57 protein-coding genes and 1 tRNA gene (2 of these 58 running past the window's edge) are annotated in these 57,671 nt (G+C 48.7%); 14 read left to right on the forward strand and 44 right to left on the reverse strand.

The window, feature by feature from the left end; genetic code table 11:
- Positions 1-163, reverse strand: partial view of a UDP-glucose--hexose-1-phosphate uridylyltransferase gene (locus O59_RS09505; RefSeq protein ID WP_007641972.1) — the start only. Its footprint begins 881 nt before the window's first position; the window shows 163 of its 1,044 coding nt (coding positions 1-163); its start codon is at positions 161-163; the stop codon falls past the left edge of the window.
- Positions 164-399: 236 nt separating this feature from the next.
- Positions 400-771 carry a diacylglycerol kinase gene (locus tag O59_RS09510; RefSeq protein ID WP_007641976.1) on the reverse strand — a complete coding sequence of 124 codons (372 nt, stop codon included), beginning with the start codon at positions 769-771 and terminating at the stop codon, positions 400-402.
- Between the two features lie 185 nt (positions 772-956).
- Here O59_RS09510 and O59_RS09515 point away from each other — a divergent pair, with 185 nt between their 5' ends.
- Positions 957-1,499 carry a phosphatase PAP2 family protein gene (locus O59_RS09515; protein WP_040391817.1) on the forward strand — a complete coding sequence of 181 codons (543 nt, stop codon included), beginning with the start codon at positions 957-959 and terminating at the stop codon, positions 1,497-1,499.
- Positions 1,500-1,620: 121 nt separating this feature from the next.
- A complete protein-coding gene (locus O59_RS09520; protein WP_007641980.1) occupies positions 1,621-2,721 on the forward strand; it encodes an MJ1255/VC2487 family glycosyltransferase in 1,101 nt (366 codons plus the stop codon).
- A gap of 36 nt (positions 2,722-2,757) precedes the next feature.
- Here O59_RS09520 and arfB read toward each other — a convergent pair whose 3' ends face one another.
- The 5 genes from arfB to rpoE form a co-directional block, all read right to left on the reverse strand.
- Positions 2,758-3,177 (reverse strand): alternative ribosome rescue aminoacyl-tRNA hydrolase ArfB, encoded by a 420-nt coding sequence (arfB, locus tag O59_RS09525; protein WP_007641982.1) that lies wholly within the window; start codon positions 3,175-3,177, stop codon positions 2,758-2,760.
- A 1-nt stretch (position 3,178) separates the two neighbouring features.
- Positions 3,179-3,652: a SoxR reducing system RseC family protein gene (locus tag O59_RS09530; RefSeq protein WP_007641983.1), complete on the reverse strand. Its 474-nt coding sequence runs from the start codon at positions 3,650-3,652 to the stop codon at positions 3,179-3,181.
- A 16-nt stretch (positions 3,653-3,668) separates the two neighbouring features.
- Positions 3,669-4,700 (reverse strand): MucB/RseB C-terminal domain-containing protein, encoded by a 1,032-nt coding sequence (locus tag O59_RS09535; protein ID WP_157152522.1) that lies wholly within the window; start codon positions 4,698-4,700, stop codon positions 3,669-3,671.
- A gap of 88 nt (positions 4,701-4,788) precedes the next feature.
- A complete protein-coding gene (locus tag O59_RS09540) occupies positions 4,789-5,514 on the reverse strand; it encodes a sigma-E factor negative regulatory protein (protein ID WP_081489678.1) in 726 nt (241 codons plus the stop codon).
- A gap of 125 nt (positions 5,515-5,639) precedes the next feature.
- The gene (rpoE, locus tag O59_RS09545; RefSeq protein ID WP_007641990.1) at positions 5,640-6,230 is read right to left on the reverse strand and encodes an RNA polymerase sigma factor RpoE; all 591 of its coding nucleotides are present in this window, start codon (positions 6,228-6,230) and stop codon (positions 5,640-5,642) included.
- Between the two features lie 226 nt (positions 6,231-6,456).
- On the opposite strand from rpoE, the gene nadB reads away from it, so the two are divergent.
- Positions 6,457-8,094, forward strand: coding sequence for an L-aspartate oxidase (gene nadB, locus O59_RS09550; protein ID WP_007641992.1), 1,638 nt, complete (start codon positions 6,457-6,459; stop codon positions 8,092-8,094).
- 1 nt (position 8,095) lies between these two features.
- On the opposite strand, the gene O59_RS09555 is transcribed toward nadB, so the two are convergent.
- Positions 8,096-8,644 carry a protein YgfX gene (locus tag O59_RS09555; RefSeq protein WP_157152523.1) on the reverse strand — a complete coding sequence of 183 codons (549 nt, stop codon included), beginning with the start codon at positions 8,642-8,644 and terminating at the stop codon, positions 8,096-8,098.
- A complete protein-coding gene (locus tag O59_RS09560; RefSeq protein ID WP_007642009.1) occupies positions 8,610-8,864 on the reverse strand; it encodes a succinate dehydrogenase assembly factor 2 in 255 nt (84 codons plus the stop codon). Before O59_RS09560 ends, O59_RS09555 begins: the two co-directional genes overlap by 35 nt.
- Positions 8,865-8,977: 113 nt before the next feature.
- On the opposite strand from O59_RS09560, the gene O59_RS09565 reads away from it, so the two are divergent.
- A complete protein-coding gene (locus O59_RS09565) occupies positions 8,978-9,937 on the forward strand; it encodes a folate-binding protein YgfZ (RefSeq protein ID WP_007642011.1) in 960 nt (319 codons plus the stop codon).
- Between the two features lie 17 nt (positions 9,938-9,954).
- Positions 9,955-10,791: an HDOD domain-containing protein gene (locus tag O59_RS09570; RefSeq protein ID WP_007642013.1), complete on the forward strand. Its 837-nt coding sequence runs from the start codon at positions 9,955-9,957 to the stop codon at positions 10,789-10,791.
- A gap of 70 nt (positions 10,792-10,861) precedes the next feature.
- Here the strand turns inward: O59_RS09570 and O59_RS09575 are convergent, their stop codons facing one another.
- On the reverse strand, positions 10,862-11,899 hold the full coding sequence (locus tag O59_RS09575; RefSeq protein WP_040391818.1) for a LacI family DNA-binding transcriptional regulator: 1,038 nt from the start codon (positions 11,897-11,899) through the stop codon (positions 10,862-10,864).
- Between the two features lie 238 nt (positions 11,900-12,137).
- Here O59_RS09575 and O59_RS09580 point away from each other — a divergent pair, with 238 nt between their 5' ends.
- Positions 12,138-13,484: an MFS transporter gene (locus O59_RS09580; RefSeq protein WP_007642017.1), complete on the forward strand. Its 1,347-nt coding sequence runs from the start codon at positions 12,138-12,140 to the stop codon at positions 13,482-13,484.
- A gap of 50 nt (positions 13,485-13,534) precedes the next feature.
- On the opposite strand, the gene moaE is transcribed toward O59_RS09580, so the two are convergent.
- From moaE to moaC, 3 genes are read right to left on the reverse strand one after another with little or no spacing between them, the layout of a single operon-like run.
- Positions 13,535-13,990 (reverse strand): molybdopterin synthase catalytic subunit MoaE, encoded by a 456-nt coding sequence (gene moaE, locus O59_RS09585; protein WP_007642018.1) that lies wholly within the window; start codon positions 13,988-13,990, stop codon positions 13,535-13,537.
- Position 13,991: 1 nt separating this feature from the next.
- A complete protein-coding gene (gene moaD, locus O59_RS09590) occupies positions 13,992-14,240 on the reverse strand; it encodes a molybdopterin converting factor subunit 1 (RefSeq protein WP_007642019.1) in 249 nt (82 codons plus the stop codon).
- Positions 14,240-14,740: a cyclic pyranopterin monophosphate synthase MoaC gene (gene moaC / locus O59_RS09595; RefSeq protein WP_040391820.1), complete on the reverse strand. Its 501-nt coding sequence runs from the start codon at positions 14,738-14,740 to the stop codon at positions 14,240-14,242. Before moaC ends, moaD begins: the two co-directional genes overlap by 1 nt.
- A gap of 122 nt (positions 14,741-14,862) precedes the next feature.
- On the opposite strand from moaC, the gene dusA reads away from it, so the two are divergent.
- The 3 genes from dusA to O59_RS09610 all read left to right on the forward strand — a co-directional run bounded on the left by dusA (position 14,863) and on the right by O59_RS09610 (position 17,421).
- Entirely contained in the window at positions 14,863-15,864 is a 1,002-nt protein-coding gene (dusA, locus tag O59_RS09600) for a tRNA dihydrouridine(20/20a) synthase DusA (RefSeq protein ID WP_081489694.1), read from the forward strand.
- 152 nt (positions 15,865-16,016) lie between these two features.
- Complete coding sequence (gene tal / locus O59_RS09605) at positions 16,017-16,973, forward strand: transaldolase (protein ID WP_007642023.1); 957 nt, start codon at positions 16,017-16,019, stop codon at positions 16,971-16,973.
- Positions 16,963-17,421 (forward strand): TerB family tellurite resistance protein, encoded by a 459-nt coding sequence (locus O59_RS09610; protein ID WP_007642024.1) that lies wholly within the window; start codon positions 16,963-16,965, stop codon positions 17,419-17,421. Before tal ends, O59_RS09610 begins: the two co-directional genes overlap by 11 nt.
- A 27-nt stretch (positions 17,422-17,448) precedes the next feature.
- Here O59_RS09610 and O59_RS09615 read toward each other — a convergent pair whose 3' ends face one another.
- The 21 genes from O59_RS09615 to trmJ form a co-directional block, all read right to left on the reverse strand.
- Positions 17,449-17,931: an STAS domain-containing protein gene (locus O59_RS09615; protein WP_007642026.1), complete on the reverse strand. Its 483-nt coding sequence runs from the start codon at positions 17,929-17,931 to the stop codon at positions 17,449-17,451.
- Positions 17,931-19,151, reverse strand: a complete 1,221-nt coding sequence (locus O59_RS09620) for a SpoIIE family protein phosphatase (protein ID WP_225318395.1) — start codon at positions 19,149-19,151, stop codon at positions 17,931-17,933. The genes O59_RS09615 and O59_RS09620 overlap by 1 nt, the downstream gene beginning before the upstream one ends.
- 155 nt (positions 19,152-19,306) lie before the next feature.
- The gene (gene der / locus O59_RS09625) at positions 19,307-20,710 is read right to left on the reverse strand and encodes a ribosome biogenesis GTPase Der (RefSeq protein WP_040392101.1); all 1,404 of its coding nucleotides are present in this window, start codon (positions 20,708-20,710) and stop codon (positions 19,307-19,309) included.
- Positions 20,711-20,865: 155 nt separating this feature from the next.
- The gene (bamB, locus tag O59_RS09630; protein WP_040391821.1) at positions 20,866-22,092 is read right to left on the reverse strand and encodes an outer membrane protein assembly factor BamB; all 1,227 of its coding nucleotides are present in this window, start codon (positions 22,090-22,092) and stop codon (positions 20,866-20,868) included.
- Positions 22,093-22,788 carry a tetratricopeptide repeat protein gene (locus O59_RS09635; RefSeq protein WP_007642032.1) on the reverse strand — a complete coding sequence of 232 codons (696 nt, stop codon included), beginning with the start codon at positions 22,786-22,788 and terminating at the stop codon, positions 22,093-22,095. It lies immediately after the preceding gene.
- A gap of 66 nt (positions 22,789-22,854) precedes the next feature.
- Positions 22,855-24,126: a histidine--tRNA ligase gene (gene hisS, locus O59_RS09640; protein ID WP_040391822.1), complete on the reverse strand. Its 1,272-nt coding sequence runs from the start codon at positions 24,124-24,126 to the stop codon at positions 22,855-22,857.
- A 30-nt stretch (positions 24,127-24,156) separates the two neighbouring features.
- Positions 24,157-25,281: a flavodoxin-dependent (E)-4-hydroxy-3-methylbut-2-enyl-diphosphate synthase gene (gene ispG, locus O59_RS09645; protein WP_040391824.1), complete on the reverse strand. Its 1,125-nt coding sequence runs from the start codon at positions 25,279-25,281 to the stop codon at positions 24,157-24,159.
- Between the two features lie 39 nt (positions 25,282-25,320).
- A complete protein-coding gene (locus tag O59_RS09650; RefSeq protein ID WP_007642038.1) occupies positions 25,321-26,229 on the reverse strand; it encodes a RodZ domain-containing protein in 909 nt (302 codons plus the stop codon).
- Between the two features lie 22 nt (positions 26,230-26,251).
- On the reverse strand, positions 26,252-27,034 hold the full coding sequence (gene pilW, locus O59_RS09655; RefSeq protein ID WP_050977038.1) for a type IV pilus biogenesis/stability protein PilW: 783 nt from the start codon (positions 27,032-27,034) through the stop codon (positions 26,252-26,254).
- Between the two features lie 58 nt (positions 27,035-27,092).
- Positions 27,093-28,271, reverse strand: coding sequence for a 23S rRNA (adenine(2503)-C(2))-methyltransferase RlmN (gene rlmN, locus O59_RS09660; RefSeq protein ID WP_007642042.1), 1,179 nt, complete (start codon positions 28,269-28,271; stop codon positions 27,093-27,095).
- Positions 28,272-28,309: 38 nt separating this feature from the next.
- A complete protein-coding gene (ndk, locus tag O59_RS09665; RefSeq protein WP_007642044.1) occupies positions 28,310-28,735 on the reverse strand; it encodes a nucleoside-diphosphate kinase in 426 nt (141 codons plus the stop codon).
- A gap of 173 nt (positions 28,736-28,908) precedes the next feature.
- Positions 28,909-29,331, reverse strand: coding sequence for a SufE family protein (locus O59_RS09670; RefSeq protein ID WP_007642046.1), 423 nt, complete (start codon positions 29,329-29,331; stop codon positions 28,909-28,911).
- A 45-nt stretch (positions 29,332-29,376) separates the two neighbouring features.
- Positions 29,377-29,913: a putative Fe-S cluster assembly protein SufT gene (gene sufT / locus O59_RS09675; protein WP_232283059.1), complete on the reverse strand. Its 537-nt coding sequence runs from the start codon at positions 29,911-29,913 to the stop codon at positions 29,377-29,379.
- A gap of 26 nt (positions 29,914-29,939) precedes the next feature.
- Positions 29,940-30,299 (reverse strand): iron-sulfur cluster assembly accessory protein, encoded by a 360-nt coding sequence (locus O59_RS09680; protein ID WP_007642050.1) that lies wholly within the window; start codon positions 30,297-30,299, stop codon positions 29,940-29,942.
- A gap of 49 nt (positions 30,300-30,348) precedes the next feature.
- A complete protein-coding gene (locus O59_RS09685; RefSeq protein WP_007642053.1) occupies positions 30,349-31,578 on the reverse strand; it encodes a cysteine desulfurase in 1,230 nt (409 codons plus the stop codon).
- Positions 31,571-32,899 (reverse strand): Fe-S cluster assembly protein SufD, encoded by a 1,329-nt coding sequence (sufD, locus tag O59_RS09690; protein WP_007642058.1) that lies wholly within the window; start codon positions 32,897-32,899, stop codon positions 31,571-31,573. Before sufD ends, O59_RS09685 begins: the two co-directional genes overlap by 8 nt.
- 3 nt (positions 32,900-32,902) lie before the next feature.
- Positions 32,903-33,652: a Fe-S cluster assembly ATPase SufC gene (gene sufC / locus O59_RS09695; RefSeq protein ID WP_007642059.1), complete on the reverse strand. Its 750-nt coding sequence runs from the start codon at positions 33,650-33,652 to the stop codon at positions 32,903-32,905.
- Between the two features lie 113 nt (positions 33,653-33,765).
- Complete coding sequence (sufB, locus tag O59_RS09700) at positions 33,766-35,202, reverse strand: Fe-S cluster assembly protein SufB (protein WP_007642060.1); 1,437 nt, start codon at positions 35,200-35,202, stop codon at positions 33,766-33,768.
- Between the two features lie 32 nt (positions 35,203-35,234).
- Positions 35,235-36,395 (reverse strand): aminotransferase class V-fold PLP-dependent enzyme, encoded by a 1,161-nt coding sequence (locus tag O59_RS09705; protein WP_040391825.1) that lies wholly within the window; start codon positions 36,393-36,395, stop codon positions 35,235-35,237.
- A 41-nt stretch (positions 36,396-36,436) separates the two neighbouring features.
- Positions 36,437-36,925 (reverse strand): Fe-S cluster assembly transcriptional regulator IscR, encoded by a 489-nt coding sequence (gene iscR / locus O59_RS09710; protein ID WP_040391826.1) that lies wholly within the window; start codon positions 36,923-36,925, stop codon positions 36,437-36,439.
- Positions 36,926-37,088: 163 nt separating this feature from the next.
- Positions 37,089-37,928: a tRNA (cytosine(32)/uridine(32)-2'-O)-methyltransferase TrmJ gene (trmJ, locus tag O59_RS09715; RefSeq protein WP_007642064.1), complete on the reverse strand. Its 840-nt coding sequence runs from the start codon at positions 37,926-37,928 to the stop codon at positions 37,089-37,091.
- A gap of 260 nt (positions 37,929-38,188) precedes the next feature.
- On the opposite strand from trmJ, the gene O59_RS09720 reads away from it, so the two are divergent.
- Complete coding sequence (locus O59_RS09720; protein WP_040392106.1) at positions 38,189-38,992, forward strand: inositol monophosphatase family protein; 804 nt, start codon at positions 38,189-38,191, stop codon at positions 38,990-38,992.
- Between the two features lie 93 nt (positions 38,993-39,085).
- Here the strand turns inward: O59_RS09720 and O59_RS09725 are convergent, their stop codons facing one another.
- From O59_RS09725 to queA, 8 genes are all read right to left on the reverse strand, one after another.
- Entirely contained in the window at positions 39,086-39,664 is a 579-nt protein-coding gene (locus O59_RS09725) for a TetR/AcrR family transcriptional regulator (protein WP_007642070.1), read from the reverse strand.
- Between the two features lie 12 nt (positions 39,665-39,676).
- On the reverse strand, positions 39,677-42,811 hold the full coding sequence (locus O59_RS09730; RefSeq protein ID WP_007642072.1) for an efflux RND transporter permease subunit: 3,135 nt from the start codon (positions 42,809-42,811) through the stop codon (positions 39,677-39,679).
- Between the two features lie 3 nt (positions 42,812-42,814).
- Positions 42,815-43,987, reverse strand: coding sequence for an efflux RND transporter periplasmic adaptor subunit (locus tag O59_RS09735; RefSeq protein WP_085951713.1), 1,173 nt, complete (start codon positions 43,985-43,987; stop codon positions 42,815-42,817).
- A 296-nt stretch (positions 43,988-44,283) separates the two neighbouring features.
- Positions 44,284-46,293, reverse strand: a complete 2,010-nt coding sequence (locus tag O59_RS09740; RefSeq protein WP_007642078.1) for a PAS domain-containing protein — start codon at positions 46,291-46,293, stop codon at positions 44,284-44,286.
- Positions 46,294-46,433: 140 nt separating this feature from the next.
- Positions 46,434-47,600: a protein translocase subunit SecF gene (gene secF, locus O59_RS09745; protein WP_040391827.1), complete on the reverse strand. Its 1,167-nt coding sequence runs from the start codon at positions 47,598-47,600 to the stop codon at positions 46,434-46,436.
- Between the two features lie 12 nt (positions 47,601-47,612).
- Entirely contained in the window at positions 47,613-49,496 is a 1,884-nt protein-coding gene (gene secD, locus O59_RS09750; RefSeq protein ID WP_007642082.1) for a protein translocase subunit SecD, read from the reverse strand.
- A 172-nt stretch (positions 49,497-49,668) separates the two neighbouring features.
- Positions 49,669-50,790, reverse strand: a complete 1,122-nt coding sequence (gene tgt / locus O59_RS09755; protein ID WP_007642084.1) for a tRNA guanosine(34) transglycosylase Tgt — start codon at positions 50,788-50,790, stop codon at positions 49,669-49,671.
- Between the two features lie 49 nt (positions 50,791-50,839).
- Positions 50,840-51,922 carry a tRNA preQ1(34) S-adenosylmethionine ribosyltransferase-isomerase QueA gene (gene queA, locus O59_RS09760; protein ID WP_007642085.1) on the reverse strand — a complete coding sequence of 361 codons (1,083 nt, stop codon included), beginning with the start codon at positions 51,920-51,922 and terminating at the stop codon, positions 50,840-50,842.
- A gap of 233 nt (positions 51,923-52,155) precedes the next feature.
- On the opposite strand from queA, the gene O59_RS09765 reads away from it, so the two are divergent.
- The 3 genes from O59_RS09765 (at position 52,156) to O59_RS09775 (ending at position 53,817) form a co-directional block, all read left to right on the forward strand.
- Positions 52,156-52,241 (forward strand) — tRNA-Leu (locus tag O59_RS09765).
- A gap of 139 nt (positions 52,242-52,380) precedes the next feature.
- On the forward strand, positions 52,381-53,277 hold the full coding sequence (locus O59_RS09770; protein ID WP_007642087.1) for an adenylate/guanylate cyclase domain-containing protein: 897 nt from the start codon (positions 52,381-52,383) through the stop codon (positions 53,275-53,277).
- Positions 53,278-53,310: 33 nt separating this feature from the next.
- Positions 53,311-53,817 (forward strand): RDD family protein, encoded by a 507-nt coding sequence (locus O59_RS09775; protein WP_007642089.1) that lies wholly within the window; start codon positions 53,311-53,313, stop codon positions 53,815-53,817.
- Positions 53,818-53,837: 20 nt separating this feature from the next.
- Here the strand turns inward: O59_RS09775 and lptG are convergent, their stop codons facing one another.
- The gene (gene lptG / locus O59_RS09780; RefSeq protein WP_007642091.1) at positions 53,838-54,896 is read right to left on the reverse strand and encodes an LPS export ABC transporter permease LptG; all 1,059 of its coding nucleotides are present in this window, start codon (positions 54,894-54,896) and stop codon (positions 53,838-53,840) included.
- On the reverse strand, positions 54,889-56,130 hold the full coding sequence (lptF, locus tag O59_RS09785; protein WP_232283061.1) for an LPS export ABC transporter permease LptF: 1,242 nt from the start codon (positions 56,128-56,130) through the stop codon (positions 54,889-54,891). Before lptF ends, lptG begins: the two co-directional genes overlap by 8 nt.
- A 67-nt stretch (positions 56,131-56,197) precedes the next feature.
- On the opposite strand from lptF, the gene O59_RS09790 reads away from it, so the two are divergent.
- Positions 56,198-57,671, forward strand: partial view of a leucyl aminopeptidase gene (locus O59_RS09790; protein ID WP_007642096.1) — the 5' portion only. 125 nt of this gene lie beyond the right edge of the window; the window shows 1,474 of its 1,599 coding nt (coding positions 1-1,474); the start codon lies at positions 56,198-56,200; the stop codon falls past the right edge of the window.

The following is a 57,671-nucleotide window of genomic DNA, read 5'->3' on the forward strand; positions in this document are numbered from 1 at the left end:
GATAGCAGTTGGGATCATGGGCGGCACTTTCCGGCCATTGATTGGATTCTTGCTGACCCTGCCAGGGGCGCTTGGTACGGTGCGGGGAGATTAACAACCACTCGTCAGTAAGCGGATTGAAACGGCGATGAGGATGCTCATTGACCGAAAAGGTTTCTGTCATACACTACCTACTTGGGCATATAAATATGATAATTAAACAATGAGCCTAATTTAACCTAATAGCCAGAAGATCACAATCCGTAATTCTCTTTTTTTCCTGTGTATTCCTCACATAGGGGCGAGTTCTGGATGAATCCCAATCAAACAGTAAGCTTTAGGATGAATTTACGATCACAAAAAATACAAAACCCCGGCAAGATAACTTGCCGGGGTTTGGAGAAACAAACCTATCAATCATCAAGCAAAGCGGTTAAACGCCACTATGCCCCAAACTATTGCGAGTAATAATAAACTCATAAATACCAGTGCCGAACCTATATCCTTTGCGCGCCCTGATAGCTCATGGCGCTCGGAACCAGTGCGATCCACCACTGCTTCAACCGATGAGTTTGCCAGCTCTGCCATCCACACCCAAAAAATACTGCTGATTAATAAAATCAACTCTATGTGAGTTTGCGCCAACCAAAAGGCAACTGGAATCAGCAACACGCCCATGGTTATTTCCTGACGAAATGCCGCTTCGTATTTCCAACTGGCGGACAAACCTTTCATCGAATAACCAAATGCATCAATCACCCGCGCTATGCCAGTTTTACCAGGCTTACCCATTTATCTTCTCCACATTTGTCAGTTAGATGCCAACCAAGGTCCAGTACAACCCCGCTTGTCAGTTGTCATTCGAGCTTCACCAAGTATTCACAGAAGCGTCACAAAGCAGTGCTAAAAATGATTGCGGAGAGAGCCCAATGCACTGTCGCTCTCATTCATCTGCAAATCATTAATGGCGGTGAATCATGAACACTTTCCTACAGCGAGTCCATCACCTGGACACCCTTGCATTCTTGTGGGTACATGTGACAAAACGCTTTCAATATCGTCGCTCGGTAAGATTTATTTCCGCCACCGGCGACGGCCCGGTTTATTTGTGTATCGCGCTGATGCTGGTATTGCTCGAACCCAAAGCGGGCATCACATTTTTTTGGGCGGGCATTATCGCTTATAGTTTTGATGTGAGTCTTTACCTGCTGCTGAAAAACCTGATTAAACGCGATCGCCCCGCAGTAAAAATTACCACTTACCAAGCATTTATCACCCCGTCCGATCAGTTCAGTTTTCCCTCCGGCCATACCGCTGCCGCATTTTTATTTGCCTGTTTGGTATGGCAGTTTTACCCCGCGTTTGCCCTGCCCTGTTTTGTGTGGGCCTCGGCCGTTGGCATAAGCCGCGTACTACTCGGTGTTCATTATCCGACTGATTTAGTGGCCGGTGCACTGTTGGGCAGTGCCTGTGCATTTTGGGGAATTTATTTGCATCAACTGCTTATTGCACTGCATTAATTGCTGCACTGCACTGATTGTTGCACTGCGCTAATTTTCTTTACAGCCAGCCTTGCATCAGTCTAACGGCGCGCTGGTCATAACATAACGCGCACGCTTTTCACTTCAGGAGCAAAACCGCATGAAAATTTTATACGGCGTTCAAGGCACAGGAAATGGCCATACGACTCGCGCGCGGATCATGGCCACAGCACTGGCCGATGCAGGAGCTCAGGTTGATTGGGTATTTTCCGGGCGCGAACGCGCTGACTATTTTGATATGCAAACCTTCGGTGATTTTAAATCCTTTCGCGGGCTAACCTTTGCAACCGAACACGGTAAAGTTCGCTACTTAAAAACCCTGCTGACCGCAAATATCCGCCAACTATATAGCGATGTAAGAAGCCTGAATGTTGAAGGCTATGATTTTATTATTAACGACTTCGAACCCGTCAGCGCTTGGGCAGCCAAACTCGCCGGGAAAAAAGTCATTGGCATCTCGCATCAAAACGCTTTTTTTTACGACATACCCAAAGCAGATGACAATATTTTTGTGCGCTGGTTTATGCGCAACTTTGCACCGGTAACACAGCCGATTGGCTTGCATTGGCATCACTTCGGCCAACCTATTTTGCCGCCATTGGTGGAAACCAGTCACTACCCAAATATCTCCACCCCCAAACACTATTTGGTGTATCTGCCATTTGCAGGGCTGGATGACATACTGCCACAGCTGCGTGAATTTCCTGACTATGAATTTTTTGTGTATCAACCCGTTCCCGCTGCCTACGACGAAGGCCATATCCATATCCGCCCTTTTTCACGTGAAGGATTTCAAATGGATTTGCATCGCTGTGAAGGCGTTATTTGCAGTGCGGGTTTTGAATTGCCAAGCGAAGCCATACATTTAGGCAAAAAAATTCTGGCCCAGCCCGTCGCCGGGCAAATGGAACAAAAATCCAATGCCATGGCGTTGGAAAAACTAGGTTTAGGCACCGAGGCAAAACAATTTGATGTAGCCACTCTCGCACATTGGCTACCGCAACCCGCACCCAATGGACCACGAAATTACCCTGACGTTGCCAAAGCACTGGTTGATTGGTTGATTACCAGTCGCGGGAAAAATATGGAGGTTTTACAGCAGCAGTTGTGGCAACCACTGATTCAGCGTGATCGTCTGGAGCTGAGTGAAAAGAAGCAAAAAGAAAGTGTAAGTGTATTGGCTAAGTCAGCTGGGTTTTAAACAACCCGATGCAACCAAACAGATGGGCAAAGCGCGCTAATCAAAGGATATTTTTTTCTGCCGCGCTGATTTGATGCTGCCGCGCTGGGTTTTTTCATCCATGCGGCGCTGTTTGGAAGAGAATGTCGGACGTGTGGCGTGGCGAGGCTTCTCAATTTTTATCGCGCCAAGAATTATTTCCCGCAATCGCACTAAAGCATCATCGCGATTCTGTTCCTGCGTACGGTAAGTCTGCGCCTTGATAATTAAAACCCCGTCGTTGGTGATACGTTTATCACCTAATGCCAACAGGCGGGATTTACAAAAATCGCTTAATGAAGAATTGGGGATATCAAAACGCAAATGTATCGCACTCGACACCTTATTGACGTTCTGGCCACCCGCCCCCTGAGCGCGCATGGCAGTCAGCTCGATCTCACTCGGCGGAATAACGATGGAGGCATTGATACGCAACATCTCAGTGTTGTTCTGCAGGTTCGAAAAAACGCAGTGGTTTTTGCTCATCCACTAACACTGGCTGTAACTCGCGATCAAAACGGGTTCGCCAGGAATGCCAGCGAACGATAAACCCACCAAGAATCAAACCGGTAAAACCGGCCAGTGTTGTCAGCAACTCATGGGCAAAGTAGTTATGTGCCAGCGCTGTCAACACAACCAGGCTAATCACCGGCACCAGATAAACCAGCAACGAACCTTTAGCGACTACCTCTTCGGGAATTCCAATTTGGATTTCATCTCCCACGCGGTACTGCGCGGAATCGCGACCATCCAACAATACCCAGATGTAGGCCGTGTGGCCATCCAACTTACTCAATAGACTTTGACCGCACCCTTTTTCCACTTTGCAGGAACCACAGGCCGTTTTTTGGATGGTCTCCACCCAAACGCCCTCAGCTTCCAAAGATACGATACGGCCAGTTTCAACAATCATGGGACACCTGAACGATTTAAATTCCAGCTATATTCTGCGCAATTTTTTGCGCGGTGACGACAGGAATTTCACCCACTACGGTGATGCGGTAATTTTTATTGGCGTGACGCAGTGAATCCATCACCGCCAAAGTAGCGCCGCGCTGGGCAACACCTTCCGGGATCGAACCACTGGCCTCTTCGATAAACACAGAAAAGGTGGTCAAGCCATCGGTATACATCAACATATCAATCTGGTTGCGCACCTGGCGCTGTCCTACAAAAGCAAAACCCGGCGGAACCCACACCAAATTCCAACGCTCAGCTTGTTTAGCATCGGTTGGGTTGCAATCAGCCACTTGCGGTGTTGCCGCACGATGTAAGCGCGCTTTGGGTTCCCGCAAGTTCTCGATTTCCGGGCTTAGATCGAGATCGATAAATTGATAGCGTTCCAGCGGTCGCGCGGATTCATCCACTAACCAGGATTTGAGCACCAAGCCGGTTTCATTGTCGATAGTCAGCAAGGAGCTATGACGGAATTGATCCAACGGCAGAGCTAGAAGAGCAGTTGCCTCACGCCCTGCGACACGCTCAGGTCCGCGAATTTCAAACTTGTAGAGCTGATCCATACGTGCAAGGTTGGCACCAAACTGGCTAATTTTGCCCTGTAACAACTGATCTCCCAGCGATTCACAACCAATCGCTTTACCCGTGCGCAGCACCTCCCGTTCCGGCCCATTCAAATGCTGCAAACGTTCGTGCTCTACGCCGTCTTCAACCCAATGAATGATGCGAAAGCTCTGCAGCGCAGGATTATCCTTATGTTGATAGGTAAACGAACCTTGGTAATTAAGGGTATGAGGGATAGTCGCCATTTTGCGCAACAGGTTGGCAACTTCAGGCGATTGGGTCGCCATAGGTGCAACAGTATTTATGGCATCGGCTGAATGAGTTGAGCTATTGAGCCCATCTGACTGTGCCAACACAGTCAGAGGAAAAATAGCGACGAAAGGAATAAAACGAGTAACTCTGGAACGAATAAACTGACGGATAAGAACGGGGATCAACATGCTTGTCTCGGGAGTGTGGAATCAGGGGAGCAGCATAACTACTCCACCTGCTTTTACAAGGATCCGGACAGAAAGGGAGATATAAAAACTAGTCCTCTTCGACCAGAATCACTCGAGTATAAGGCAACATACCTTGCCCGCTATTGAGCGACGCGTTGTCGGTATGCTCTTGGATTAACTGGTTTACATAACTACTCACATCTTCGTTGTACACGGGTGCCACTTGCTGACGCGGTACAAACATCACACGACGACTCTCTTGCGGACGAGACTCATAACCACTCTGTACGGCAACAGTGCGCGCAGACAATGCAGGTGCATTAATGCCAGATGGTAGATTTGCCGCTTTGGTTTCTACTGCCGGTGCAGGCGCCGCAGCCATGGTGCCAGCCGCCATATCAGCAGGGTTAGCACCGGGAGTTTGATATTGTTGAACACCAAGAATTACCGCCCCCGCTACCGAAGCAGCAACGGCGACACGCCCAGCTTGTTGCCACCAGCGCAAAGGCATGGCAACTACATTCGAACCTGCAACAGACGTTTGTTCTGCTACATCACTGATGGCTGGTGCCGAATAGGTTTCTTCCGCCGCAATGGCTGCACTCACACGCGAGGCAAAATCGCTTGAAGCAAGAACCGGAATATCACCCTTTAAGCCTGCACTGGCGATCTGGTAACGCGACCAGGTGGACTTCAGTTCAGAATCCGAGTCCAGCGCTTTAAGTAAACGCTGTAGCTCAAGCTCGGAAGCCTGATTGTCCATTAGTGCTGATAAAGATTCGGCAAGCACTGGTGGTTGAGTTTGCTCTGTCATTCTCGCTGGCGCCTCTGTGCAAATGCTGGTGAAGATTCGGTTATGTAGCTCTGTACTCGATATGACTGGATACTAGTCAATTGGTTCAAAGATTTACAAAAAAATGTGAAAGTTTTTAAAGATGGCTAAATGTCCTCAACGAGCGGCTTGATTCGTTTATCAATTGCCTCTCTGGCGCGGAAGATGCGCGAACGCACCGTCCCTACAGGGCACTCCATGGCCTCGGCAATTTCCTCGTAACTCAGACCATCAATCTCCCGCAAGGTTACCGCTGTACGCAGATCGTCAGGGAGATCTTTAAATGCCTGGGCGATGGTATTTTCAAGCTCCTCACACAACACATTGTGCTCGGGAGTGTTGAGTTCATGCATACCATCATTGCCATCAAAGAACTCGGCATCTTCAATTTCTACATCGCTGGACGGCGGACGGCGGTTGCGCGCCACAATATGATTCTTGGCCGTATTAATCGCAATACGATAAATCCAGGTGTAAAACGCACTATCGCCGCGAAAATTGGGTAGTGCGCGATAGGCCTTAATAAACGCCTCCTGGGCGACATCCTGAGCTTCCGCATGATCGCGGATAAACCGGCTAATCACCGCCAGCACTTTGTGCTGGTACTTAATCACTAGCAAATCAAACGCGCGTTTATCGCCTTTTTGAACTCGCTCGACCAATTGCTGATCAACATCAGGCGCTAGTTGCGCTGTCATTCTTTAAACCCCCAAGGGAAAACACAGTATCTTATGCAAAGTCTATTGGATTTACGCCGCTTATAGACAAAACCCTACACTAAAAGTTCAGGGGGCATTATACGGAGTTATTACCCGCAACGCTGTTTAGTTCGTATATAGCATTTGTGGCCGCTCTTTATGCCACGAAGGCTTGATATACTGGCGACCACTTTTGCCCTCCTTTCCCAACCCGGGTTTGATCTGAATGAATAAACACTACCAATATGATGTGCTGGTGATTGGCTCAGGCGCTGCGGGCCTCACGCTGGCATTAAGCCTCGCGAAGAATGCGCGCGTAGCTGTGCTGAGTAAAAATGCTATTAACCAAGGGTCTACCTGGTATGCCCAAGGCGGGATTGCCGCGGTACTTGACGATCAGGATTCGATTGACGCCCATGTTGCCGACACGCTGATTGCCGGCGCCGGCCTGTGCCACGAAGACGCCGTGCGTTTTACGGTCGAACACAGCAAAGCGGCAATTCAATGGCTGATCGACCAAGGGGTTAACTTCACCAAAGAAAACTCCAATGGCGATTATCACCTCACCAAAGAGGGCGGCCACAGCCATCGCCGCATTATTCACAGCGCCGATGCCACCGGTCAGGCGGTGCACTCCACCTTGATCGATCAAGTGCAGCAACAGTCAAACATCGACATATTTGAAAATCATGTAGCGATTAACCTGATATCCCAAGCCGATGCCGACTCGCGCAAGCTGCGCTGCAGCGGCGCCTATGTGCTCGATAACAACAGTGACGATATTCACGTCTTCCAAGCCAAAGTAGTTGTTCTGGCCACCGGTGGTGCAAGTAAGGTTTATCTTTATAGCAGCAACCCGGACAGTGCCAGTGGCGATGGTATTGCCATGGCCTGGCGCGCCGGCTGCCGGGTGGCCAATATGGAATTCAACCAATTCCACCCCACTTGCCTCTACCACCCGCGCGCCAAAAACTTTTTGATCACTGAAGCCCTGCGCGGTGAAGGCGCTTATTTACGTTTGCCCAGTGGCGAGCGGTTTATGCCGCGTTTTGATGAGCGCGAAGAGCTGGCGCCGCGCGATATAGTGGCACGTGCTATAGACCATGAAATCAAACGCCTCGGCTGCGATTTTGTCTATCTGGATATCAGCCATAAATCGCCTGAATTTATTAGCGAACACTTCCCCACGGTTAAAGCGCGCTGTTTGGAGTTTGGCATTGATATCACTAAAGAGCCCATTCCTGTCGTGCCTGCGGCGCATTACACCTGCGGCGGCGTGGTAGTAGATAAAAACGGCCAAACCGATTTGCAGCATTTATACGCGATTGGCGAAACCTCATTTACCGGTTTACACGGCGCCAACCGTATGGCGAGCAATTCGCTGCTGGAATGTATCGTTTACGCCCAATCGGCCGCGCAACATATTTTGGCTAAACTCGATCAGATTCATACGCCCGATGTATCACCCCAATGGGACGCCTCGCGGGTGCGCGATTCCGACGAGGACGTGGTGATTTCGCACAACTGGGACGAGCTGCGCCGATTTATGTGGGATTACGTCGGTATTGTGCGCACCCATAAACGCTTGGAGCGCGCGACCCATCGCATTAAATTGCTGCAAAAAGAAATTGCCGAGTATTACAGCAACTACAACATCAGCAGCGATTTGATCGAACTGCGCAACCTGGCCACTGTCGCGGAATTGATTATTCGCTCGGCCCATGAGCGCAAAGAAAGCCGCGGCCTGCACTACTCGCCCGACTATCCAAACAAATCACCTATTGCACGGGACACCATACTGGTACCCACCAATTTTGCCGGACAGGATGTGATTGTTAGCAAGGATATTGATCTTACTGTATAGGCTACCCTTTTGGCCTTAAACAGGCCCGCAGCCAGGTGCGCAAACGCGCCTGATCTGCGGGCTTAATAGCATCATGGCAAAGCAGTAAAAATCTTTTGCTCCCGTCCTCGGACTGCAAGGGCAAAACAATTAGCCAAGGCCAGCAGAGCACCTCCCCAACCAAGACACAATTCAGCTGCTCTTTTTTGTTGTTGGAAAGAATCCAAAATCCGTTTTCATAAGCGAGCGAACCAACAGGTATTGCTGCACACTGCAGCGCATATAAATGCCATAGCCCAATAAGACTACCCAGCAATAGGGCCAACCAAACCAGGCGCACTACACCACCAGTATTAACATCACTTATATAAGGAAAGAGCGCGACAAATAGCGACAACACAAACAACCCGTAAAAGAGCCGGTAAAAGATGCGCAAAAAAGCAGAGGTTGAAATGGAGAGCACTGCCATTGGCGGCAGTGCTTTTGATGCAGAAGCCGATGGACCGCTTGCCCCATCCGCCAGCAGGTCAACAGTGTCAGCTGTTGGTTTTTTGAAGGCCGGTATTTGCACGAATAATGTCCACAATCCGTTGTAGTTCAGGGCTATCGGGATTTTCGCGACGCATAAACCAAGCAAAAAGATCTTGATCCTGCTCTTCCAATAGCAACCAGAAACGTTCTTTATCGCTCTGCTCCAGTCCTGGGTACACTTTCTCTAAAAAAGGCGCCAGCACCAGATCCAACTCCAGCATACCGCGCCGACAAGCCCACTTTAAACGATTGATATCCACGCTAATACCTGTATTAAAAATAAGAGAAGCACATTATAAACGAGCACCTTGCCAAAGACTCGCTTTGACTAGAGAATCGCGCTGCCTGTAGTCAATTTGCGGAACTCTTCCCCATGCCCAATCCGGATTTATCAACCATGACTTACCTCGCAACGCTCACCAACAAACAGCTGCTCTTGGTCAAAGGCCCTGATGCAGGTAAATTTTTGCAAGGCCAAGTCACATGCGATGTAAAAGAACTAAACGAGCCAGTCACTCGTCTTGGAGCGCAATGCAATCCGAAAGGCCGAATACTCCTGAGCTTTCGCGCCCTGCAAATGAATAACGAAACCATCGCGCTACGCCTGCCTGCAAGCATGATGGAGTCGGCGCAAAAAACACTGGGTAAATACATAGTGTTCTCCAAAGCCAAGCTGCAGGATGGCGGTAATGACTTCGCCCTATTCGGTTTGTTTGGCGATTCCGCCGCTACTGTAGCGTCCACCTTTTTCCAACAGTTGCCTACAACTTACGAGGGCTGGATAGAAAAAGATGGCAGCTACCTGATTCAATTAGCCGCAAATCGCTTTGAATGCTGGGTTGCAACCGCAACTGTTGATTCCTTTCTTGATGCAATAGAAAAAAAAACGCAGAAAGTTATCGCGGATGAATGGCAGCTATTGGATATCGCTGCCGGTATTGGTGAGGTTTATCCAGAATCCTACGAGCTGTTTACCCCGCAAGAACTGAATTATCAATTGGTTAACGGCATCAACTTTCGTAAGGGTTGTTATACCGGCCAGGAAATAGTGGCGCGTCTTCACTATCGCGGAAAACTAAAACGCCATATGTATCGCTTTGAATACAAAAACGACCAAATACCGCCGCCAGGAACCACCATAATCAATAGTTTAAGTGGACAAAATGCCGGCACCGTAGTCATGGCGGCACTAAACCAACAAGGAAAAATCGAACTATTGGCTTCATTGCTGGATGAGCAAATTGATCAAGCAAAAGTAGAATCGGCCACAGAAAAACTCAGCCAACTCAGTCTGCCCTATGCTATACCTACAGCAGAAGAAGCCACTCAATAATGATGTCAGGACAACCAATGAATCCTATTGCTGAAAAAGTACGCCAGGAAATCATAACTGCAATTGAAAAAGATCAACTCGTACTACCGACACTACCCGAGGTAGCACTGAAAGTTCGGGAAGTTGCCGACGACCCGGATGCCGACATCGACAAGCTCACCAGCGTTATTGGTAACGATGCTGCGCTGAGCGCGCGCATTATTCGTGTTGCCAACAGCCCGTTACTGCGCGCCAGTCGCGCGATTGAAGATTTGCGCACCGCACTTATGCGCCTTGGCATTCAATACACGTGCAATATCGCCACCGGGCTCGCCATGGAACAAATGTTTCAGGCAACGTCGGATTTGGTGGACATGCGCATGCGCGAAGTGTGGAGCCGTTCAAGCGAGGTTGCTGGTATTTGCCACGTCCTCTGCAAGCACTACACCAAACTGCGCCCGGACCAAGCCACCTTGGCTGGGTTGGTACATAAAATCGGTGTACTGCCAATTCTCACCTATGCCGAAGACCATCCTGCGCTCTTGAAAGACAGCTTTACACTCGATGCTGTTATTGATGAATTACACGCGCCACTCGGGGACCTTATCCTGAAAACCTGGGGTTTCCCCGAGGAGCTCGCGCACATTCCAACCCAGCATATAGACTTTACTCGCTCTATTCCCAAGGCGGATTATGCGGATGTTGTCACTGTCGCCATGCTCCAAAGTTATCTTGGAACTGATTCAGCCATGACCAAAATCGACTTCACCAAAGTAAAAGCGTTTGAAAGACTTGGACTCGACCCAGACATGCAAGTGAGCGAATCAGAAGATTTGAGTGCAGATATGGAAGCAGCCATGTCGATGCTGGTGTAGAAACACCAACTTACCCTATTTATTTGAAACCCCTGCCCTCAAAACTGAGGGCAAAAGTAGTATTGAAAAACTATTTGGTTTTGACTGATTTTGTCGGCACCAGCGGGCCAGTAGATTCACGCACAATGATGCTTGAATTCAGCATACTGGCCGGTAGTTGAATATCTTTTCCCCGCAACTGCTTCAGCAGCAAATCAGTCGCTTTTTTTGCCATCTGCCGAATCGGCTGACGAATAGTTGTTAATGATGGCCAAATTTGATGCGCAACAGGTGTATCGTCAAATCCGGCCACCGATAATTGCGCAGGAATTTTTACCCCTATTTGATGAGCCACCATCATCACACCTGCCGCCATATCATCATTAGCTGCAAAAATCGCTGTCGGCCGCTCCGACAAACCAAGCAATTGTTTAGCGCAAGTCTCTCCTGATTCAAATGAGTTATCGCCTTGAGCCACCAGATTTGTTAATAAGGGCAATTCATTTTCAATTAATGCCGCCTTATAACCCTCATAACGCAACGACATTGCACGGTGATCCGGATGACCACAAATAAAACCAATCCGCATATGCCCCTGCGCAATTAGCTGACAGGTCATGTCGTAGGACGCTTCTTCGTCGTTGGTTTCTACATAGGGTGACGCAGATTTATTTTCTGTTGGCGCCACCCGCACAAACGGAATATTCATTTTTTTTAGCAGCGAGATCACGGCCATGTTATCTGACAACGGTGGTGTCAACATGACGCCATCTACACGCTTCTCCAAAATCAAATCAGTAACTTCATCAATCAAGTTAGGGTCGCGATGAATCGCCGGGTGCACCAATAATTCGTAGCGCTGTGGACGACAAATTTCCAATACACCTTCTTGAATATCCAAGACGTAGTGCGCACTGGGGTGCCCGTAAATAAGCCCCAACAAGTAAGAACGATTGCCCGCAAGACTGCGCGCCGATTGATTGGGTCGATAGCTTAACTCCCGAATCGCCGCTTCAACTTTTTCACGGGTAGCTGGTCGCACATTCGGTTCATTATTCACCACGCGCGACACGGTTTTCATTGAAACACCCGCCAGCGCGGCAACATCATCGATAGTTGCTTTAGTCACTAAACTCACCTCAGCGCTATAGTTTTAGAGGTCAATATGACCATAAGACAGTAAGAGTGCAACCGATTGTAAACCGGGAACAAACAATGTGACAGCGTTATAGCCTTGCATTATAGTACCGCGCGCTTGCGTCGGCTTCCTCAAGCTGCGTTAGCGCACCAAGGTTTTGAATCAATCGGCAAACCTTATTTTAAGACCACGACAACGACAAACAATTTTTATAACAACGAGGTAATTCATGAAATCACCAGCTCGATACGGCCCGGCTTATGCGGCAGTGACCACACTTTTTCTTGCGTGGGGTTTTATTACCTCATTGATTGACCCGCTGGTCGCCGCAGTAAAAGGTATTTTCAGTTTGACTGACGTACAAGCACAGCTTAGTGCCTTCGCTTTTTTTATCGCTTACGGTGTAATGAGTTTTCCCGCCGCCGCAATACTATCCCGCTTTAAATCAGTACCTACTATTTTGATGGCATTAGGCACTATGATCGGCGGTTGCATATTGATGTTGATCGCTGCAAATATCGAAAACTATACACTTGTACTCGGCGGCCTATTTGTATTGGCTGGCGGCATTACTGCATTGCAAGTTGCAGCCAACCCCTTGGCAGCTGCGCTGGGTTCGCCCGAAGGTAGCCACTTCCGCCTGACATTTAGCCAAGCCTTTAATAGCTTCGGTACGTTTATTGGCCCCATTATTGGTGCATCGCTTTTCCTCGAGGGCATCGAAGTTAAACCCGGCATGGAAGTGACTGAAGCAGCCCGCGCAGAAGCATTGGCCGGTATAGATGCCGCTTATTTTTGGTTGTCCGGCATGATTGCCATGCTGTTGGTATTTTTCTTTCTGAGCCGCAAGATTGTTAGTGAAGCAGCCCCAGACACGTCAAGCACTGTAATTCGTCGCGGCATTTTATCCATGCTAAAAGAAGCAACCCAATCCAAGTGGGCACTACTGGGGGGGATGGCAATTTTTCTGTACGTAGGTGCTGAAGTAGCGATAGGAACGCAGATGGCATTTTTCCTGAATGCCGATTCAATCTGGGGCCAGTCAGATGCAGCATTCAAATTCCCTTTGATTAGCTGGCTATTTACTTCAGATGGAATTCCCGGCATCTCATTGCAAGAAGCAGCAGCTATTACCGCCATCTATTGGGGTGGGGCAATGGTAGGCCGCCTAATTGGTTCGGCTTTATTAGCCAAAGTAAATGCCGCTTTACTACTGGCTGTTTTCACGGGTGGTGCAGCGCTGATGTGCCTGTATGTATTTATTGTTGGTGGCGTGAGCGCAGGCTTTGTTGCACTAGCAATAGGCCTCTTCAATTCAATCATGTTCCCCGTGATTTTCAGTTTAACCCTTGAGCGCTCAACCGCCAGCGCCGAAGCCACCTCGGGTTTCCTGTGTACCGCAATTATCGGCGGGGCATTTGTACCCTTATTGGTAGGCTTGGTTTCAGGCCACTCAAGTTACATCACGGCATTTATTGTGCCTGCAGCTTGTTATGTGATTTTGTGCTGGTTCGCACTGAGCGCACGAAAAGTACAAGCAACCAATAATATTGCTGAAGTGGTAACTAGCCACTAAAAAATCAGGCAAGCGGTTATACAAACCGCTTGCCTCTTTTACCCCTGACGTCACTCCCACATTATTGCCCGCTGCTGATCACTCTCTTTGGCCTCCACCCACATCTCACCGTGCGCCGTTATTTCCTTTTTCCAAAAAGGGGCTTGGGTTTTTAAAAAGTCCATCAAAAATTCAGCAGCCTGAAATGCATGTTCGCGATGCTGACTAGTAACACCCACAAATACAATTTGATCACTTAAATACAATTGCCCTACACGGTGAACAATACGCACAGAAATTAAATCCCAACGCTGTCTCGCAACATCCATTATTTGATCTAGCACACGCTCTGTCATACTAGGATAATATTCAAGCGAGAGACCGGACACCAAACGCGACTGATTCATCTCACGCACTCGGCCAACAAAAAAAACCACCGCCCCCGCATCTTTATCATTTTCAACTAGCTGTGCGTATTCATCGCCCACATTAAAATCATTGGTTTGAACTGCAATAGAAAATGGCATATTAACCTCCGGTAACCGGCGGGAAAAACGCCACTTCATCGCCAGACTTCAAGGGGAGATCACCACGTGCATATTCATGATTCAGTGCAATTAATAATTTTTTGTTCTCCAAAAACTCTGCCCATTCAGGGTGATGCGAAATCAAGTATTGCTTTAACTCCCCAATAGACTTTGCTGAATTGGAGTCGACCTGTATGCCGTTACTGCCCAGCTGCTCGCGCAGCTGCGCTAAAAATACCACCTGGATCATTATTCGTTTACCTCGTGCCGCCCTGTTGTTTCACGCTGATAGTGGCCGCGACGCCCGCCCATTTTCTCCAATAGGCAAATCTGCTCAATTACCATGCCCATATCTACTGCTTTACACATATCGTAAATTGTCAGCGCAGCGACACTTGCCGCTGTAAGCGCTTCCATTTCTACGCCTGTTTGACCGGTTAGTTTGCAGTAACTGGTAATTTCTACACTGGAATTAGCTTCATCCAAACTGAAATCGACCGCCACTTTACTCAGCGCTAGCGGATGACAAAGAGGGATCAGATCCGCGCACTTTTTTGCGGCCTGAATACCAGCAATGCGAGCAACAGCCAACACATCCCCTTTTTTCAGGCCGTTGTTTTTGATTTGCACCAATGTTTCAGGCTGCATTACAACCCGTGCAAAAGCGCGGGCTTCGCGCACGCTCGCGGGTTTATCTGAGACATCCACCATGCTTGCGTGACCATGGGAGTCGATATGAGTCAATGACATAAATAGATTCTTCCGATTGTCGAGCTGGTTTACCGTGCAGCCCTAAGTAAATATCGCTATCATAAAACACCTGCCGATATTGCTTGGCATTTTTATTTTGCGCTATTGAAATTCATACCTTGATGACACCAACCCCAACCCTTGACCGCCGCTTTACCCTCGCTCCGATGATGGAGTGGTCAACCTCTGATTGCCGCACCTTTTGGCGTATGCTCACCAAAGAAGCCGTTCTCTACAGTGAAATGGTTACCACCGGTGCGCTCTTGCATGGTGATAAAAAGCGTTTCCTCGATTACAACGCCTGTGAACATCCCTTGGCTTTGCAGCTTGGTGGTAGCAACCCCACCGATCTCGCTGAATGTGCACGCATCGCCGAAGACTGGGGTTACGATGAGGTCAATCTCAACTGTGGCTGCCCCAGTGATCGCGTACAAAACGGCATGATTGGCGCCTGCTTAATGGCCGAGCCAGAACTAGTGGCCGATTGCATCGCAAGCATGCAGCATGCGGTGAAAATTCCGGTGACGGTAAAGCATCGCATCGGAATCGACGACATGGAAGATTATGCTGGGCTGGTCAAGTTTGTCAGCACCATCGCCGCAACTGGCTGTAGTACCTTCATTGTTCACGCGCGCAAAGCCTGGCTAAAAGGCCTCAGCCCTAAAGAAAACCGTGAAGTACCCCCATTGCAGTACGATAAGGTCTATCAGCTCAAACAGGATTTCCCCCAGCTCAACATTATTATTAACGGTGGTATCACTACACTAGAGCAAACGAAAACCCTGCTGGCACATGTGGACGGTGTCATGATTGGTCGTGAGGCTTACAGCAATCCCTATCTACTCGCAGAAGTTGATCAGCAAATTTACGGCAGCTCGCGCACCATCATCAGCCGCGATGAGGTAATGGAACAATTTAAAGAATATTGTATCGAACAGTTAGCGAAGGGCGCACGCCTCAATCATTTGACCCGGCATATTCTTGGGCTCTACCAAGGACTACCGGGTGCACGGCAATTTAGACGCGTTATTAGTGAGCAAGCCCACAAACCCGGTGCTGGAATCGAGGTTCTTGAACGAGCGCTTGCGGCCATAAATGAGTTACCATTAGCAACTATTACTTGATTTACTCTCGGGCCTAAAACCTTAATAGACTATGTATTTATCGCTTTATAAAAAATGACTGTTTCATTCAAAAAGTCATTAAGACTATAATATATCTGACGGCAATAAGACGAATATCAACCACTTGTTATTTCAGAAATAGGATTACCACTGTGACTAGTAAACTCGAACAACTGAAGCAATTTACCGACGTCGTAGCCGATACTGGCGATATAGAAGCCATTCGCCTTTACAAACCTCTGGATGCGACCACCAACCCATCGCTGGTTTATAAAGCAGCACAAATGCCGCAATATGAAAGCCTGCTGACCTCATCTATCGCCGCAAATAAAGGTATCACTAACAGCGCAGAACAACTGAGCGCTGTGTGTGATCACCTTGCTGTCGGCATTGGCTTGGAAATTCTGAAAATTGTTCCCGGCCGTATTTCTACCGAAGTGGATGCGCGCTTGTCATTTGACACCAAAGCCTCTATCGCCAAGGCGCACCAATTAATCAGCCTGTATGAAAAAGGTGGTGTTGATAAATCTCGTGTATTGATCAAACTTGCATCTACTTGGGAAGGCATTCGCGCCGCCGAAGTTTTGGAAAAAGAAGGCATTAACTGCAACCTGACCCTGCTGTTTGGCTTCAATCAAGCAGCCGCCTGTGCTGATGCTGGCGTATTTCTTATCTCCCCCTTTGTAGGTCGTATTCTTGATTGGTACAAAGCCAACACCGACAAAAAAGAATACACCGCAGAAGAAGATCCAGGCGTAGTATCTGTACGTCAGATCTACAACTACTACAAACAAAATGGCTACAAAACTGTGGTAATGGGTGCGAGCTTCCGTAACCTCGGCGAAATTGAAGCGCTAGCAGGTTGTGATCGTTTGACCATCAGCCCACAATTGCTGCAAGAATTGGATCAGGACAAAGGCGAATTAAAGCGCGTCCTATCACCAAACAATTCAGGTGAAAAAATCGCAAAACAAATCGAGACAGAAGCAAGCTTCCGTTTTGGTATCAACCAAGATGCTATGGCCACCGAAAAACTGGCCGAGGGTATCCGCGGTTTTGTGAAAGATCAGATCAACCTTGAGAACCTGATTAAAGCCCGTGCTCAATAAGCTCGCACGCTTTATCGAGCGCCACCTGCAATCAGGTGGCGACTCACTCGCCCTCACCGATCACCAGAAACAACTGGCCATTTCTGCATTGCTGGTGGAAATTGCCATGGCTGATCATCACTTCTCCGAAATTGAAGCTAACAAACTCAATCAATTACTCGCACAAAAATTTTCACTTACCACAAATGAAATCACCGACTTGATTGATCTCGCCAAAAATGAGTCTCATGATGCAACGTCATTGCATCAATTCACTCAAATTGTAAACACGGAATGCTCAGCGAGCGATAAATTTCGCCTGATAATAGCGATGTGGGAAATGGCTTATGCCGATGGAGATTTGGATAAATACGAAGACTACATGATCAGAAAGGTAGCAGATTTAATCTACGTCCCGCACAGCGAATTTATTCGCGCTAAAAATATTGTCAAAACAAAACTGCAGTAACAAATCAAAAACCTTGGTTTAATAGCTTTAACAGTTCTCCAACATGTTTACCAAGTTACGAAATGTATCTGCGTTACTCGCGTTCAAACCCATCAAAATTTTATGGGCTTCTAATACTTTTTCTTTTACTTCTTGTTCATCACAATTGACGCAATTTAGTGGTTGCGCACTGAGCATTGGAGCATCAAGCTTGTCGACTATAGTAAATATATCGCCGAACCCCATGGTTTGAAGGATACGCTGGATACTCGGGTTACTCGCCAAGATAACCGGTACTATTCCACATCGCTCCTGACCCAAAATTGATATTTTTGCCATCAACCCCAATGTTGTACTGTCAATCGCCTCCGCATCCGAAAGATCAAACAGCACTGAAGTAAAATTCTCACTTTTAAACATTGCATCAATAAATTGATCGAAAGAAATACAGAGAGTAAGGCGAACATCACCCAGCATCTTGATGATATAAACACCATTGTGGTCGGCAACTAAAATCTGGCCGGGTTTCATCAACTCACACCTCTAGAAATCGAAAGGACCGCGATATCATCGGGGTTATCACGAATCTCTTTTATCACCAAAGTATTGCAGACGGAATCCAAAGTGCCAGTGCTGGCAGCAACCCGCGCCAATAAATGAGCTTCTTTATCCGCCAACTCAACCTGTGGCAATGTTTCCAAAACACCATCCGAAAAACAAATCAAAGCAAATTTTTCAGGAAGATCTCGTTCATACAGCTGCCAACTAACCTCCTTGAAAATACCTGCGGGCTTACCCTGCCCCACCAAGTACTCCGCGCCGGACTCAGTCAACAAAATTGGCATAGGCAGGTGGCCTGCAACCACATAATGCATTTTATCTGTATGGGTATCTATTATGCCTACAAAAAGTGTTAGGTGATGACTGAGGCGAGTCTCATGCAGTTCACGATTAATTTGCCGCAACATTTGATTAGCACCCTCAACAAACGAGTACTCATCACCAAACAAGCCCTCCTCGCGTACCATTCGGCTTACCAAGTGTTTTAGCCAAATAGTGACAAATGCAGAAGATGCACCGTGACCTGAAACGTCAGCTAAGTAAAACGCGAGGTAGCGTTGTTTAATGTGGGCATAATCAACAAAATCGCCACTGAGAAAAAGCGAAGGAACTATAGTATGCGCAACCTGATAACCCTCTTGGGTGCTGAGCCCAGATGGCATCAGTCGTCGCTGCACCCTGCGACCAGCAATCTGATCTCGCTCCAGAACACGCAAATTCTCTTTCAGCTCGCGATTGGCGTCCTCCAGTTGTGCTCTATAACGCAAATTTTCGGCTTCCAGATCCTGACGATCAAGCACTTTATTGATCGAGTGAACAAGAACCTCTAAATCAGCAAGCGGTTTAATCAAATAATCTCTCGCTCCCAAACGCAATGCAGCTACTACATCGCTCATCACACCAGCACCGGACACCACAATAACAGGCAACTCAGGGAACTGGTCGTGTAACGTTTGCAATAACTGCAAACCGTCGCCGTTGGGCATACGCAGATCAGTGATAATCAAATCAGGGTAGTCGTGATTGGACTGAAGAAGGTGAAGTGCAGAGTGGGAGTCAATAGCAAACTGCACAGCAAAACCACTATCAGACAGATAGGTTAAAAGGCTTTGGCGGACAAGGGCATCGTCATCGATGATAAGCAGCTTGCGGCTTGCGGGTGTCATCTTCTGCTCGGGCTTGGAGTTCAAGTGGACCGCCGCGGCGATCAATAAAGCGCGTAACACTACTCCTTCACTACGCCGGTTGCAAGCTGTAGTTGGCTGTGAAATTACTTCTTTTGGGCCATAACAATGGCGCGCCGAGCAACAAGATTTGTGCTGTCTTGGGCGCCATCATGTGGGAATTACTTTGGCTTTTTATTGTTTTTCTCGCGCTCTGCTTTGCGCCGCATCTCAACCAGCTGTCGCTGGGTAAGTTTCCCTTTCCGCTCCGAATAAGGGTTTTCATTGTTACGGAACTCTATTTTTATCGGAGTTCCGTGCAGGTCCAAGACCCGACGGAAGGTTTTTTCCAAATACTTGGTGTAGTGACTGGGAACATCATTGGTCTGGTTACCATGAATCACGATTATCGGTGGATTATGTCCACCCGGGTGAGCGTAACGCAGTTTGATGCGTCGCCCTTGGATCATGGGCGGCTGATGCTCACGTACAGCATCTTGCAGAATTCTTGTGAGGTAATTAGTGCTGAACTTATCTGTTGCCGATTGGTAAGCTAACTCAATGGACTTGTAGAGATTTCCAACACCTGTACCGTGCAAGGCAGAAATAAAGTGAATGGTGGCAAAATCTACAAAGCGTAAACGGCGTTCAATTTCATTTTTCACATATTGTTTGTGCGCATCATCCAAGCCATCCCACTTATTCAGCGCTATCACCAACGCGCGGCCAGCCTCAATGGTAGTTCCCATCAGGTGCAAATCTTGCTCAACCACACCTTCGCTGGCATCCATTACCAACACTACAACGTTTGCATCTGCAATCGCCTGCATGGTTTTGACGATAGAAAATTTTTCCACCATCAAATCAATATTTTTTCGCCGACGTACTCCCGCCGTATCAATAATGGTGTAAGGCTTATCAAAACGAGTGTAATTGATATAAATACTATCCCGAGTAGTACCGGGCTCATCGTAAACCACCACCCGATCTTCACCCAGCAAGCGATTTACCAGAGTTGACTTGCCTACGTTGGGACGACCAACAATGGCAATTTTAATACCGGTCGCATCGTCTGGTTGATAATCCTCTGGAAACTCAGGGATTTCTGCCAGAACCTCTTCCATCAAGGATCTCACACCACGACCGTGGCTTGCAGTCGTTGGATAAACTTCACCCAAACCAAGCTCATAAAATGGCGCCAACGCGATATCGGGATCTGTACCGTCAATTTTATTGGCAACCAAATAAGTTTTTTTGTTGTTGACGCGCAAATGCTTGGCAATGGTTTCATCGGCCGGATTAAGCCCGGCACGACTATCGACAATAAAGAGGACTATATCGGCCTCTTGTATCGCCAGCAGCGATTGCCCCGCCATCATGCTGTCGATACCCTCTTCCTCACCGCTGATTCCGCCGGTATCAATAACAATAAAACGGCGGTTCTCTAATATACCTTCGCCGTACTTACGATCGCGGGTTAAACCGGGGTAATCCGCTACCAAGGCATCGCGAGACTGGGTCAAGCGATTAAAAAGAGTGGATTTACCCACATTAGGGCGACCAACAAGTGCTATTACGGGGATAATCATAAAAATATCAATGAGGTAAAAAGTCAGAAATGAAGGCGGATGCCGCCCGGAAATAAACTTTGCTAAAAACAAAACCAGCCGCTGAGGAGTTTACCATTAATCACTCAATGATAAATTCAGCGGCTGGTTTTAGTTTGCTCTAAAGCCGAAGGTTATTCGTCTTTTTCAGCACGAAACGCAATTAGTTTGCCACGATTGGTAAACACATAAAGTGTTTCACCATCTGATTGCATCGGAGCACGTGCGCCTTTTCTGTCAACACGAGTACGTGCTGCAAACTGGCCATCACTTTGGTTGAGCACGTGCATGTAGCCTTTAAAATCAACTACGGCTACATAATCACCAAATACTTGTGGCCCGTTCAAATTACGGCGCAACATTTGTTCATTAACCCACAATTGTTCGCCCGTAGCCGCACTGTAAGCAGCCACTTTGCCATCGGAATGGGCAACAAAAACTTTATCTGAGGAAACAGCCAGATTTTCACTGGTTGAACCATCAATTCCCCACAGTGGACTGCCAGTTCCACGCGCTATTGCACTGACTCGACCCTGATAGGTACCAACATAAAGAACCCCATCACGCAGAACTGGACTGGAATGGATATCTACCATCCGCTCCAGCTCTGAACGACCTTTTGGTGAAGCTATACGCTGCTCCCAAAGTATCAGACCATTACTAGGGTTAAAGGCCATCATGCGACCATTGGAAAAACCGGTGTAAATCGCTGTGTCGGTGACTATTGGTGATGGCGTACCGCGCAACGTCAGAACTGGTGGCTGATTATCATAAAACCACAATTGTTCACCGGTTTTGGCATCCAAGGCATAGAGCTTGCCATTCACCGATTGAGCAGCAACAACACTTCCGTTAGTACGTGGAGCTGAAACTATTTCACCCGGAAGCTGTTTACGCCATAACTCATCGCCATTTTCTTTGGATAAAGCCATAACTTCACCCGCATAAGTCGCCACCAGCAACAAACCATTTTCAGCAGCGATACCACCAATGATTTGGCGGTTCGGGTCAGTGGCAACGAAGAAACCCTTCAGCCATCCCCACAGTCCCTGTTCTGCTTTATTAATCTTGCGTGACCAGAGCTTTTTGCCAGAACCAGTGTTTACTGCAACAACCAAACCTTCAAAATCAACCGCATAAATAACATCGCCATCTAATGCAGGTGTGAGGCTACTAAAACCTTTGTTTTGACCTTCACCAATACCACGTTTCCACACCCGATCCAGGTCGATAGTCTCTTCAAAATCGACTAACTCCATGGGTTCGTTTCCTGTTTTTTTACTAAACCAGGAACATCCGGAAACAGCGAATGCACAAAGCAAAACCAACCAGCTAAAGTGCCTCACAGAGACTTGCGTCATTTACTTCTCCTCAGCAACAGGGGCTGCCGGCACAGAATCATTTACTTTCAAATCATCAACTTTCATTTGCAACAACATGTAACGCTCTTGTTGTTGAGGATCAATTGAGGTCAGCGCTTTTTCAAATGAGGTTCTGGCAGCATCCAAGTCACCTTGTAATTTAAAGATATCCCCGCGTGCTTCAGCGTAATCAGCAACAAATGCTGCCGCTGGTTCTGGAGTCAATTGCGCCAAGGCTTCGTCATAAGCTTTCTGTGCAGTTAACACTCGCGCCAATCGCAAGCGAGCCAACTGCTCAGTTGCAGCATCCGGTTTGGCAGACAAAATCCATTTAAGTTCACTCGCTGCCGCATCTAACTTGTTATCTTCAACAGCCAATTTGGCAAGAAAAAAAGCCGCGCTATGTGCGTACATGCTTTTACTATTTGCCTCTTTCAGCTGACCGGCTAAATGAGTAACAGTCGCTTTATCAGCATCGGTGATTACCTTGCCAGGCTCAACGTTAACCAGTTTCAACAGTTCTTCATACATTACTGATGCTTTTTCAGCCGCTTGACGTTTTTGATCCTGCCACGTTGTAAAACCAAAATAGCCAGCCACAACGACTAATACGGCGATGATTATGGTTCTACCATAATCCTTCCACCAACGCTTTAAGACTTCTAATTGTTCTTCTTCTGAAAGATGTACGCTCACAATTGACTCCTGTAGGACTTGCGCAACGCGCAGGAAATATTAATGATTAAAGAAAACGTTATTTTTTTACTCGAGCGATTGCAGATAGGCAATTGCTTCATCAAATGGAAGGGTTTGCTGTTCAACATCATCACGCAAGAATTTAATACTTACCTTCTCAGCCTGAGCTTCATCTTCACCTAGAATTAACGCGATTTCAGCACCGCTTTTATCCGCTCGTTTTAATTGGCTTTTAAAATTACCACCACCGCAATTGAGCAACAAACGAACAAAAGGTAAATCATCACGTATACGCTCAGCTAGCTGCATGGCAACAGACTGCACATTACCAACTGCCACCAAGTAAACATCAGCTTGTTGATCCAAACCATCTGGCACTGCCTCCACGGCTTGCAACAACAACACCAAGCGTTCAAGACCAATACCAAAACCTACAGCAGGTGTTGATTTGCCACCCAACTGCTCAACCAAACCATCATAGCGACCACCAGCACAAACCGTACTTTGCGATCCTAATTTATCCGTTACCCATTCGAACGCCGTTTTACCATAATAATCGAGTCCGCGCACCAAGCGTGGATTTACTTCATACGCTATACCAGCCGCATCCAGCAGCGACTTTAACCCTTCAAAATGTTCGCGCGAAGCATCATCCAGATAATCCAGAAGCACCGGCGCTGCGTTTAGTAATGACTGGGTGTTAGCATCTTTTGAATCAAGAATACGCAAAGGATTTGATTCAAGACGACGCTTACTATCTTCATCAAGTTGATCTTTTACCTGCTCCAAATACGCAACCAATGCCTGTTTGTATGTAGTGCGAGCTTCCGTACTACCCAGAGAGTTAATCTGCAAACGAACATGATCAGCAACGCCTAACTCACGCAAAATACGCGCGCTTAACACTAACACCTCGGCATCGATATCGGGGCCCTGGATGCCAAAGGTTTCAACACCAATTTGGTGGAACTGCCGATAACGTCCTTTTTGCGGACGCTCGTGGCGAAACATGGGGCCCATATACCACAAGCGCTGTGTTTGATTGTAAAGCAACCCATTTTCTTCACAGGCCCGCACACAGCACGCAGTACCTTCGGGGCGCAAGGTCAAACTATCGCCATTGCGATCCTCAAAGGTATACATTTCTTTTTCAACAATATCGGTAACTTCACCAATCGAGCGCTTGAACAATTCTGTAGACTCGACGATTGGAAAACGAATTTCCTGATAGGCGTAGCGCGTAAGTATGTCAGTAACCACAGACTCAACATATTGCCAAAGTGGTGAGTCTGCTGGCAGCAGGTCATTCATCCCACGAATTGCTTGTATTTTTTTCAATTTCAAACCTTATTTATAAACACAAAAGCATCAGGCTTTTGCGATGATATTTTTTGCATCCGCATCCATTTGTGCCTGCTTTTGTGCAGCCTTGGCACGAATCAAACGCTCGAGATTATCAACCAGATTTTCATTGGTTAACTTTTGATTGGGCTCACCATCTATGTATATCAAGTTACTCGGGGTTCCGCCTGCCAGTCCCAAATCAGCCTCTTTTGCTTCACCGGGGCCATTTACAACACAGCCAATTACCGCCACATCCAGAGGGACGGTAATATCCTCCACGCGCTGCTCCAGGTCGTTCATGGTTTTGATTACGTCAAAGTTCTGACGCGAACAACTTGGGCAAGCAATAAAGTTCACACCTTTGCTGCGAATTTTCAAACTGCGCAGCATGTCCCAACCTACTTTAATTTCTTCAACGGGGTCTGCCGCAAGCGATACGCGAATAGTATCGCCAATACCATCCATCAGCAGTGCGCCTAAACCTATGGAGGATTTCACTGTGCCAGAACGCAAACCGCCCGCCTCAGTAATACCTAGATGCAAGGGCTGATCGATTAGCGTAGCAAGCTTGCGGTAAGCCGCAACCGCCATAAAAACATCTGACGCCTTTACACTGACTTTAAAATTATAAAAATTTAACTGATCAAGAATTTCTACGTGACGCAAAGCAGATTCAACCAACGCATCAGGTGTTGGCTCGCCATATTTTTTCTGCAAATCTTTTTCAAGAGAACCAGCATTGACACCAATTCGGATTGGGATATTTAAATCGCGCGCTTTATCGACCACAGCTTTGATGCGCTTTTCACGACCAATATTACCTGGATTAATGCGCAAACAATCCACACCTAAATCGGCAACACGCAGCGCAATACGGTAATCAAAATGAATATCTGCAACCAACGGAATAGTCACTTGCTTGCGAATGGCACCAAAGGCTTCCGCAGCGTCCATTGTGGGCACTGAAACGCGAACAATGTCGGCACCTGCCGCTTGAATGCGGCGAATTTGCTCGACAGTTGCCGCTACATCTGTTGTCTCTGTATTGGTCATGCTCTGTACAGAAATAGGTGCATCACCACCAACCGCAACATTTCCAACCATTATCTGCCGCGATTTACGACGTTTTATAGGAGACTCGCAATGCATAAGATTTCCCGATTCATTTTGACGCGCAGGACAGCCAGTTTACTGACCCACTTTTAGTGATAACACATTCGTTGTTGGCAATGGCGTTACCACAATTAACTCACCATTGAGTGAAATACTTGCTGCTGGCGCATTGCCAAGCTTTACATCAAATGGCGCCTCCCCCTGCAGTTGTAGACTGCTACCCGCCGCTTGAAGATCAGCGGCAAGCACATCACCACGTGCATCGCTTACTTCCAACCAACACTCCGCATTAAATTCCAGCGTCAGCACTGCCAAACGCCCCGCCACTGCTGCAATTGGAGTATTTTCCACTGCCACAATAGATGCCTCACTTGAATAGGACTCTGAGCTGACAATAGAACTACTGGCTTGTATTTCTACAGCCGCAGCTGAAGACATTGCGCCAACAGAAATAGCGGTAAGCGATGTATCTGAAATGGGGGGTATCGCACTGGATGCCGCACTCGATAATGAGTGACGTAAATCCAACTGGGGCACAATAGCGGCCGGTCGATCAATAACGGACTGCTGTCGATTATCGAAAAACCAAATCGAAATTAACCAAAGAATAAAAAGCGCAGCCAATGTAATTACTGCAAATTGCCAAATAGGTTTACTTTCAGACTCGGAGCGACGAGGTGTAGTTAACTCTGCTCCCCCGGTTTTTTGCAGAAACCGATCATAGGCAGACAATACTTGAGGGACATCAAGATGAACCAAATTGGCGTAAGCACGCAAATAACCACGCACAAAAGTATCGGCTCCCATATGACGATAATCGTCCGACTCAAGCGACCTGACTTTTGTAAGCGTCATATAGAGCTCTTTGGCAACTTGCTCTTGTGTAAGGTTGGCGCGCTCACGCGCCCACACCAACAGTTTGCCGGGAGAGAGCTCTCTTGACCTGCTATCGTCTATGGATTTTTTATCGTCATCAAAAGTCATTTTAAACCTGTGGAGAAATGTCTCACATCATCGTCTGTTTATATTCAAGATATTCTCTTGAATAAGGAAAACGATTCTTTAACATCAATACATAACTGGCTTCTTTATCCTTGTTACCAAAAACGCGCTCCAAACGAATCCCCAATAACAGTGAACGCGAAGTCACTTGCCCTAGCGCCTGATACCTATCAAGATGTTGTTTTGCAGCTGCGTAATCCTGTTTTTGAAAATTAATATCAGCCAATTCAATCTGCGCGTCAGCCATGCCGCGATCAAGCACAGCGGCATGCTCCAAAGCGGCCTTTGCACGTTCATTTTTACCTAACAACAGCGCCGTTCTTCCCACATTAACCAAGGCAGACGCGCGGTCAACATAATCCAGATCTTCAGCTGCCAGCTCAAATTGTTCCAATGCTTCTTCGTAGCGCTTGGCGCCGAACAAAAACACACCGTAATTATTTCGTGCCAAAGTAAAATTCTTTTTGTTTTTTATCGCTTTTTTGAAGGTTTCTTCTGCCAATTTTGGCTCACCTTCCAATTGATACAAACGCGCGAGAGTTTCTGTTGCATCAGCGGAGTTACGATCTATCTCGGCCGCTTTACGCAAATGATGACGCGCCGACTCACGGTTACCTCGGTCAATATATCCCTGCGCCAGTTTGATATGCAGTTCAAGCGATTTAGCTTTATCAACAGGCCGATTCGGTTTGCCCTTACCGTCAGACACACAGCCAGAGAGCAGCAAAACACTCACTAGACTTACTATTAATAGCTGTAGCAATTTATGTAATTTATTCTTTTGCATAAACACACCTATTTTTAACAAGCTCATCAGATTGATAACCCTAATCAGTTCTCACGCACTACTGATTAACAATTTTTACTGCTTGCACCTCATCAAACTGTGCTTTGTATCGCTCGCTACGCCTTGTCACATCGTTCACTTGGCCTGCCAATTGACCGCAAGCTGCATCAATATCGTCACCACGGGTGGTGCGCACAGTCGTGATGTAACCTGCTTCCATTAAAATATCCTGAAACTTGCGCAGTGCGTTATTACTCACTCGCTTGTAGTTAGATAAGTTAAAGGGATTAAACGGAATTAAATTAATTTTAACCGGAACATCACGCAGCAGTTCTGCCAATTCATGGGCGTGATGTGGGCGATCATTCACCTGGTCGATTAAGGTGTATTCGATAGTAATTTTGCGATGGGTATCGGGCATCGCTTCGATATAACGTTTGGCCGAATCGAGCAGCATCGCAATAGGATATTTGCGATTGATAGGCACCAACTCATTGCGCAGCTCATCGTTGGGCGCGTGTAATGAAATAGCCAGACAGGCATCAGTATATTGACTTAAACGATCAAGCTGGGGCACCACACCCGAGGTGCTCAAGGTCACGCGGCGCTTGGAAATACCGTAGGCATTGTCGTGCATCATTAAATTCATTGAGTCGACAACATTATCGAAATTGAGCAGCGGCTCGCCCATGCCCATCATCACCACATTGGTCACGCGACGCGGACCGTTAGCTTGTAATTGGCCAAATGATTTGGCGGCAATCCAGACTTGGCCGATAATTTCAGCGGCGGTTAAATCGCGGTTAAAACCTTGTTTGCCCGTGGCGCAAAAACTGCAATCCAGCGAGCATCCCACCTGCGACGACACACATAAAGTACCTCGATCACCATCGGGAATAAACACGGTTTCAATCACACTGCCGCCGGTCACACGGATCAAAAACTTACGCGTGCCGTCGGTAGAGTCAAATTGTTGTACTACTTCCGGCAGGCGAATTTCGGCAATATTTTTTAACTTTGCGCGCAAATCCTTGCTGACATTGGTCATGTCATCAAAGTTGTCAGCGCCAAGCTGATGAATCCACTTCATCACTTGAATCGCGCGAAATTTTTTCTCACCAATAGATTCAAAAAACGCGATCAGCTTGGCTTCTGGCAGGCCCAATAAATTCATTTTGGCAGAGCCCTCTGCAGCAACCGCACCGGCGGAAGAAATGGAGCTGGATACTTCAGTCATGGCTCAATACCTGTAAACAAAATTGGGGTAATTCTTAATTAACGAAGATTAACTTCATTGCTTGCGAAGAAATAAGCAATTTCACGCGCAGCAGATGTAGGCGAGTCAGAGCCATGCACAGCATTGGTACTGATAGCGTCGGCATAATCCGCACGAATAGTTCCGGGGGCCGCCTTGGCAGGATCTGTTGCGCCCATCAACTCACGGTTCAGTGCTATCGCATTTTCGCCCGATAAAACTTGGACAACGACAGGACCTGAGGTCATGAACTCTACCAGCCCATCAAAAAATGGTTTGCCGTGATGTTCGGCATAAAAGCCTTCTGCCTGAGCACGACTCAATTGCATCATGCGTTGAGCTGCTATTTTAAGCCCCGCCTGTTCAAAACGAGTGACTATCGCACCGATCACATTCTTACGCACCGCATCGGGTTTTATGATTGATAAGGTTTGTTCAACAGCCATGAGAGACTCCACACACTATTTTTCAGTTGAAGCAGCGCCTGCGATGCCGCTATCAGCGATTGAGGGCTACAAAATACAAAACCCGCGAATTATACGCGGGTTTGCAGTATTTTTATATGCTAGCTATTTGATTAATAAACAAAAATGGCTAGAGGTTATACGCAGGGAAAGAACTAGTGCACATTGCTTGCGCGCTCTTGAATCCGCTTTACCATGGACTTGAGGCCATTGCCGCGGGTGGAACTCAGATGCTGCAACAGATCCAATTGGGCAAAATAGGCATCAATATCAAAAGCCAATATCTCACCCGGAGTTTTGCCATTAAAGGCCGCCAGCACTACTCCTAGCAAACCTTTGACTATAAAGGCATCACTGTCGGCCTGAAAAAACAGCTTGCCAGCGCGCCACTCATCCACCAACCAAACCTGACTTTGACAGCCGCGCACCAGATACTGCTCCGTACGCAGCGACTCATCCATTGGTGGTAACTCTTTACCCAGATCGATAATGTACTTGTAGCGCTCTTCCCAGTTATCAAAGAAGCCGAGGGTATCCACTATATCCTCAGCCGTTACATCTATACCAAATTGGGTCATTGGGCTTCTCTATTACAAAGGTGATTAGTTCTACCGCAAAAGTGATCAGTAAAACATGCCGGTTTGCAGCTGGGCTTCTTCGCTCATCATATGGCGCTGCCAGGGCGGATCAAACACCAGCTCCACCTTAACCGACTTGACATTGGGCACCAGGCGCACACGGTATTCAACATCGCCCACTAAAACCGGCCCCATGCCACAGGCGGGTGCAGTCAGGGTCATTTGGATGTCGACCTGTTTGGCCTGCTGATCGATTTTCACGCCATAAATCAGCCCTAGGTTGACCAGATCCACCGGAATTTCCGGATCAAACACACTGCCCAGCGCCTGCCAAACCTGCTCCTCCAGGATCAAATCATTCACCGGTGGCGGGAATTCAATACTGGTGGGTTCAAGTCCCAATAAATGGGCATCGGTGCCATCCACCCGCACCATTTGGCCGTGATAAGTCAGGGTGTAATTGCCACCCAACGCCTGGGTGATGGTGACAAAGGTGCCTTCAGGGATAGTCAGCGGGGTGCCATCAGGCACCCGCCGCGCCGGGCAATCTGCCTGGGCAACCACCATACGTCGTTCAGACATAGAAATTCTCTAGACCCAATGGCCCGTTAATTAACACTAAAACTTTCACCGCAACCGCAATAATCTTTGGCGCGCGGGTTATTGAACTTGAGTTGGCGATTGACGCCTTCAGTCACATAATCGATCTCAGTGCCACTGACCACCGATAAGCTCTTGGCATCCACCAACAATTCAACACCCGTCTCCAGCGGCACATGCAAATCATCGGCACCGGCTTCAGCCACCAGATCGACCACATACATCCAGCCGGTACAACCACTTTGTTTCACACTCAAACGCACCGCTGACGCCTCTTTACTCGCGCTCAGCTGCCGCTTGAAGTGTGCCGCCGCCGCGGGGGTGACAATAACTGTGTCCTGCTGCGGGTTAAATGAAGCGATACTCATGATCTACTCCGACAAACATTGCAATCAATTAGGATGATGGGACTCATCATCAAATTAAAAAAGTTTTTGCTTTTTCGATCGCAGCAAACAGGCGATCCACCTCGACAAAGGTGTTATAAAAACTGAAACTGGCGCGCACTGTGCCGGGAATGCCAAATTGATCCATGATTGGCTGGGCGCAGTGGTTACCGGTGCGCACGGCAATGCCCTGCTTATCCAACAGCACACCCACATCGGCCGGGTGAGCACCATCGATTAAAAAACTCATCACTGAGGTTTTATGATGGGCGGTGCCCACCAAAGTTAAACCCTCGGTGGCGCGCGCTTTTTGTTCCGCATAAGCCAACAGCGCCTGTTCATGCTCGGCGGCGGCGATGCGATCCAGCGACTGCAAATAGTCGATCGCTGCCCCCAAACCTATAGCACCGGCGATATCCGGCGTACCAGCTTCAAATTTGTAGGGCAACTGGTTAAAAGTGGTACCAGCAAAAGAAACTGTCTCGATCATCTCGCCACCGCCTTGATAAGGCGGCATGGAGTTAAGTAAATCCTCTTTGCCGTAGAGCACACCCAAACCAGTGGGACCAAATAATTTGTGCGCGGAAAATACGTAAAAATCGCAATTGAGTTTTTGTACATCCACCGCCCAGTGGCTCACCGCTTGCGCGCCATCAATCAACACCCGTGCGCCCACTGCATGAGCCAGGGTAATAATTTTTTCGATGGGATTAATGGTGCCCATCGCATTGGAGACATGACCTACGGCGACCATTTTTACATGGGCATCAAGCATGGCATCAAAGGCAAGCATGTTGATATTGCCATTGGCATCCACCGGAATAGGTTCCAGCGTTGCACCTGTGGCCAGAGCGATTAATTGCCAAGGCACTATATTGGCGTGATGCTCCATCGCCGAGACCAGAATGCGATCGCCCGGCTGCAAATTACTTTTGCCCCAGGAGGCGGCCACCAAATTAATACTCTCGGTGGTACCGCGCGTCCAGATAATTTGTTTGGCGGCAGGTGCGTTTAAAAACTGCGCGACTTTTCCCCGCGCTGCTTCAAATTTTACGGTGGCACGATCCGCCAGCGCATGAGCGCCGCGATGCACATTGCTATTATCAGTGCGATAGTAATCGCTGATGGCATCAATCACCGCGTTGGGTTTTTGGGTGGTCGCAGCATTATCCAAATACACCAGCGGCTGACCATTCACCTGTTGATGCAGAATGGGGAAATCAGCGCGAATTTTTTCCACATCAAACGGGGCATTAGTCATCAGACAACTCCGCCAAATCAGCTACCTCTGCCGTTAGATTCAAATCCCGCCCAAACAAATGCGCGAGACGCGGCTGCAAATAGTCATGCACTACCGGCTGGGCAATTTGCTCCAGCAATTCATTGATAAAACCGAAGCTCAACATCACATCCGCTTCTGCGCGCGACAGACCGCGACTGCGCAAATAATAGCGGGCATTTTCGTTCAGCTGACTGATGGTGGCGCCGTGTGCACACTTCACATCATCGGCATAAATTTCCAATTCAGGTTTGGTATTAACCTCCGCCTTATTGGAGGTGAGCAAATTTTTGTTGCTCAATTCCGCCAGAGTTTTTTGTGCATCTTGATGAATATAAATACGGCCATTAAAAATCGCCTGCGCCGAATCGCTGATAATGCCGCGAAACACTTCATTAGAAGTGCAGTGCGGAACCCAGTGACAAATATTGGTGTGATAGTCCACCACCTGCTGATTGCGCGGCAGGTAAACGCCCTGCAAATCCAGTTCGGCACCGGGGCCGCGATGGTTTAACTGGTAGTCGATGCGCATCACACTGGCACCCAGCGCCAGTGCAAATCCGCGCAGGCGTGCATTGCGCTGCAAATCCACATGCACTGCACCTACATGCTGTGCCTGCTCTGCCTCCATATTTAACCGATAGTGCTGCAAGTTTGCGCCATCGGCCAAATAAATTTCGGTCAAAGAATTAACAAAACCAGTCTGCGCAGCACCGCAAGTAAAATAGTGTTCAACTACTTCGGCTTGGGCATTTTCATCCAGCACAATTAATAAACGCTGGTTACTGGCACATGCAGCACCGCTAGTGATATTGACAATATACACCGGCTTTTCCAAGCGCTGATTGCACGGCACATGGAGCAATACCCCCTCTTCCAGCCAAGCATTATTCAAAGTGGCAAATAGGTGGCGTTCGCCTTCAACAATTTTGCCCAGGTGTTTTTCAATCAGCGCTTGCTGCTCACTATTCGCCTGCGAAAAACGCACAGCGACATCGGCAAGAATGGAATTGTCTGCATCAAATACTCCGTTGATAAATACCAGGCGCAGGGCGTCGAGCGGGATAAGTTGGCGGCGCAACTCAGCATCCAGTTCAGCAGAAAAACCGCTACGGTTACCAAAGGCCGTCAGCAGCGTTTTTTGCAAGCTCTGCAGCGGTGTATATTTCCAGTGTTCGGTTTTGCGAGTCGGCCAAGCCTGTGCCAACCAGTCATTGGCAGCAGCGGCACGAAAACTTTGCAACCACTGAAGTGGCTGCTGTTGTGCGGCAAGTTTTATCGCCTGGGATTGAAAATCGGTCATAACTTATACCGCCTCAGTTTCAAGCCAGCTGTAGCCTTTCTCTTCCAGCTCCAGCGCCAACTCTTTGCCGCCGGTTTTGACTATGCGACCATTGGCCAATACATGTACGTAATCCGGCACTATGTAATCGAGCAGGCGTTGATAGTGGGTCACTACAATAAAACTGCGCTCGGGCGAACGCATGGCATTGACGCCATTGGCTACCACTTGCAGTGCGTCGATATCCAGGCCCGAGTCAGTTTCATCGAGAATACACAGGCTCGGTTCAAGCAACATCATCTGCATAATTTCATTGCGTTTTTTCTCGCCCCCGGAAAAACCTTCGTTGACACCGCGCTTTAAGAACGCCTGATCCAAATTCACCCGTTTACTGGTTTCGCGTGCGAGCTTCATAAATTCAACTGCCGATAATTCCGGCTGGCCGTGATGTTTGCGTTTGGCATCCACCGCGGCTTTCAAAAATTCCATATTGCTCACACCGGGAATTTCAACGGGATATTGAAACGCCAAAAACAAACCTTCGCGGGCGCGTTCTTCAATGTCCAGTTCGAATAAATCTTTGCCATTAAAGGTGACACTGCCGCTGGTAGCTTCATAACCCTCACGGCCGGACAACACATTACCCAATGTACTTTTGCCTGCGCCGTTAGGGCCCATGATGGCGTGCACCTCACCGGGTTTGATGGTCAGATTCAAACCTTTGATAATTTCTTTCTCTTCAACGCGGGCAAACAAATCAGTAATGCGCAACATAAATTTTCAGTCCGATAATTTCTAACACGGTAAATTCAGATTTTAATTTTTTTGTTGGGCTAGGCCGCTCGTTAAACTCGCGGCTAGCCCAACCTACATATCGCTTTGCGTGATTAGCCTACAGAACCTTCAAGGCTCACTTCCAATAACTTGCCGGCTTCGACGGCAAATTCCATCGGCAGCTCTTTAAATACTTCACGACAAAAACCATTCACAATCATGGATACCGCTTTTTCAGCATCCAGGCCACGCTGCTGGCAGAGGAACATTTGATCCTCACTCACCTTGGAGGTGGTCGCCTCATGTTCAATTACCGCACTCGGATTTTTGCTTTCGATATAGGGAAATGTATGCGCACCACACTTATCACCGATTAACAATGAATCGCACTGGGTGTAATTGCGCGCACCTTCGGCGCCAGGGTTGATACGCACCAAACCGCGATAAGCATTAGAACTTTTACCGGCGGAAATCCCTTTGGAAATAATCGTGGAACGGGTATTTTTTCCGATATGAATCATCTTGGTGCCGGTGTCGGCCTGCTGATAATTATTAGTCAGCGCCACCGAATAAAATTCACCCACACTGTTATCGCCACGCAAAATACAGCTGGGGTATTTCCAGGTCACCGCCGAACCGGTTTCAACTTGCGTCCAGGAAATTTTGGCATTGGTGTGACACACGCCGCGCTTGGTAACAAAGTTGTAAATACCACCTTTGCCCTCTTCATTGCCCGGATACCAGTTTTGTACTGTGGAATATTTGATTTCGGCATTGTCGAGTGCAATCAACTCCACCACTGCTGCATGCAATTGATTTTCATCGCGCATGGGCGCAGTACAGCCTTCCAAATAACTTACATGGGAGCCTTCATCGGCGACAATTAATGTGCGTTCAAACTGGCCGGTATTTTGTTCGTTGATGCGAAAATAGGTCGACAACTCCATCGGGCAGCGCACCCCTTTGGGGATGTACACAAATGAGCCGTCGGAAAACACCGCGGAATTGAGCGCAGCGTAATAGTTGTCTTTTTGCGGCACCACTGAGCCGATATATTTTTTAATCAACTCGGGATATTTATGCACTGCTTCGCTGATTGAACAAAAAATCACGCCGACTTCGAGCAATTTTTCACGAAAGGTTGTCACTACCGACACCGAGTCAAACACCACATCCATCGCCACACCGGCAAGTGCGGCCTGCTCATGCAATGGAATGCCGAGCTTTTCATAAGTGCGCAATAATTCCGGGTCTACTTCATCCAAACTTTTGGGTTTGGAATCCATGGATTTGGGCGCGGAATAATAGGAAACCGCTTGGAAATCTATGTCGTCATACTTGACGTGCGCCCATTCTGGCTCAGTCATTTCCAGCCAGGACTGATAGGCTTTCAAGCGCCACTCCAGCAGCCACTCCGGCTCATTTTTTTTCGCCGAAATAAAACGGATCACGTCCTCGTTTAAACCGGGCGGCAAGGTTTCCGTATCGATAGTGGTATGAAAACCGGCGGCATATTCTTTCTTAATGAGCTGTTCGACTTGTTCAGACATGATAATTACCTTGTTTGCAGCGGCCCGAAAACCTAGACCTTATGCAGTTTGCTGATGACACTGCGCAGATGTTCAATCGCAAATTCAATTTCTTCCGCCGTGGTGTAACGGCCAATACTAAAACGCAATGAGGCTTGCGCATTTTCATCGCTCAACCCAATCGCTTTGAGCACATAACTGGGCGACATACTGGCCGAGTTGCAGGCTGAACCACTGGAGACAGCCAGGTCACGCAGCGATAACAGCAGCATTTCACCATCGGTATTACCAAAGGCGACATTTAAAATTCCACTCACACAGAATTCACCGGAGCCATTGCGTTTAACGCCGGGTAAATCGGCAAGCGCCTGCCATAAATGATCGCGCAGGCCTTTAATACGTTCGGCATCCCTAACAAGATGTTCCTGTGCCAATTTGGCTGCCGCACCTATGCCCACCAACTGATGGGTTGCCAAAGTACCCGAGCGCATACCGCGCTCGTGACCGCCGCCGTGAATTTGCGCAGCCACTTTTACATTGGCAGCACGTTTCACATAGAGCGCGCCCACACCCTTGGGGCCATAAAATTTGTGCGCCGACAGCGAGAGCAAATCCACGCCGAGATCTTTAACATTCAGCGCGACTTTTCCGGCGCTTTGTGCGGCATCGCAGTGAAATAAAATCCCGCGCGCAGCACAAATTTCCGCGAGGGATTTGATGTCGTTAATGCAGCCCAACTCATTGTTGACCTGCATAATGCTGACTAAAAAGGTATCAGCTTGCAGCGCGGCGGTGAGCGCATCGACAGTCACAATACCATCGCTATCAGGCAGTAACCGGGTGACGCTAAACCCCTGGGTTTCAAGCCATGAGGCGGGATCAAGTACCGCTTTATGCTCAATCGCCGAGACCACAATATGTCCGCCGCTGGCATTGCTCGCCCGATAGCTTTCCGCAATACCTTTCAAGGCCAGATTGTTGGCCTCAGTCGCGCCACTGGTCCAAACGATTTCACGCGGATCGGCATTAATAAGTTGCGCCACTTGCGCGCGCGCTTCTTCCACCAACTCTTCCGCCTGCCAGCCATACACATGGGAGCGCGAGGCGGGGTTGGCAAAGGTGCCTTCCAACGTCAGGCACTGCGCCATAAGCGCCGCCACTTCCGGTGCAACCGGGGTGGTGGCGGCATAATCTAAGTACACTGGCTTACGCAAAAACTTTATTACCTTGAGACAAAAAACGTGAATTAAGAGGATTAACTAATTTCATTGACCGCTATATGACTGTCATCGCTATGAGCCGAGCGCAAACGCAGGTTTTGCCGCTCGCTGACCGCGCGAATATCCTTGCGCGCCACCAAATCGGCTAGGGTGATGTCGCTGAGGAAACGGTGAATTTGCTCGCTCAGGTTTTCCCACAAATGATGAGTCAGGCACACCTCGCCTTCATGGCAGTTGCCCTTCCCTTCGCAGCGGGTGGCGTCGAGCGATTCGCTCACCGCATCCACCACTTGCGCCACTGAAATTTCCGCAGTGCTGCCCATCAGCTGATAGCCGCCGCCGGGGCCGCGTACACTTTTTACCAATTTGAACTGGCGCAGGCGGGCAAATAGCTGCTCTAGGTAGGAGAGGGAAATTCCCTGGCGCACCGAAATATCGGCAAGGCTAACCGGCCCCTGATCGCTGTGTAGCGCCAAGTCCAGCATAGCCGTGACGGCATATCGTCCTTTGGTGGTGAGTCTCATAACAGCTGAACCCCGTAGCAACAAGGCGCCAGTAGCAGGCGTGAGTGAGGCGATAGCGACCCAATACTAGCCGCTGATCTAATTCCGACTATTTTACTCAGGTATTAGCGCTTTTCCAACTCCCAATATAGCGTCGCGCCGCTATAAGCTTGATTTGACAGGGCTATTCGGCGGATTTATCAGCCGCTTTTACATCCTTGGTGAGTTCACGCATATTCTCCAAACCCGGCTGCTGACCAAACTTGGTCATCACCTTGCCGCTGTAATGGATGTAGTTTTGTACCGCCGTGAGCACACCGCGCAGGATATTGAACTCCATTTGATCCATGCGCACACGGTTATAAAGGCGACGCAAACGGGTCATGGTCTGTTTGGGGTTATCGCGATCCAGAAAATCCAACTCCGCCAAAGTCTGCTCAAGATGTTCGTAATAACTCTCCATCACCTGGGCTTCCACCGGTGGCATATCCCATTGATGCTGCGGCAGAGTATTTCCTTCAACGGCAGATAAATAAGCCATACGCACTTCGTAGCTAATTACCTGTACGGCGGTGGCGAGATTGAGTGAGCTGTAATCGGGATTGGCAGGGATATGCACGTGATAGTTGCACTTATGCAGCTCTTCGTTGGTCAGCCCGCGATCTTCACGGCCGAACACAATCGCCACCTCATGGCTACCCGCTTCCGCCCACACGTTTTCGCCACATTGGCGCGGGTCCAGCAAGGGCCAGGGAATACGGCGCTCACGGGCGCTGGTGCCAACCACCAAGCTGCAGCCAGCAATAGCTTCATCAAGTGTTTCAACCACTACCGCGTCATCCAACACATCGGTTGCACCAGCGGAGCGCCATACGGCCTTATCAGAAGGGAATTCCTGGGGTGCAACCAGGTACAGGCGCGACAGCCCCATGTTTTTCATCGCGCGCGCGGCACCACCGATGTTGCCCGGGTGACTGGTATTAACCAAAACAATGCGGATGTTGGCAAAAGGCTGGGCGGACATAGGCAGTTCTCGTAGCTGGCGTGAAGGAATACAGGGTGCGAATGACACAAAAGGCGCGCAGTATACAGTCACTTATGACTAGCCTCCAGTAACGACTTGCCGGTATACTGCGCGCCCTCGGCGAGAGGTGTAGGCAGTTGCTGCCTGAACCACCTGCGGCCCCGCTCTTTTACAATCCCTACCCCCTGAACAATCAGGCGCGCTGGTATCCACGCATCTTTGGTGATGACGCGATACAGCAGCCCATTAATTGGTGCTTTATGGAACCCATGTTAACGATTGCCTTGCGCGCTGGGCGCAAAGCTGCCGAATTGATTGAACGCGCCTTTGAACGCGTTGATTTATTGACCATCGAAACCAAAAGTCGCAACGACTATGTCACTGAAGTTGATAAAGCCGCGGAAAAAGAAATTATTTATCACCTCCGTAAAGCCTACCCCGATCACAGCATCCGCGGTGAAGAAGGCGGCCACCAACCCGGCAAGAATCCCGACTACGAATGGATTATTGACCCACTCGATGGCACCACCAATTTCATTCACGGGGTTCCGCACTTCTCCATCTCCATCGCTTGCAAATACAAAGGCCAGATCGAACACGCCGTTGTTATAGACCCTATTAAACGCGAAGAATTTACTGCCAGCCGTGGCCGTGGCGCCGCCCTTAATGGTCGTCGCTTGCGCGTTTCTGCCCGCCGCAGCCTTGAAGGTGCATTGATTGGCACCGGCATTCCTTTTAGCGGTTACGCCTTGGAACATATCGGCCCCTACCTCGCTTGCGTGCAGGAAATTGCCGGGCAAACTTCCGGCATCCGCCGTTGTGGCTCAGCGGCACTGGATCTAGCCTATGTGGCAGCCGGCCGTTTTGATGCTTTCTGGGAAATGAATTTAAACGAGTGGGATATAGCGGGCGGGATATTGCTGGTGAAAGAAGCCGGCGGCCTGATCAGCGACTTCAATGGCGGCGGCGATTATCTGGAAACCGGCCATATTGTTTGTGGTGCTCCAAAGGTGTTTAAACCGATTCTGCAAATCGTGCAAAAAAATCTGGGCCATTTGAAATAAATCTGTTTCACCTGAAATGATTCATAAAAAACGGCGAGCCATTACTGACTCGCCGTTTTTTATTGCGCAGGTATCTACCTGCCTACAAACCAATCAGGCAGTGGGTTTAACCGCGATAGAATCCCAACTGGCATGAATAATTTGTTCCAACATTGCCTCATCAACAGTGACAAACCCCTGCAGGGATTTGCGCGCGATTTCAAAATAAGGTTCAAACGCCAGCGAGAATAAAATTTCATCCGGAAAATTTTTTAACACTTGCTGTTCGCGCCCACGGATGAAAAAGGTAAACAGCGGCTCCAGCACCACTTTTGCCTCCTCGTGACGACTGCGCAATAGATCTGCAGGTAAATGATCAAACTGCCCTTTGCTTAAAATCATCTCCGGTTGCTGCTGGAATAAACTCCAGAAACGCCGACACATACCCTGAAACTGTTGATACAAAGACATATCCTTCTCCACGGCGATAAATACCTCTTCACCGACGGTTGCAATAATTTGGCTGTGTAATTTCTTGATCAAGTCTTCGCGATCCTCGAAATACAAATACACAGTACCGGTAGCAACCCCAGCCTCCTTCGCGACATCGCGGATTGAAAAGCCGTGAAAACCACGGCTTGCCAGCAGCTTTAATGTCGCTGCAAGAATTAGATCGCATTTATTCACTGTCATAAGCGCTACTCATTACTCAGCTGATTTTTCGGCGGCAACTTTCGCCGGAAACCAGCGCTGAGCCAAGCGAAACACTACAACAAAAAATACCGGCACAAAGAAAATCGCAAGCACCGTGGCCGAGAACATACCGCCAAATACCCCAGTGCCGATCGCATTCTGGCTACCTGAACCCGCTCCCGTGCTAATCACCAGTGGTGTCACACCAAGCATAAACGCCAGCGAGGTCATAATGATGGGGCGCAAACGCATACGCACCGCCTCCATAGTCGCCTGCACCAAATCCATACCCTGCTCGTAGAGCGCTTTGGCAAATTCCACAATCAAAATGGCATTTTTAGCCGCAAGCCCGATGGTAGTCAGCAAACCAACCTGGAAATACACATCATTAGACAGGCCGCGCGCCATGGCAAATACCACCGCCCCGATAATCCCCAACGGCACCACCAGAATCACCGCAAAAGGTACCGACCAGCTCTCATAGAGTGCAGCCAGACACAGGAACACAATCAAAATAGACAAGGCATAAAGCAGCGGCGCCTGATTACCCGATTCGCGTTCTTGCAGCGACATACCAGTCCATTGATAGCCTATACCGGCAGGCAGTTTGGCGATAATCTCCTCGGCAGCCAACATCGCATCCCCCGAACTTACACCCGGCGCCCCCTGCCCGATAATATTCAGCGACGGCACCCCGTTGTAGCGCTCAAGACGCGGTGAACCTGAGATCCAGCGCCCTGAAGTGAATGCTGAAAATGGCACCATTTCACCTTTGTCATTGCGCGCGTACCAATTTTTAACGTCTTCCGGCAGCATGCGATATTGGGCGTCACCCTGCACAAATACCTTTTTCACCCGGCCTTTATCGATAAAGTCATTGACGTAGGACGCCGCCCACACTGTGGAAAAAATGGCATTGATATCGCTGAGCGACACACCCAAAGCAGCCGCTTTTTCCTGATCCACATCCAGTTTGAACTGCGGATTATCCTCCTGACCATTGGGGCGCACGCCCACCAGACGGGTATCCTGCGCGGCCATCCCCAAAAACTGGTTGCGCGCCTGCATCATCGCCTCATGACCTAATCCACCTAAATCCTGTAACTGCAGATTAAACCCCGATGACGTACCTAGCTGGGTAATCGCAGGTGGCACAAAGGGGAATACCATTGCATCTTTGATTTGTGAGAAGGCACCCATGGCACGCGCGGCAATACTTTGTACATGCTGGGATTCATCGGTACGCTCACTCCAATCCTTCATACCCACAAACGCAATGCCGTTATTTTGACCGCGCCCGCTAAAGCTGAAACCAATCACCGAAAATACCGAGCGGACATTGGCCGATTCATTTTCCAGGTAGTGTTTTTCTATTTGATCCATCACCACCATGGACCGCTCTTTGGTCGCCCCCACGGGCAAGGTCATTTGGGTGAACATAATGCCCTGGTCTTCATCGGGCAAAAATGAGCTGGGCAAGCGCATAAACAACAGACCCAATACCAATACAATCACCCCATAAATCAGCATGTAGCGACGGGTTTTGCCGAGCATGCCACCCACACTGCGCTGGTAGCCGTCGGTGGCACGATTAAAGGTGCGATTAAACCAACCAAAAAAACCGCCTTTTTCATAGTGATCATGACTCACCGGTTTGAGCAAAGTGGCGCAGAGTGCGGGCGTAAGGGTAAGCGCAACAATCACTGACAACACCATCGCCGACACGATCGTGATGGAGAACTGGCGGTAGATAACGCCGGTCGAACCGCCAAAAAAAGCCATAGGCACAAACACCGCTGATAACACCAAGGCGATACCAATCAACGCACCGGTAATTTGCTGCATGGATTTGCGTGTCGCCTCCAGCGGCGAGAGCCCCTCCTCAGCCATTACCCGCTCGACGTTTTCCACCACCACAATGGCATCATCTACCAGCAAGCCAATCGCCAGTACCATCGCAAACATGGTGAGGGTATTAATCGAAAAACCAAACAGCGAGAGCACCGCAAAAGTCCCCAGCAATACTACCGGGACCGCGATGGTGGGAATCAAGGTGGCGCGGAAGTTCTGCAGGAACAGATACATCACCAAAAACACCAGGATGATCGCTTCAATCAACGTATGAATGACCGACTCAATCGAAAGTTTTACGAAGGGTGTTGTGTCGTAGGGGTAAACAATTTCCAACCCTTGCGGGAAAAAACCCTGCAGTTCTGCAATACGCTGGCGCACGGCATTCGCCGTATCCAGCGCGTTGGCGCCAGAAGCCAGGGTGATAGCAATACCCGCTGCCGGACGGTTGTTATATTCGGTTTCAAATTGATAGTTTTCGCCACCCAACTCAATGCGGGAGACATCTTTCAGGCGAATTTGGGAACCATCCTGATTGACGCGCAGCAGGATGTTGCCAAACTCTTCTGTAGTAGAGAGGCGTGTTTGCACCACAATACTGGCATTAATTTCCTGCCCCGGCAGCGCTGGGGTACCCCCTAATTCACCAGCGGCGATTTGGGCATTTTGTGCGCGAATCGCCGTAGCCACATCGCTACTGGTGAGGCTGTAGGTCGCGAGCTTATTGGCATCAAGCCAAATGCGCATAGCGTATTGCGAACCAAACAGCGTGATCTGACCAACACCATTTACCCGGCTGAGTTGATCTTGCACGTTGGCGGCAACATAGTCGGCGATGTCATACCTATCCATCAGGCCATCGCCGGACACAAACCCGATCACCATCAGGAAACCGGCCGAGGATTTAGTCACCCGAATACCTTGTTGCTGCACCTCCTGCGGTAATAAAGGCATGGCTGTTTGCAGCTTATTTTGCACTTGAACCTGAGCGATATCCGGATCGGTGCCCGCCAAAAAAGTGAGGGTTACTTCACCGCGACCACTGGATTCACTGGTAGATGACATGTATTGCACGTTATCGATACCGGTTAAACCCTGCTCGATAATCTGGATAACAGTATCCTGCACTGTCTGTGCAGACGCACCGGGGTAAGTCGCACTGATACTGACCGCCGGCGGGGCAACATCAGGGTACTGGGCAACCGGGAGCTTGAAGATGGATAGCGCTCCCGCCAGCATGATGATGATAGAAATAACCCAGGCAAATACCGGGCGATCGATAAAAAATCTAGCCATAAGTTACTCCCCTGAAACCTTACTGCCAGATGCAGGAACCGCTTTCGCCGGAGTGCCGGGTTTCACTTTTTGCAGACCTTCAACAATAACCTGATCGCCTACTGCCAAACCTTCCAGAACCAACCATTGATCGCCAATCGCACGCCCGACAGTCAACTGACGCAGCTCAACCACACCTTCGGTATTCACGACCATGGCAGTAGCTGCACCTGTTCGATCACGGGTGATTCCGCGTTGGGACACCAGAATCGCATTACTGCGAACGCCCTCCTCTACCTGGGTGCGTACAAACATACCCGGTAATAACAGGCGATCCGGGTTGGGAAATTGCGCGCGCAGGTTCACTGTGCCGGTGGATTCATTTACCCCCACCTCGGCAAATTGCAGCATACCCTCGTGTTCGTAAACACTGCCGTCATCCAGAAGCAAACGTACCTTGGCGGAGTCTGCCGCGGCAACCTGACCACTTTTCATTTGACGGCGCAATTGCAACAGCTCGTCAGCCGATTGGGAAACATCCACATAAATAGGATCCAATTGCTGGATATTGGCCAGCACATCAGCCTGACCGGCATTCACCAACGCTCCTTCGGTAACAGCAGATTTGCTAATCGCACCATCGATAGGCGCCAAAACCCGGGTGTATTTCAGGTTGATGTTGGCCGTCTCTACCGCGGCTTTGGCTACTGACACGCCGGCTTTTGCCTGATTCAGAGTGGCGAGTGCATCGTCATAGTCCTGCTGACTTATCGCTTTTATCGCCGCCAAATTTTTGTAACGGGATTCACGTGCCGCCGCCGCTGCAAGCGTAGCCTGACTGCGCGATAACTCCGCCTGGGCACTACTTAGCGCCGCTTGATAAGTGGCCGGATCAATTTGATACAGCGCTGTGCCCGCCTTGATTTCTGCCCCCTCGGTAAACAAGCGCTTCTGGATTATGCCGCTCACCTGGGGACGTACTTCCGCTTTGCGATAGGCGGTGGTGCGACCGGGCAATTCAGTTTGCAGCGGCACATCGCTGCTAGCCACCTGTATCACGCCAACCTCGGGAACACCGGGCGCTGCCATACCTGCGCCAGGTTTGGCGCCATCGCAGCCAGCGATTAATAGGGCAATCAGGCCTGCAGCGGCCAAATGTACCGGGCGCCCGGAAGCGGTAAAAAGGTTGGGTAACATCATTAACTCCTTAAACAGGTCGCGGCCAACAAGCGGGCCGGAACACAGCAATCAAGAACCAGAAAGGGAAACACATCAAAATGAACGATTGTTCATTTTTGGATAATAGAGGTTTGTGAGGTAAACGCCACCTGAATTTGCACTAATTAACTTTTAGGAAAATATCCACACGGAATTCGTGAGAAGCACAGGTAAAACTGCCAAAAGCACCAGAATCGTTAATCGCAAAGCAATTACCGGTTCCGGTGGAAGTAGAAAATGAATTATTCAGAGGTAAGTAGTCGCTCAGTGAGCGGCTAATTGTCATGCAGGAGTTTATTAAACACGTCGATCAACCGATGAATATCTACCGGCTTAGTCAGATAATCAAAAAAGCCGGCCTTACGCCCGCGCTCTACATCGTAGGGCATGGCATTCGCCGACAAACCAATCACTGGCACTGCCGCAATCGAGGGATCATTTTTCAATACACTCAATACTTCGTAGCCATCCATGCCCGGCAGATTGATATCCAAAATAACCAGATCAGGGTTCAAACTGCGCGCTTTATAAATCCCTAAAAATGCCTCTTCAGCCACTTCCAGCTCAAGCTGGGGATAGCGGTCAAAGATCTGCTGCAACAGGCGCACATTGGTGGGGTTATCCTCTACATAAAGGACTTTGCAGCGGCGCTTAACATTTAAAGTGGCCGGGGTGTAATCTTTATTGCTTGATAATTTTTTAATGGGCTCATCATTCCATTCAGTAGCCACGGGAAAATCAATCCAGAATGTGGTTCCTACCCCTTCAGCACTGACAAAATCGAGCTTGCCCTTCATCATTTCCACCAGCTGTTTGGTGATTACCAAACCAACACCGGAACCTTCAATATTGGAATTTTCCGCACTTAAGCGATTAAACGGCTGAAATACCTCATTTTGACGCTGTATGGGAATACCGCGACCAGTATCACGCACGCTGATCCGCAGCTCTTGACCCTCCTGCATGCTCAGTTGAACTTCTACCTCACCGCCAACATGATTGTATTTAACCGCGTTACTGAGCAGGTTGAGCAACACCTGCTTGACTCGCACATTGTCCGCAACAACGTAGGTATTATTAAATTGCGCCACAGTCGCCACCAACCGAATGCCCTTGGCATCCGCTTGAGGCTGCACCAAGGTAAAACACTCACTGATCAGGCGCGACACCAAAACCGGCTCAAGCGACACGGTCATATTGCCCGATTCAATTTTGGCCAGATCCAGCACATCATTAATCAGCTGCAATAAATGCTCGCCCGCCTTACGGATTTCACGCACGTTTTCAATTTGCTGGGGCTTGAGGTTGCCATCGTATTCAAACAGCTGGGTGTAACCCAAAATCGCATTCAGCGGCGTGCGCAGTTCATGGCTCATGCTGGACAAAAATTCAGACTTGGCGCGGTTGGCCTGCTCGGCCTGCTCTTTGGCTTGAATAACCCGCTCTTCCGCGCGCTTGATTTCGGTGATATCCATATTGCTGCCGGACATCATAATCGGCTGGCCTTTTTCATTGAAAACAGCACGGCCACGGCCGCGGATCCAACGAATATCACCTTGCTGGCTCACCAAACGGTATTCGACATCAAAGGGCGCACGACCGGCCATATGTTCAATCAGCGCATTATCAAAAATAGGTAAATCTTGCGGAAAAATATGTTTGCGCCAGATTTTCAGGCGGTCCTCACCCTCGGTGAGCACATCGTCCAAATCATCGTAACCCAACAGCTCCCAGCAGCGATGGGAGAAATGAAACCCACCGCGATCGGCATACCACTCCCAGATGCCATCACTCGACGCCTGGATAATTCGCACTTGCCTCGCTTCACTTTCGCGTAGCGCTGCCTCAACTTTTTTAATTTCAGTGATATCAAAATTCACCCCGGACATGATGGTGGCATGCCCCTGCTCGTCGCGCAGTGAGTCGGCGCGCACTTGCGTCCAGATATAATCACCCGACTTGGTTCTAATACGATAAGACACATCCAGCGGCCGCCCGGTACGCAAGTGCTGACGTGCCGCTTCAATCGCATAATCGCGATCATCCGGGTGCATATACATCAGCACTTGTCCCGCATCGCTGATACTCTCGGCATCTTCAGCGCCATACCCCAAACGCTCCCAAACCCCCCCCGACCATTCGATATGCTGGGTGTGCAGATTCCACTCCCAAAAACCATAGCCACTGCCATTGAATATGCGCTGAAAACGCCCCACAGTTTCACGCAGCAATTCAATATCATTGCTGGTTTGTAGTGAGGGGCTGAAGCTGATGTGTTCGATCATAGGAGTTTGCAGGGAATTGAGAGATGGCTTTGACGATACCCGAGATACTGCAATTGCACAATCCGCGATAAATTGGCAGATCAGAAACGACAACAGCGCCTGCAGGCGCTGTTGTTGAGTAAATCCAATAAAACAAAAAGTCAGGGAGCTTCTGTCGCTTCAGCACCATCCTCTTCTTTCGCTTTAGGCATCAAATCTTCTTTGGTAATGCCCAGTGCCGCAGTGATATTCGCACAGATATAAACAGACGAATAAGTACCGGCAACAATACCGATAATCAATGCCAGAGCAAAACCTTGCAGCACCTCTCCAGCAATGAAATACAAACAGAACAGCACTATAAACACCGATGCGGAGGTCATAATAGTACGACCCAAGGTCTGGCTGATGGAGATATTAATTACTTCATGAGGATCTGTTTTGCGCAGTATGCGGAAATTTTCACGAATCCGGTCGTAGATAACGATTGTGTCATTAATTGAGTAACCAATAAGCGCAAGAATTGCTGCCAGTACAGTCAGATCAAAGTCCCACTGAAAAAAAGCAAAGAAACCCAAAGTCACGATAACGTCATGCACCAAACCAATAATTGCGCCGGTTGAAAACTTCCATTGGAACTGCACTGCAACATAAAGAAATACCAAAACGAAAGCTACAAGCATCCCTAAGCCACCCTGGTCACGCAATTCATCACCAATTTGTGGCCCAACAAACTCACTGCTACGCAATTGGATTTTTGCACCAGTGGCCGCTTCCAGATCGCCAATAATTTGATTGAGATAAACGGAGTCAATGGAGTTTTCAAGTGTCACCAGCACCTTGCCGTCACGTTGCTGGTATTCGACTCGACCGTACTTTGCAGAAGGAAACAAGTCTTTCTGCTGCAGTAGATCCACACCAAGATTGGCAATCACCAACGTATCCGCATACCCCTCCAATTCACGCACCGGACGCTCAAGGGACTCCAATGCCGCCCCTGATCCCAAAGCTGCTATCGTATTTGATAACTTTTCCTGTGCTTTTATTTTCATTTGATCTTGAGTGCGAATCATTACCTCTTGATCCGAGCCGAAGAGCACCGCTACCGGGCTTTTCAGCTCCTCTTTTTCCAATACATCACGAATTTTATCCAGGTCTGCCGGACGATCCAGCAGCATCTCTAATTGCGTACCACCGGTGAAATCTAGCCCAAGTTTCAAACCATTAAGCGCAAGAGACGCAAGAGATATGATAACTATGAGAATGGATAAAGCGGAGGTGTAATGTCTAACCCCCATAAAATCAATAATGCGTAATTCCTTAGTCATAGCAGTGATCTCTTAAATCGAAATTTTCTGTAAGTTTTTACGGCTGCCATACACCAAATTGGCAAGTGCGCGACTGCAGCTAACTGAGGCATACATGGTGGTGAGAATACCCACGATTAATGTCACAGCGAAACCTTTGATCGGGCCGGTACCAATAGCAAATAGAATTATGCCGACAATTAAGGTGGTTAGGTTTGCGTCAACAATTGTTATAAACGCGCGCTGATAACCCGCAAAAATAGCTTGCTGTGGTGAAGCGCCATTTTTAAGTTCTTCGCGAATGCGCGAGTGAATCAAAACATTCGCATCTACTGCCATACCAATCGTTAATACAATACCGGCAATACCAGGAAGTGTGAGTGTGGCACCAAACATTGAGAGCATGGTGATTACAAGGAGCAAGTTAAGTGCAAGGGCGATATTGGCAAAAATACCAAACATGCGGTAGGCCAGAATCATAAACAACACTACCAAGCCAAAGCCCCACAAAGTCGCGTCCACACCATTTTTAATATTCTCAGTACCAAGTGATGCACCTATAGTGCGCTCTTCAACAAAGTGCATTGGTGCTGCCAATGCACCTGCGCGCAACAATAACGCTAATTCTGATGCTTCTGCCGGGCTATCCAGACCAGTAATACGGAATTGCACACCTAATGCGCTTTGAATAGTGGCAAGACTAATCACTTTGCGCTCAATGTATTGCGTCATTTTTTCAACATCTTCACCGGCAGCATTTTTTACTACTTGGGTGCGAGTTTTATATTCAATAAATAAGATTCCCATCTGACGTCCGACATTGTTACGTGTCACACGGTGCATATGGGTTCCACCGAGACTATCCAGCGTAATATTTACCTGCGGCTGGTTAGTTTCGGGATCAAAACTACTAGTGGCATTGGAGACGCGATCACCGGTAACTATTAATTGTTTTTCCAATACAGCATTGCCACGCTGCATCTGCATCAATTCATCTTTGAATGGAAATTCTTCTTTGTTCGATACCAAGGTGTCAGGCGATGCTCCCAAACGGAATTCGAGATTAGCCGTTTTACCAATAACACGCTTAGCTTCGGCAGGATCTTGAATTCCCGCAAGCTGCACTATGATGCGGTTGCGTCCCTGACGCTGGACTATAGGTTCAGATACCCCCAACTCATTGACACGATTCCGTAGAGTAATCAGGTTTTGGCTTACCGCATAATCTTCGATTTCACGGATACCTGCCTCGGTAAAATTCGCCGTATAACTAAAGTCATTGGAATTAGCCTCAGAATCCGGCTTGGTAAATATTAAGGTCGGATAATCGCTACGCAGCAGATTTACCGCTTCATCACGGGCCTCGGCTGTACGGAAACGCGCAATAATTTGATTATCTTTTTGGGCGACGACAGAGGCATAGCGAACCTTCGCTTTGCGCATTTTGTCTTTCATATCATCAGCGTTAATTTCCTGACGTTTGGCTACTGCTGAGGCGGTGTCAACTTCTAATAAAAAATGTACGCCACCCGCGAGGTCGAGCCCCAATTTCAGTGGCTCGGCGCCTAATGCTTGTAACCATGCAGGTGTTGTGGATGCCGTGTTTAACGCAACCACATAACCGTCACCTAATGCTTTTTGTACGGTTTTGCGCGCGAGCATTTGTTGCTCTGCGTTTTTGATGCGCAGCATGGCTGTCTTTGGCGTAACCTCGCCGCCAAAAGCTTCAATGTTGGCCGCTTTTAGCGCTGCCTCCATTTTTGCCAAGACCGGCGCATCAATTACTTTTGAACTTGAATCACCAGACACCTGAATTGCAGGATCGGGTGCATAAAGATTAGGGATAGAGTAGATAACGCCAACTACAGTAAAAAACAGTAGCAGCAGGTATTTCCATAATGGATAGCGATTTAACATAGGGTTTTCCCAAGTTGTCTGCGGCAGAGAGTAGCAATCGCACAAGCGTTACATCTAGTCACGCGAATCTATTCCACCTTATTTTTACTTGCGCGCTGCCCGGTTTCGGACAGCGGTATGGCCAAGGGCGCCGGATTATAACCCTAATTCGCGCCCAACAACGATGCCGGAATCATCCCGGCGGCGCAGGTGGAACTTCTAAACCCTGACGCCCGTAAAAATCGGCTAAAAATGCATCAAATGTACCTTCTGTCAACGCAATGCGCATATCAGCCATGATGCGCTGGTAATAGCGCAGGTTATGAATGGTATTTAATTGCGCACCCAGCATTTCGTTGCACTTATCCAAATGATGAAGGTAAGAGCGGGAGAAATTTTTGCAGGTATAACAATCGCATTGCGCATCAAGCGGACCAGTATCATCGCGATATTTTGCATTGCGCAGCTTGATTACGCCCTCACTGGTGAATAAGTGGCCGTTGCGCGCATTACGCGTTGGCATTACACAGTCAAACATATCTACACCGCGACGCACCCCCTCCACCAAATCTGCTGGCTTACCTACCCCCATCAAATAGCGCGGTTTGTGCTTAGGCATTTGCGGCGTAAGGCTTTCGAGAATGCGCAGCATATCTTCTTTGGGTTCACCGACCGACAAACCGCCAATCGCATAACCATCAAACCCGATTTCGACTAAACCAGTCAGGGATTCGGTGCGCAGATTTTCATACATACCGCCCTGCACAATACCGAACAATGCAGAAGGATTATCACCGTGGGCGATCTTGGAACGCTTCGCCCAGCGCAGCGATAATTCCATCGAATCGCGCGCTTCATGAATAGTCGCCGGATAAGGAGTGCACTCGTCAAAAATCATTACGATGTCGGAACCCAAATCGCGCTGTACTTGCATCGATTCTTCTGGCCCCATAAACACTTTGCTACCGTTGATGGGCGACTTGAAAGTCACTCCTTCTTCAGTGATCTTGCGCAACTTACCCAAACTGAATACCTGAAACCCACCGGAATCGGTCAGTATCGGCCCTTTCCACTGCATAAAATCATGGAGGTCACCGTGCGCTTTGATGACCTCGGTCCCAGGGCGCAACATCAAATGGAAAGTGTTGCCCAGAATAATATGTGCACCTATATCTTCCACATCGCGCGGGGTCATGCCCTTCACGGTGCCGTAGGTTCCTACAGGCATAAATGCCGGAGTCTCGACTGTGCCGCGTGGGAACTTCAAACGGCCGCGACGCGCCCTGCCCGTCTGGCTATCTAATTCAAATTCCATAAAACATTGGTTAGTCACGATCTTCTCTCTCGGCTCAGATAAATAGTATTCAAACAGACCCGCCAACTGGTTGCTGCGCGGCCGCAGGATTGCGGGTGATAAACATGGCATCGCCATAACTGAAAAAACGGTATTGCTGTGCAACAGCTTCTTTGTAAGCAGCCATGGTAAAACCATATCCAGCAAAAGCCGACACCAACATAATCAGGGTCGATTCCGGTAAATGGAAATTGGTCACCAGTGCATCAACCACCTGAAATTGGTAACCGGGATAAATAAAAATACTGGTCTCACCCTGATAGGGATGGATCGCACCTTTTTGCGCAGGATCGGCATAACCCTGCGCGGCCGATTCCAAACTGCGCACGCTGGTGGTACCCACCGCGATCACACGCTTGCCCGCCGCTTTGGTGGCGCGCACCTGCTCACACACCTCAGGTGACACATCCATAATTTCCGAATGCATTTGGTGCTCGGCAATATTATCGACGCGCATGTTCTGGAAAGTACCCGCGCCCACATGCAAAGTCACAAACGCGATATTCACGCCTTTTGCACGCAGCTGCTCCAACATCAATTCATCAAAATGCAAACCGGCGGTAGGCGCAGCTACCGCGCCCTGTTCCTTGCTATACACGGTTTGATAGCGCTCACGGTCGGCGGCAACATCGTCCCTATCTATATAAGGAGGTAATGGCATATGGCCAATGCGATCCAAAACCACCAACGCCGGATCATCCCCCAGGAATTCCCACTCAAACAATGCATCGTGACGGGCGACCAATTGCACACGTGTACCGTCCTGCAAAATAACCTGTGAAGCCACTTTGGGTGCTTTGCTTGCACGGGTATGAGCAAGTACGCGGCGGTTATCCAACACCCGCTCCACCAGAATCTCCACTTGCCCACCCGAGGTTTTCTGGCCAAACAGCCGCGCGGGTATTACGCGGGTATTGTTGAACACCATCAAGTCGCCGGGTTCAACCAGATTAAGCAGGTCGGGAAACCGTCCATGGGCTAACTGGCCGCTCGTTCCATCCAACTGCAATAGACGACTGCCACGTCGCTCGGCAGCAGGTGTTCGCGCGATAAGGTTGTCTGGCAACTCGTAAAAAAAATCCTGGCGACGCATAAGAAGAGCTTAATGAAGGTTAGATAAAGAATAAAAAGGTCGGCAAGGGTATACCAATTCGGCTCAAGTTTAAATTAGCCACCAACTAACCCACCACTAACCAATAACAGTGAATAAATTTGCAGCGTAAACAGGCACTTTTTAGCCAAGGTGTTTAACAAACAACTGTTTTATAAAGTTTTTGAAATTAGTATTTGACAGCCGGGTTCAAATCATTAGAATGCGCACCACTCGCCAGTGTGGCGGAATTGGTAGACGCACCGGATTCAAAATCCGGCGCCCTTAAAGCGTGTCGGTTCGAGTCCGACCACTGGCACCAAATCCGAAGGGGGCTTACAGCAATGTAAGCCCCTTTTTTTATTGCCGTGAGTTTAAGATGGCTCAACGCAGTTTTTGCACCTGTAAAACAAAGCGCCTATTATCCACCTATTCTTTTTACTCTTGCCCTCGCGGATCACATGACCCAATACAGCCAACCACAAGCAATCATGTTTGCCGATGTGTCCGGCAGCTCGGCGCTGTATAAACGACTGGGCAATGAACAGGCCAAAGCCATCATTGATGAGTCAGTGCAGTTTATGACAGCACTGACCATAGTGCACGAGGGGACGCTGGTCAAAACTATTGGCGATGAAATCATGGCTCGCTTTGACACAGCCAGCCAGGCATGCGAAGCCGCAATTGCAATACAACTACGCGCCATCAAAGAGCCACACTTGAAAGATTTGGGAATACGGATTGGCATTGCGTTTGGCGAGGTACTTATCACAACCGATGATGTGTTTGGCGATAATGTCAACAACGCCGCCTGTGTAGCGCAGATTGCCCGCGCTAACCAAATTGTGATCACCCAATCTACTGTTGATGCACTCAACCCGCAATTGCGCCGTGACTGCCAGATGTTTGACCGGATCAACATCAAAGGCGATCAAGAAGAAACCGTTATTTATCGCCTGCAATGGGAACACACTGGCAATAATAACCGCACAACGATTGTAATCCCCCTCGATGATATCGCAGGCTTTGCAGAAAAATTTCAGCTTAAATTACACGTCAATAATGCTGTTGTGTTATTGCTGCCAGAACAAATGCCCTTCGCTATAGGTCGCGACACGAATAAAGCACAATTACTTATCGAAAGTGAATTTGCATCCCGCGAACACTGCCATATCGAATTCCGCCGCGGCAAATACGTGCTGGTTGATCACTCCACCAATGGCACTTATGTATATTTGGAAGAGCAAGCACCTATTTACCTACGCCGCGAAGAACTCCCATTGCAAGGCAAGGGGTATATCGGTTTGGGACAAACACTAACAGCGGGGCATGAATGGGCGATTCATTTTTCGCTGTAAACATCCTCTTCACCATGACACCAAAAATTTGACATGACCGAATCAATTGTTAGTAGTAACCAAAAAAGCTCATCACCAATATACGCCACACCCGGCCTTTCAAGACGCTTGGCGGCAATGGTTTATGACTCACTATTATTGATGGCGGTGAGCATTTTATACGGCGCGCTAGCGGTTGGTACAAACCTGCTAATTAACGGGTCGCCACCAACGGGGGAACGAATTAACTGGGGACACTGGGGGACAATTGTTTTTGTTGGATGGATAGCAACGCTGATATTATTTTTTTGTTATTTTTGGTGTAAATCAGGGCAGACTCTCGGCATGAAAACCTGGCGAATGAAAATGTTTGACAGCAACTCAATGGAGTTGCCCAGCATTAAACAGTGCCTGACTCGCTGCCTTATGGCACCCATTTCGATGATACTGTTCGGTGCTGGCTATTGGTTGATGTATGCAAATAAGGACCGGCAGACCCTGCATGACAAGATAAGCAAAACACGTATTTTATTGCTTAGCAAAGAACCCCAACTTAAATAGCGCCGAGATCATAGAGCGCATCAACGTGCTCTATTCAGCAGATAAAGCCCCAACAAAATACAAAGTGAGATGGGAATCATCACAGCAATCAGCGGCGGGAAGCCGAATACCAAACTGGAAGGTCCAAGTAATTTTTGCAGTAATAAAAATCCCACACCAAAAACAACGCCGGTGAAAATACGCTGCCCCATAGTTACACTGCGCAGCGGGCCAAATACAAAAGAAATCGCAATCAACACCAAACTCGCAGTTGCCAAAGGCTGCAATACTTTTTGCCAAAAGGCCAAACTATAATTACCTGCCATCAAATTCTGTTCATGCAAATAGTTGGTGTAATAGTGCAAATTACGCATGGACAAATCTTCCGGTTTCAATACCAGAATATTAAATAAATTAGGGGTGAAAGGCGTATCCCAGCGGCGGGATGCAATCACCTCATTGCGCATACCGCTCTCGGTAATGTGGGTAACTGAAACATCTTCTTCCTGCCAATACCCATCTTCATAACGCGCTTGTTTAGTGAAACTTGCCGATTCCAACTGTTGCTGCTGGTTAAACTTATAACGTGTCAAACCATAAATAACACCATTCGGCAGTACAGCACTGACATGCATAAATTCATCCCCCTCTCGATTCCACATATTTTGGGGCGCCGATTGGGTGGTGTTGTACTTTAAATAATGACGACGGTTGTCCGCCATCTGCTCAGTAAAAGGGGCCACAAATTCACCTAGCAGTAATGCCATCACTATAAAGACACAGGCAGGTCGCAGGGCAATCCACGTTATGCGCCGCACCGACACACCTGCCGCACGCACAACCACCAACTCGCTACTGCTCGCCAATAAACCAAGCCCGGCAAGGCAGCCAATCAAACAGGCATAGGGAATAAGATCATATAAACGGCGCGGAACCGTTAGCGACATGTAATAAAACGCTTCCAACGCGGTGTAAGCACCGGTGGTTTTTTCTAGTTGCGAAATCAAACCAAAAATAAAATCCAGCGCAATAAATACCAACAGCGTCATGGCGATTGCATAAAAAACAGTGCGCGAGATATAGGCGGTAATTTTAGGCATGAGCGCCCCCTACAGCCTTGGTACGCGAGAGCACTAAAGATTGCCAGTTAAGCATCACCACACCCAATAACAAAAAGGGAATATGCACAACCCACAGCCCCAAGGTATCCGGCAGATCACCCTCAGTAACCGCACTGCGCGCATTAATTAAAAAGGCCAGATAAAAAATATAAATTAAAATTGCAGGCAACATTTTCAAATAGCGCCCCTGGCGTGGATTGGTTTTACTCAGAGGAACAGCAAACAAGGTTGCAATTAACACCATCAGCGGCATAGAGAGACGCCACTGTAGGGTCGCCTTGCTTTCCAGATCTTCGGCAGCTATGAGTTGTGCCGTGGTTTTTGCATCAGCTTCGCTTTCAATTTCGGCAGCGCTGGTAGTGGGCGGCAAGTATCTGCCCCACTCATTAAAACTGGTAATGGTAAATTCATTAGAACCCGGTTGCCCCTCATAGCGATAGCCATTATTCAAAACGAGGTAACGCTGGCCATAATCTGTGTTGTAGGTTTGCGCCCCGGTTTGGGCTACCACGATAGTCGAGGTGAGCTGTCCATCCTGCTGGGCGACAAAGACGTTTTCCAGGCGTTTATTATCGTCACTCACCTCTTGCACATAAGTCATGATGCGCCCCTGGCCGATCGCTTGAAAACGCCTTTCTTGTAAACTTTCAAACTCGCTACGGTTGCGCTGCTCGGCGAGCACTTGTTGGGTTAACTGCGCCCCCAAAGGGCTGAGCCAAAAACTGAACAAGGCGACAATCCCCGCAACCAAAATTGCAGGCACCATGGTCATGCGCACCAATTGCCAATGACTCATGCCGGTGGCAGACAGCACCACCATTTCACTTTCGATGTACATACGGCCATAGGCCAACAACACCGCAAGGTAAAATCCAAGCGGTAAAATCAGCTCAAGCAGATTGGGCATTCGATAGGCAATAATAGTGAAGAGCACATCCACGGCAAGCTTGCCTTCAGCAGCATCATCGAGATAATCACCGAATTTGCCTGAAAGGAAAATCGTTAGCAAAATCGCGCTAACGGCAAGGGCGGTGACCAACAAATCACGCGAGAGATAACGAAAAATAATCAAGGTGCTAATCCTGTCAGTGGATATGGCGCTGGCAATAGGCACAACCATGTCGGCAAGCCTAAGGGCTAGTGACACGAACCGTTCGAGATGGTTCCAATACAGACCGAATTTTGCCGCCATAAGCGCTAAAAACTGTGGCATTATCACGCACAGCGCCCGATTTGTCTTGAGCGAATTATTAATTGTCTTAGCCCCTTAAGGACACCCTATGACTTCTGCAAAAAGCACCCCGAACACCAGTAAAAAAGCCACCCGCACCAGTGATGAAAAAAAGAGCAAAGGAAGCACAAAAAATAATCTAATCCAGTTCTCCAGCAAGCTCGTTGAGCCCTTAAAACAGGGCACTGACTGCCTTGTGATCGGTTGTTATGAAGGGTTGAAACTAAATGCGGCGGGCAGTGCAATTAATGCAGCAGATGCGCAACAGTTAGAGAGCATTCTCAAGCGTGAAAACTTTCAAGGCAAAGTGGGACAAACCCTGCTGTTGTTAAATCCGCAAGGTATTGCCGCTGCGCGGCTACTGGTGCTGGGGTTGGGCGCAACCAAAGAAGGCAGTATCAGCGGTGACAATTACCGCAAAGCGGTGCAAAAAATCGGCGATGCCTTACGCGCAACCACCTGCAGCGATTTAACCCTGGCACTCGCCGATGTGACGGTAATCAACCAAACTATCGAGTGGCAAGCACGCCAATTGGCGGAGCATTTGAGCCAGCTCGATTACCGCGCCGACAAACTGAAAAGCAAACCCGCTGAAGTCAGCCTGCAATTAAAGAAAGTTACCTTCGCCACAACCAAAGCGGATATTGTTGCAGCAAACAAAGGCTTGGCCCTGGGACAAGCAATTGCCAAGGGCGTAAATCTGGCGCGGGAACTCGGCGACTTGCCGGGCAATATCTGCACCCCAACCTACCTTGCCAGTGAAGCCAAACGCCTTGGTCGTAGCCACACCAAACTCAGTGTGAATATTCTGGAAGAAAAACAACTCAAAGAATTGGGCATGGGCTCATTCTTATCCGTCGCCGCAGGCAGCGATCAACCAGCAAAATTAATTGTTCTCGAATACAAAGGCAGCGCCAAAAAACAAGCGCCGGTAGCACTGGTGGGCAAAGGCATCACCTTTGACACCGGTGGTATTAGCCTCAAACCCGGCGCCGCGATGGATGAAATGAAATACGATATGTGTGGCGCCGCCAGTGTGCTTGGTACATTCCAAACCCTGATCGATCTGGAATTGCCAATCAATGTAGTCGGTGTGATCGCCGCCACTGAAAATATGCCCAGTGGCAACGCGACCAAACCAGGCGACATAGTTACCTCCATGTCCGGTCAAACCATCGAAATACTCAATACCGACGCCGAAGGCCGCCTGGTGCTGTGCGATGCACTCACCTATACAGAGCGTTTTAAACCCAAAGCTGTGGTCGATATCGCCACCCTCACCGGCGCTTGCGTAATCGCTCTGGGCAACCACGCAACTGGCCTGTTCAGCAATAGCGATGTGCTGGCCAAATCATTGCTCGCTGCCGGTGAAGAAGCCGCTGACCGCGCGTGGCATATGCCGCTGTGGGATGAATACCAGAAACAACTGGATAGCAACTTTGCCGATATGGCTAACATTGGCGGGCGCGAAGCGGGCAGCGTAACGGCCGCTTGCTTCTTATCGCGCTTTGCCAAAAAGTTTG

Origin of the sequence: Cellvibrio sp. BR, from assembly GCF_000263355.1 — a bacterium.
In the GTDB taxonomy this organism is placed as follows: domain Bacteria; phylum Pseudomonadota; class Gammaproteobacteria; order Pseudomonadales; family Cellvibrionaceae; genus Cellvibrio.

Coding starts and splice junctions, on each gene's coding strand:
- O59_RS09535 (WP_157152522.1), bottom strand. CDS start 4,700: ATGTTGATCCCCGTTCTTATCCGTCAGTTTATTCGTTCCAGAGTTACT.
- O59_RS09510 (WP_007641976.1), bottom strand. CDS start 771: ATGGGTAAGCCTGGTAAAACTGGCATAGCGCGGGTGATTGATGCATTT.
- bamB (WP_040391821.1), bottom strand. CDS start 22,092: ATGACGCAAGTCTCTGTGAGGCACTTTAGCTGGTTGGTTTTGCTTTGT.
- sufD (WP_007642058.1), bottom strand. CDS start 32,899: ATGACCGATTTTCAATCCCAGGCGATAAAACTTGCCGCACAACAGCAG.
- nadB (WP_007641992.1), top strand. CDS start 6,457: ATGAATAAACACTACCAATATGATGTGCTGGTGATTGGCTCAGGCGCT.
- rlmN (WP_007642042.1), bottom strand. CDS start 28,271: ATGACTGAAGTATCCAGCTCCATTTCTTCCGCCGGTGCGGTTGCTGCA.
- ndk (WP_007642044.1), bottom strand. CDS start 28,735: ATGGCTGTTGAACAAACCTTATCAATCATAAAACCCGATGCGGTGCGT.
- O59_RS09730 (WP_007642072.1), bottom strand. CDS start 42,811: ATGGCTAGATTTTTTATCGATCGCCCGGTATTTGCCTGGGTTATTTCT.
- secF (WP_040391827.1), bottom strand. CDS start 47,600: ATGACTAAGGAATTACGCATTATTGATTTTATGGGGGTTAGACATTAC.
- lptF (WP_232283061.1), bottom strand. CDS start 56,130: ATGCCACAGTTTTTAGCGCTTATGGCGGCAAAATTCGGTCTGTATTGG.
- ispG (WP_040391824.1), bottom strand. CDS start 25,281: ATGCATTGCGAGTCTCCTATAAAACGTCGTAAATCGCGGCAGATAATG.
- sufB (WP_007642060.1), bottom strand. CDS start 35,202: ATGTCTGAACAAGTCGAACAGCTCATTAAGAAAGAATATGCCGCCGGT.
- lptG (WP_007642091.1), bottom strand. CDS start 54,896: ATGCCTAAAATTACCGCCTATATCTCGCGCACTGTTTTTTATGCAATC.
- pilW (WP_050977038.1), bottom strand. CDS start 27,034: ATGCAAAAGAATAAATTACATAAATTGCTACAGCTATTAATAGTAAGT.
- sufC (WP_007642059.1), bottom strand. CDS start 33,652: ATGTTGCGCATTACTGATTTGTTTGCCCGCGTTGAAGAGAAAGAAATT.
- queA (WP_007642085.1), bottom strand. CDS start 51,922: ATGCGTCGCCAGGATTTTTTTTACGAGTTGCCAGACAACCTTATCGCG.
- O59_RS09740 (WP_007642078.1), bottom strand. CDS start 46,293: ATGATCGAACACATCAGCTTCAGCCCCTCACTACAAACCAGCAATGAT.
- O59_RS09530 (WP_007641983.1), bottom strand. CDS start 3,652: ATGATTGTTGAAACTGGCCGTATCGTATCTTTGGAAGCTGAGGGCGTT.
- sufT (WP_232283059.1), bottom strand. CDS start 29,913: ATGTCTGAACGACGTATGGTGGTTGCCCAGGCAGATTGCCCGGCGCGG.
- arfB (WP_007641982.1), bottom strand. CDS start 3,177: ATGTTGCGTATCAATGCCTCCATCGTTATTCCGCCGAGTGAGATCGAG.
- O59_RS09720 (WP_040392106.1), top strand. CDS start 38,189: ATGGAACCCATGTTAACGATTGCCTTGCGCGCTGGGCGCAAAGCTGCC.
- iscR (WP_040391826.1), bottom strand. CDS start 36,925: ATGAGACTCACCACCAAAGGACGATATGCCGTCACGGCTATGCTGGAC.
- moaC (WP_040391820.1), bottom strand. CDS start 14,740: ATGTCATTGACTCATATCGACTCCCATGGTCACGCAAGCATGGTGGAT.
- tgt (WP_007642084.1), bottom strand. CDS start 50,790: ATGGAATTTGAATTAGATAGCCAGACGGGCAGGGCGCGTCGCGGCCGT.
- dusA (WP_081489694.1), top strand. CDS start 14,863: ATGACACCAACCCCAACCCTTGACCGCCGCTTTACCCTCGCTCCGATG.
- O59_RS09580 (WP_007642017.1), top strand. CDS start 12,138: ATGAAATCACCAGCTCGATACGGCCCGGCTTATGCGGCAGTGACCACA.
- O59_RS09515 (WP_040391817.1), top strand. CDS start 957: ATGAACACTTTCCTACAGCGAGTCCATCACCTGGACACCCTTGCATTC.
- O59_RS09650 (WP_007642038.1), bottom strand. CDS start 26,229: ATGACTTTTGATGACGATAAAAAATCCATAGACGATAGCAGGTCAAGA.
- trmJ (WP_007642064.1), bottom strand. CDS start 37,928: ATGTCCGCCCAGCCTTTTGCCAACATCCGCATTGTTTTGGTTAATACC.
- O59_RS09725 (WP_007642070.1), bottom strand. CDS start 39,664: ATGACAGTGAATAAATGCGATCTAATTCTTGCAGCGACATTAAAGCTG.
- O59_RS09680 (WP_007642050.1), bottom strand. CDS start 30,299: ATGAGTATCGCTTCATTTAACCCGCAGCAGGACACAGTTATTGTCACC.
- moaD (WP_007642019.1), bottom strand. CDS start 14,240: ATGATCCAGGTGGTATTTTTAGCGCAGCTGCGCGAGCAGCTGGGCAGT.
- rpoE (WP_007641990.1), bottom strand. CDS start 6,230: ATGACAGCGCAACTAGCGCCTGATGTTGATCAGCAATTGGTCGAGCGA.
- O59_RS09540 (WP_081489678.1), bottom strand. CDS start 5,514: ATGACAGAGCAAACTCAACCACCAGTGCTTGCCGAATCTTTATCAGCA.
- O59_RS09670 (WP_007642046.1), bottom strand. CDS start 29,331: ATGACCCAATTTGGTATAGATGTAACGGCTGAGGATATAGTGGATACC.
- O59_RS09775 (WP_007642089.1), top strand. CDS start 53,311: ATGACCGAATCAATTGTTAGTAGTAACCAAAAAAGCTCATCACCAATA.
- O59_RS09685 (WP_007642053.1), bottom strand. CDS start 31,578: ATGACTAATGCCCCGTTTGATGTGGAAAAAATTCGCGCTGATTTCCCC.
- O59_RS09615 (WP_007642026.1), bottom strand. CDS start 17,931: ATGAAACCCGGCCAGATTTTAGTTGCCGACCACAATGGTGTTTATATC.
- O59_RS09735 (WP_085951713.1), bottom strand. CDS start 43,987: ATGTTACCCAACCTTTTTACCGCTTCCGGGCGCCCGGTACATTTGGCC.
- O59_RS09570 (WP_007642013.1), top strand. CDS start 9,955: ATGAATCCTATTGCTGAAAAAGTACGCCAGGAAATCATAACTGCAATT.
- O59_RS09565 (WP_007642011.1), top strand. CDS start 8,978: ATGCCCAATCCGGATTTATCAACCATGACTTACCTCGCAACGCTCACC.
- secD (WP_007642082.1), bottom strand. CDS start 49,496: ATGTTAAATCGCTATCCATTATGGAAATACCTGCTGCTACTGTTTTTT.
- moaE (WP_007642018.1), bottom strand. CDS start 13,990: ATGCCATTTTCTATTGCAGTTCAAACCAATGATTTTAATGTGGGCGAT.
- O59_RS09770 (WP_007642087.1), top strand. CDS start 52,381: ATGACCCAATACAGCCAACCACAAGCAATCATGTTTGCCGATGTGTCC.
- O59_RS09520 (WP_007641980.1), top strand. CDS start 1,621: ATGAAAATTTTATACGGCGTTCAAGGCACAGGAAATGGCCATACGACT.